Raw genomic sequence first — 57671 nt, 5'->3', positions numbered from 1 at the left:
CAGGAACCTCAAGTGGGGGGCCGCGGTGGTCGACTTCGATCAGGACGCGCGCCCCGACGTGGTCGTCGCCGACGGCCACATCTACCCGCAAGCCGATCTCCTCTCGGCCGAGTTCGGCTTCAAGGAGCGGAACCTCCTCCTCCTCAACCGCCCTCCCCTCTTCGAGGACGCGAGCGGCGCGGCAGGCGAAGGGTGGCAGACGCGCAGCTCGTTCCGCGGCCTCGCCGTCGGCGATCTCGAGAACGACGGCGATCCCGATCTCCTCTTCACGCGCATCGACGAGCCCCCGCTCCTCCTGCGCTACGACGGCGCCGACCCGTCGCGCTGGATCACCGTCGAGCCGGTCAGGCCGTACCCGCGGTGGATCGGATCGCGCGTGGAGGTCTTCGCCTCGGGAACGCGGCAGTCGCGCGTGATCCTCGCGGGGGGAAGCTACGCCTCACAGTCGAGCCTGAAGGCGATCTTCTCGGTCGGGGCGGCGGGAAGGGCCGACCGCGTCGTCGTGACCTTCGCGGGCGGGGGGAGCGTGGAGCTCAAGGACGTGAAGGGGGGGACGAGGCTGAAGGTGGACGTGCCGCGGTGATCCCACCCCGCCGCGCGCGGCTCAGCGCTTGAGGGCGCGGGCGACGATCTCGGAGAGCTTGCGCATCTCGTAGGGCTTCTGCACTAAGCCGACCATCCCCTCGTCGATCATCTGCTGGGCCGCGACGCTGAAGCCGTACCCCGTGGAGAGGACGACGCGGACGCTCGAGTCCATCCCCTTCAGGATCCGGAAGCACTCGGGGCCTCCCATCTTCGGCATCACCAGATCCATCAGCACGAGGTCGATCGCCCCCCCCCGCTCCTGGAAGACGTCGACCGCCTCCTCGCCGTTCGCGGCGGTGAGCACCTCGTAGCCGAGGTGCTTCAGGTACGCCGTGGCGACGGAGCGCACGGGCTCCTCGTCGTCGACCACGAGGACGAGGCCGCTCCCGCGCACCGGCGGCGCCTCGCCGGGGGCGGCCTCCGGCACGGCATGGCGCGGGGAGGCGAGCGGCAGGTAAATCGAGAAGCACGTCCCGCGCCCGACCTCGCTCTCCACGTGGATCGATCCGCCGTGGTTCTTCACGATGCCGTAGACCATCGCGAGCCCCATCCCCGTCCCCTTCCCGCGCTCCTTGGTCGTGAAGAAGGGCTCGAAGATGCGCTGCCGAAGGTCGGCCTCGATGCCGCTCCCCGTGTCGCCGACCGAGATCGACAGGAACGCGCCCTGCGCGCCGCCCGCCCTCACCCTCGCCTCCCTCTCGGTGACGTGGACGGGGGCGGTCGTGAAGGTGAGCTCGCCGCCGTCGGGCATCGCGTCGCGCGCGTTGACGGCGAGGTTGAGGATGATCTGCTGGATCTGGCTCGGGTCGCCGACGACGCAGCTCTCCGCGCCGTGGTGCTTCTGCGTGATGACGATCTTCTTGTCGATGGTGCGGCCCAGGAGGTCGACAACCTCGCGAATCGTCGCGCGCACGTCGATCGTGACGTCGCGCTGCTTTCCCTTGCGCGCAAAGCCGAGGAGCTGCTGGGTCAGATCGGCCCCGCGGCGCGCCGCCTTGTGGATGACGTCGGCCGCGTTGTGCACCTTCGTCCCGGGCTGGGCGTCGAGCTTCAGGAGCTCCGCGTAGCCGATGACGCCGGTGAGGATGTTGTTGAAGTCGTGCGCGATGCCGCCGGCGAGCGTCCCGATCGCGTCCATCTTCTGCGCCTGCCGGAGCTGCTCCTCGCTGTGCCGCAGCGCCTCCTCGCTCCGCCGCAGCGCCTCCTCGGCGGTCTTCCTCTGCGTGACGTCCTCGACCATCGCGACGGCGTAGATCGCCTGCGCGTCGGGGCCGTAGACCCAGGTGGCCGTGGCCCGCCCCCACACGACCGCGCCGTCCTTGCGGACGTAGCGCGTCTCGAGGGCCAGCTCGCGCACCCCCGCGTTCTTCGTGTCGTCGAAGGCGCGGCGCGCCTCGGCGAGATCCTCGCGGTGCGTGACGTGCTCCACCTTCAGCTTCCACAGCTCGTGCGGCTCGTACCCGAGGAAATCGCACAGCCCCCGGTTCACCTGGAGGAACCACCCGTCGGGGGAGATGGTCGCCATCCCGGCGCCCGCGTTCTCGAAGATCGACCGGAAGCGCTCCTCGCTCGTGCGGAGCGCCTCCTCCGAGCGCCTGAGGATCGCGAGGTCGGAGATGTCCTGGAGCATGACGATCGTCTCGTCGATGCGTCCCTCGGGCGAGAGGATCGGCATCGCCGTCGCGTAGATGTGGCGCGCCTCGCCGTTGATCTCCGTCTGGATCTCGTGGTGCGCCACGCAGCCGGTGTTGAAGGGCTGGAGCGCCGGGCACATCGCGCACGCCGCATCGCGCCGGCAGACCAGCTCGTGGCACGTCCGGCCGGCGACGGCCGCCTGGTGCGCCCCCGCGCCGAAGAGGGTGGCGAAGACGTGGTTCGCCCACGTGACCTGCAGCCGCGAGTTCACGACGATGAAGGCGGCGTCGGAGTGGTTGAGGACGGCGGAGAGCTTCTGCCGCTCCCTCTCGAGGACCCGGATCTGCGCGTCGAGGGACCTCAGCCACCGCTCGTAGTCCTCGACCTTGTCGCGGAGCGCGGAGATCGTCTCGTCACGCTCGGTGCCGGCGATCGGGCTCAACGTGCCTCCGTTAGGCCTGACGGGCCGGGGTCGCACCGCCCCGGGAGGCGGGTGCGACCCGGCTCTGCGCGTAGACGTCCGCGAGGCGCTCGGCCACGGCCTCGACCATCGCGACCGACTCGGGATCGAAGGCGTCGGCCTCGTGGCTGTCGATGTCGATCTGGGCGAAGATCCGATCGCCGCGCCGGATCAGGACGACCAGCTCCGATCGCGTCGACGTGGAGCACGCGAGGTAGTTGGCCACCTTGAGCACGTCGGGAACGTTGATGTTGCGCCCCTCCGCGACGGCGGTGCCGCAGACGCCGCGGCCGACGGCGATGAAGACGTGATCGGTCGGCGCGCCGAGGAAGGGGCCGAGCCTGAGGACGGCGTCGGGGTACAGCTCGTAGATCCCGGTCCAGTGGAAGCGGGAGCTCGCCGCGTGAATCCGCTCGACGGCGAGCTGCAAGAGATCTCCGATCCCGGCTCCGCGCGCGGCGGCCTCGTCGAGCTGCCGCACGATCGTAACTGCGCTCATCGACATCTCCCCGATGGGCCCACAAGCCGACTCTCCGGACTTCCCTGAGTCTCCGGAAAGGCCCGACGGACGCGGCTCTTCACGCACACCCGAGCGTGAAGAAGATAGTCCCCGGGGGGGAGGGGGCAAGGCGGCCGGGAGGCCCGCGGGTCACTCCACGCGGGGAGCGGACTCGCCCTTGATGAGCCTCAGCCGCTTCCGGATCGGCGGCGCCGCGATCGTCTGCCGCGACCCGTCGGGCCAGCGGATCTCGAGCGCCTCGACGCGCGTGCGCTTCCCGAGGCCGAAGTGGAGCCGCGCGGGGTTCGTGGAGCCGAACCCCTCTCCCGCCTTCACCTCCTGGTACATCCGGTAGGCGCCGTCCCGGAGCGTCACCGCCGCGCCGATGGCGTTGCGGTTCCCCCCGGGCTGCTCGAGGGTGACCTCGAGCCATGCGTTCCGGCTCCCGAGCTGGTTCAAGTAGAAGGCGCTGTGGGCGAAGTCGCCGTGGTAGAACCCCCCCAGCTCGATGTAGACGTCGAGGTCGCCGTCCCTGTCCCAGTCGTTGAAGCTGATGCCGTGACCCTTCGCGGCCCGCGCGACGCCGGCGAAGCGCGACACCTCGACGAACCTCTTACCCTCGACGTTCCGGAGGAGGACGTTCGGCTCGAGCCGCGTGAAGACCGGGTCGCCGGTGCCGAACAAGAGGTCCGGATAGCCGTCGTTGTCGAGATCGGCCACCCCGCCCGACATGACCCCCAGCGGGTAGACCAGACCCGCGGCGCTCGTCTGATCGCTGAAGCGGCCGCCCCCGTCGTTGCGGTAGAAATGCGGGACGTCCGCGAGGTCGGCCGCCGACTTCGGCTGCCATCCGGGGCGGTATCCCTCGAGCACCTTGGGCCACTCGCCGAGGGAGGCGGTCACGATGTCGAGATCGCCGTCGGCGTCGACGTCGGAGAAGAAGGCCACGTAGCCGTTCTGCGCCGCGTTCCCCGCGACGCCGGCCTCCTTCGCGACGTTCTTGAAGAGGCCGTTCCTCTCGTTGTGGTAGAGGCGGTTCAGCCCGAAGCGGCCGTGCACGAAGATGTCGGGCCAGCCGTCGCCGTCGTAATCGCCCACGGCGACGCCGATGGTGCCGAACCACGGCGGCTCGCCGAGGCCGGCCGCTTCCGTGACGTCGGTGAAGGTGCCGTCGGCGTTCGCCGCGAGGAGGCGATTGATCGATCCGTCGTTGGTGACCCCCTGCGTGACGAAGAGGTCGAGGCGGCCGTCGCGGTTGAAGTCGGCCCACGAGGCGTTGAACGACGACCCGGGCGCGTCGGCGCCCGCCGCCTTCGTCACGTCGGTGAAGGTGCCGTCCCCGTTGTTGCGCATCAGCGAGTTGCTCGCGGGGCCGTTCCATCCGTTCCGGGCGACGTAGAAGTCCATGTCGCCGTCGTTGTCGTAGTCGGCGAAGACCGCACCGAACCCCGACTCGAGGCGCGTGAGGCCGGCCTTGATCGTCACGTCGGAGAAGCTCGTGCCGTTGTTCTTCCAGAGGGTGCAGTACGTGTCGCAGCCGCACGCGAGGAGATCCTCGCGCCCGTCACCGTCCACGTCGGCCCAGGCGCTCGGCCCGGCCCCCGCCCACTTGTCGATGCCGAGCCGGGGGGCGGCGTCCTCGAACTTCAGCAGCGGCGGATCGTTCGGGTCGATCCCCTCCCCGCGCCGCTCGAAGCGCTCGGACTTCGGCACGTCCGCCGGGAACCCGCCGAGGCGATCTGCGGCGACCTTGATGTCCCAGAGATACTGGATGTTCGGATCCGCGGCCCACGCCTTGCGAAACGTCGAGAGCGCCCCCCTGTCGTCGTCGAGCCTCAGCCGGCAGTCGCCGATCTCCTCGAGGATGTGCCCCCGGTCTCCTGCGCCCGGCGCCCCCTGGGCGTCCTGTCCCCCCGACTCGAGGGCGCGCTCGAGCCGGCTCTTCGCCCCCTCGTAGTCCCCCATCTTCAACAGGACCTCGCCGACGGACCTCTGCGCCGTCCTGAAGGCGTCCGATCCGGGGGGCGCCTGGTCGAGGATCTTCTCGAACTGCGCCCGCGCGATCTCGAGCGACCAGACCGAGTCCATCGGCACCCGGTTCGGATCCCCCGGGAAGCGCAGGCGCACCTCGCCGTCGGCGAGCCACTTCCCGTACTCGAGGCGGATCTCCGCCCAGTCGGGCTTCTCCTGAAGGAGCGCCTCGTACAGCTCCGAGGCGCGCTGCGGCCTGTAGGTCCCCGGCGGGAACCGGTGCCGGTAGATGACGGCGAGAAGGAGCCGCGCCGAAGTGTGCTTCGGGTCGATCCGCACCGCGCGCTCGAGCCGGTCGGCCGCGACGTCGAGCCGGGCGTTCTGGTTCAGCGCCCGCTCCATGAGGATGCGCCCGATCTGGAAGTGGATGTCGGCGCTCCCGTCATCGATCTCGAGGCACGCCTTGAACTCCGCGAGAGCCCCCTCGAGGAGCCCCTGCCGGTACAGCTCGAGCCCGCGCTGGTAATGTTCTTTCAGCTCGACGCTCCGCCGCGGATCGAGGTCCTGCGCCGGAAACGTGGGCGCGGCACAGCCCGTTACGAGCAGCGCCAGCGTGATCGCCAGCACGAGAAGTCGCATCGCGGCATCGTACGGGCGGGTCGCCCTGCCCGCAAGCCATCCCCCAAGGTGAGCGCGAGATTGTTGGAATTCCGCGAAGCCCCCGACGGGGCGGTCCCGATTTTCGGGTTCAGTCAGAACGGTGAGTGCCGGTACCCGGCGTAAGTGACTCTATGACAGGGGTTATCCCGCCCGGCTCCCGAAGAATCCCACAATCTCGCGGTCACTTTGGTAGGATCCCCGCGTGCTTCGAACATCGCTGTCCTACCTGACCCTCGCGCTCCGCAACCTCGCCCGCTCGCCCCTTCGCACCGGCCTCACGATCACCGGCATCGCCGTCTCGGTCGCCGTCTTCCTGACGATCTCGGCCTTCTACGGCGGCTATCGTCAATCTCTCGATCGCACCGTGGAACGGATGGGGTACGAGGTCCTCGTCACGGCGAAGGGGTGCCCGTACGAGGCGGCGACGCTCGTGATGAAGGGAGGCAACATCCCGATGTACGTCGACGAGCGCGTCTTCGACGAGCTGAGGAAAGATCCCGACGTCGGCGCCATCTCGCGGATGTTCATGCAGGGGACGCCGGCCGCGACGGGTTCGAAGTTCCAGGTCTACCTCGGCGTCGACGACGCGTATCTGAAGCTGAAGCCGTGGATGACTCTCCAGCGCGGCCGCTTCTTCGCGGGAGGGGAGGAGGCCGAGGCGGTCCTCGGCTACAACGTCGCCGAGTACCTGAGGCTCGACCTCGGCGCCACGCTCGCGGCCGGGACGAAGGGGCAGACGGTGAAGGTCGTCGGCGTCTTCGACAAGAGCGGGACGCAGGACGACGGCCTCGTCTTCCTCCCCCTCGGCTTCGCGCAGGAGGCCTTCGACCGGCAGGGGAAGCTCACGGGCATCGCGGTGAAGCTCGCGCGCATCGAGAGGATGGACGCCTTCATCGAGCGGGCCTTCGAGATCCCGTCGGTGCAGGTGATCACGCTGGCGCAGGTGCGCGGGACGATCCTCGATCTCGTCGGGTCGGCGCGCGTCTTCATCACCGCCGCCGCCTTCGTCGCGATCCTGGTCGCCTCCCTCGGCGTCTTCAACTCGACGATGATGTCGGTCCTCGAGCGCTCTTTCGAGATCGGCGTGATGAAGGTGCTCGGCGCCTCGCCGGCCAACGTCTTCGCCATCGTCTGGATCGAGTCGGCCCTCATCTGCCTCGCAGGCGGCGTCGCCGGGGTCGCGCTCACGCTGGCCCTGGGCCGCTTCACGGAGGAGGCGGTGCGATCGGTGATCCCGTACGCGCCGCCCGGGCACATCGTCACCCTCACGGCGCCGATCGTCGGCGCGGGCCTTGCCGGCGCCCTCGCCATCGGCCTCCTCGCCGGATTCTACCCGGCGATGAAGGCCTCTCTTCTGCGGCCCATCCGATCGATGCGGGGGACGCTGTGAGCGACGCGCCGATCGTCGAGGCGCGCGGCGTCACGAAGACGTACGTGCGCGCGGCGGAGCGGATCGAGGCGCTCCGCGGCCTCGACATGATCGTGAGGCGCGGCGAGATGGTGGCCGTCACCGGCGAGTCGGGGTCCGGGAAGACGACGCTCCTCAACCTTCTTGGCTGCATCGATCACCCGACGGCGGGGAGCCTCCGGATCGCGGGGACGGCGGTCGAGAGCCTCAAGGAGAGCGCCCTGACGGGGCTGAGGCGCCGCGTCGTCGGCTTCGTCTTCCAGGAGTTCAGCCTGATCCCGTCGCTCACGGTGGAGGCGAACGTGCGCCTCCCGCTGATGTTCGGGCGGGAGGAGTCCCGGCCGGTCGGCGCGAAGCGCGCGGCGGAGCTCCTCGAGCGCGTCGGCCTGTCGCACCGGGCGCGCTTCCACCCGCGCGAGCTGAGCGGCGGCGAGGCGCAGCGAGCGGCCATCGCGCGCGCGCTCGTGAGGGAGCCGTCGCTCCTCCTCGCCGACGAGCCGACGGGCAACCTCGACCCGCGAAACGCCGCGTCGATCTTCGATCTCTTCGCCGAGCTGAACGCCCGCGAGCACCTGACGATCCTCGTCGTGACGCACAGCGAGGATCTGGCCGCGCGCGCCGGGCGCCGGCTCCACCTCGAGGACGGCCGCCTCGTCGACTCGTCCACTCACCGGAGGAACCCATGACGCCCTCGCCCACCGATTTCTCCCGGATCGTCCAGGTCGCCCTGGTCGTCTCGGACGTGAAGCGATCGATCGCTTTCTACCGCGACGTGCTCGAGATGAAGTTCCTCTTCGAGGTCCCGAATATGGCCTTCTTCGACTGCGGCGGCATCCGACTCCTTCTCGGACTTCCGGGCAAACCCGAGCACAAGAGCACGGGGTCGGTCGTCTACTTCAAGGTCGACGACATCCAGGCGGCGTACGCGCATCTCAAGGGCCGCGGCGCCCCCTTCACCGGCGAGCCGCACTTCCTCGCCCGGATGTCCGACCACGATCTGTGGCTCGTCCTCTTCCAGGATCCCGACGGCAACCACATCGGCCTGATGAGCGAGGTGCGGAAGTGAGGAGCCTCGTCCCCGGCGCCCTCCTGCTCGCGGCGGCGGCGCTCCTCGCGGGGGCCGCGCCGGCCGCGGGTCCGGCTTACGACCTGATCTTCGACGGGGGCCGCGTCGTGGACGGCACCGGCGCGCCGTGGTTCGTCGCCGACGTCGCCGTGACGGGCGATCGGATCGCGGCCATCGGAGATCTCTCGAAGGCGCGGGCGACGCGGCGCGTCGACGCGACGGGGCTCGTCATCACGCCGGGGTTCATCGACATGCTCGGGCAGAGCGAGTACAACGTCCTCGTCGACAACCGCGCCGCCAGCAAGATCACGCAGGGAATCACGACCGAGATCACCGGGGAGGGGCAGTCGATCGCTCCCATCAACGCGCGCATCGTCGAGGAGAGCAAGGAAGTCTACGAGCGCTACGGCGTGAAGCCGACGTGGACGACGATCGACGGCTACCTGAAGGCCCTCGAGCTGGCCCACCCCGCGATCAACCTCGGCACCTTCGTCGGCGAGGGGGGCGTCCGCAACCTCGTCGTCGGCGAGGACGACCGTCCGGCGACGTCGAAGGAGATCGAGGCGATGCAGGCGGCCGTCGCGCAGGCGATGGAGGAGGGGGCCTTCGGCCTCTCGACCTCGCTCCAGTACGTCCCCGACCGCTTCGCCTCGACCGATGAGATCATCGCCCTCGCAAAGGTGGCCGCCCGCTACGGCGGGACTTACATCACGCACCAGCGCAGCGAGTCCGACGCGATCGACACGAGCCTCGACGAGATCTTCCGGATCGCGCGCGAGGCGAAGATCCCGGCGCAGATCTACCACCTGAAGACCGCCTGCGCGAAGAACTGGGGGCGGATGCCCGGCGTGCTGAAGCGCATCAGCCAGGCGCGCGCCGAAGGGCTCGACGTCTCGGCCGACCAGTACCCGTGGACCGCCGGGCAGAACGGCCTCGACGCGAACCTTCCTCTGTGGGTGAGGGACGGCGGGCGCGACAAGCTGATCGAGAGGCTGAAGGACCCGGCCGTCCGCGCGCGCGTGAAGGCCGACATGGCGAAGGACGATCCGTCGTGGACGAACCAGTACCTGTGCTGCGGCGGCCCGGCGGGGATCCTGATCGCCAGCGTCCTCAATCCGGACTTGAAGAAGCACGAGGGCCGGCGCCTCGACGAGATCGCGCGCGCCGACGGGAAGGACCCGATGGACGCGCTGATGGACATCGTCTCGGCCGATCGGGCGAACACCTCGAACATCATCTTCATCATGAACGAGGACGACGTCCGCACGGCGCTGAAGAGCCCGCTCGTCTCGCTCGGCACCGACTCCCCCGCCGTCGCCGAGGACGGGATCTTCTCGCAGGAGAAGTCGCACCCCCGCGCCTGGGGGTCGACGGCCCGCATCCTCGGCCGCTACGTGCGCGACGAGAAGCTCCTCTCGATGGAGGAGGCGGTCCGGAAGATGACGTCGCTGCCGGCGTCACGGATGGGGCTCGCGGATCGCGGCGTCGTCCGGCCGGGGATGGCGGCGGACCTCGTGGCCTTCAACCCCGACACGATCCGCGATCGCTCGACGTATGAGGACCCGCTCCACTACAGCGTCGGGATCCCGTACGTGGCGATCAACGGAAAGCTCGTCGTGGACGGCGGGAAGATCACCGCCGAGCGTCCGGGGAAGGCGCTCCGGGGACCGGGGTGGACGGGGAGGAAGTAGGGTCAGGGAGCACAAGAGACCTCGAGATGCGTGCTTGGTTGATCCCAGTTCTGCTCGTTTTCGCGGCCTGGGCGCACGCCGCCGACCCCGCCCCGGTCGAGCCGCAACCGCCCACGGCTCCGACCCCTGCGTCCATCTTTCAGGCCGCCGCCCTGGCGATGGGAGGCGAGACGGCGGTCGCGGCGATCTCCACGATCGACGCCACCGCCTCCTGCGTCGGCCCGACGGGCCGCAAGTGGACGATGCGCGTCGCCTCGGCGCGGGACGGCCGGTTCCTCTTCGATCAGATCCACGAGGACGGCGGACACGACGCGGGCGGCTACGATGGAAAGGATGCTTGGGAGTGCTCGGCTCCCGGCACGCCCTGCACCGCGCTCGACGCCGCGGGCCGGAGCGCCCTTCAGGGGCACGAGTTCCACATGATCGCCCTGGCCCCCGAGAGCCGCTTCACGGGGCCGGCGGCGGCGAGCGCCGGTGACTTCGAGGGACACGCCGCGAGGATCGTGACGCTCCACGACGCGCTCGGCGCGCCCGTCGAGATCTTCTACGACGCGGCGAGCGGCCTCCCCCGCGGAGTGCGCCTCACGAACCACACCGGCCGGGGCGCGGAGTCGATCACCGTCGTCTTCGGGCGCTGGGAGAAAGTCGGCCCGCTGCGACTCTTCAAGCGCGCGGTCATCCGCCAGGGGGACGACACCTTCCGCTTCGACTTCGACGCGATCGAGCTGAACGGCGTCCCCGACGCCGCGTTCGTCCGACCGATGGACGCGTCGTCCCTGAATCGCTGAATGCCTTCCGGGCGTCGTCCTTTGGGTCGACAACGAGTTGTTGCTGGTTAGATTCTCTCGCCGTAGGATGAGGAGCCTCTTCGGCCGGTGGTAGCTCGAGTGGCGAGGGTGTATATTCGGGGGAGGCGAACGAAAAGCGAAACGACGGGATGCTCCATGCGCCCGCGGAGAAAGGAGGAGCGTCGTGACCGAGACAGCCAACCGATTCGTGCCAGATGAAGCCAAGTTCGCGGAGCTGATGCTCTACATCGCGAAAAAGTGCGAGGGCGATCCGACGTTTGGAGCGATCAAGCTGAACAAGCTTCTCTGGATCTCAGATTTCACCGCGTACGCAAAGTACGGGAAACCTGTCTCGGGAGTCGAGTATCAGAAACTCGCCCAGGGCCCCGCTCCCAGACCCCTGATGCCGATTCGAGAGCGGATGGTTCAAGTCGAGAGATCCGCAGCTATTCAGGAGTCAATGGTGGGCGCCTACAAGCAGCATCGGTTGATCGCTCTCCGCGAACCAGACTTGTCCGCATTCACCGGCAAGGAGATAGCCCTGATCGACGCCGTCATCGATCGCTGGCGGGGTGTCAGCGCCACCGACATCAGTGATGCGTCGCATGGGTTTCTCGGATGGAAGGCGGCCCGTGACGGCGAAACAATTCCTTACTCGACGGTGTTCGTCGTCGCGCGCCCGCTGACAGATGCGGAGAATGCTTACGCGATGACCATCGAACCGGAATGTCGTGGATAGGCTCAGGGTTGTCGTTGAAGGCGGCAAGTTCGCGACTCAAGCGCAGGATATCGCCGATGTCCAGAGGCTCGATGAGATTCTCGATGGAGTCAAGTGGATTCTGGCACGAACTCCGGAGCGCGGAATCCCCACGAAGCACTTGGGCGTGTGGGCCATCGCCACACTCGACTGGGAATCCTCACCGCTGCTGATTCTCTACTCGTTCGACTCGGAGCGTGTCGTCCTCGAATCGATCATCAAGACGGAACCTCGCGCCGACTGATCGCGCTCTTCTCGACTTCACTCAACCGCTGCGGCGATCACGGGTATCGCGCCCACGCAATTCCCTCTTGACACGGCCCCCGCGCGCATAAATACTTGCGCGCATGAATAAAGATGCATCGGGTGCGGCGCCGCGGCGGGAGGCGATCCAGAAGCTCGTCCGCGAGACCGAGATCCGCTCCCAGGACGACCTCCTCCGCGGTCTGAAAGCCCTGGGGTTCCAGGTCACGCAGCCGACGCTGTCGCGCGACGTGCGGGAGCTGGGGCTCGCGAAGACTCCGGCCGGCTACGTCGTCCCCGACGACATCCCCTCCCTCACCGCGACGAGGGCCGCGCTCCGGGCCCCCGAGACGCGGGAGGAGAGGCTGAACCAGGCGCTCCGTGACTACGTCGCGTCGGTGGAGGCGGCGGGCCCCATCGTCGTCATCCGCACGCCGCCGGCCGTCGCCCAGCCCGTCGCTCGCGCCATCGACGCCGCGGGGCTCGACGAGGTCGCGGGGACGATCGCGGGCGACGACACCGTGTTCGTCGCCGCGCGCGGGGCGGCCGCGGCGCAGCGCCTCACGGTCCGCTTCACCGCCCACGTGCGCCCCGAGCGCCGGGCGCGGCGGGCTCGCGCCTGATGGCGGAGTCGCCGAAAGTCCGGGTCTCGGTCGCCGGCGCCACGGGGTACGCTGGCGCCGAGTTGACCGCGCTTCTCGCATCCCATCCGAACGCCGAGATCGCGACGCTCCACGGGAGCGCGCGCGGCGAGACGGTCCCCTTCGAGCGCGTGCACGCCGCCCTCGCCGGGAAGAGCGGCCCGGCCGTCGAGCCCTTCGCCATGGATCGCCTTCTCGACTCCCGCCCCGACTGCGTCTTTCTCGCGACCCCGAACGAGACGTCGGCGGAGCTGGCCCCCGCGCTCGTGGCCTCCGGGAAGCGCGTCGTCGACCTCTCGGGGTCGTTCCGCCTCAAGGACGCGGCGGAGTTCGAGCGGTGGTACGGCTTTCCGCACCCCGACCCCGCGCTTCTCGAGACGGCGGTCTACGGCCTGACCGAGTGGTGCAACGGCGAGCTGCGCGCCGGCCGCCTCGTCGCCAACCCGGGGTGCTACCCGACGTCGATCCTCCTCGCGCTGCGCCCTCTTCTTCCCATCCTCGAGCCCGGGCGCGCGATCGTCTGCGACGGCAAGAGCGGCGTGTCGGGGGCGGGGAAGAAAAGCGACGTCAGCTTCTCGTTCGCCGAGCTCGCCGGGAACTTCAAGGCCTACGGCGTCGGCGCGCACCGGCACGAGCCTGAGATCCGGCAGGGGCTCTCGCTCGGCGACGACGCGCCGCTCGTCTTCGTCCCGCACCTCCTGCCGATCGTGCGCGGGATCCTCTCGACCCTCTACGTCGGCTTCTCGTCGCCGATGACGCCGGAGCGTCTCTCCGCGATCTACGACGACGCCTACCTGCGCGCCCCCTTCGTCCGCGTGCGGCCGCACGGCGATCTCCCGGACCTTCGGGCGGTGGTCGGCACACCGCGCGCCGAGATCGGATACCGGCTCCTCGAGGGCGGGAGGTCGGCGGTCGTCGTCTCGGTCATCGACAACCTCCTCAAGGGGGCCGCCTCGCAGGCGGTGCAGAACTTCAACCGGATGTACGGGTTCGACGAGACGGCGGGCCTCGCGTGAGCGGGATCTTCGTCGTGAAGCTGGGGGGGCGCATCCTCGAGGAGGAGAAGCCCCGCGAGGCGGCGCTCGACGCGATCGCGGCGCGCTTCAGGGCCGGGGACCGTTTCGTCGTCGTCCACGGCGGCGGCCGGCAGGTCGACGCCGCGCTCGAGCGCGCCGGAATCCCGAAGCGCACGCACGAGGGGCTCCGCATCACCGACGCCGCGACCCTCGACGTCGTCGTCTCGGTGCTCGCCGGGCTCGTGAACAAGCGGCTCGTGAGCGATCTCATCGCTCGAGGTATCGACGCGACGGGCATCGCGGGCTGCGACGGGGGGACGCTCGTGGCCGAGCCCCACCCAAGGGTCCATGGGGTCGATCTCGGCCGCGTCGGTCGCGTCGTCGCGTGCCGGCCCGCACTCCTTCTCGCGATCCTGGGCGCCGGGTCGCTCCCGGTCGTCGCCTCGATCGCGGCGACGGCGGGGGGCGAGCTCCTCAACGTGAACGCCGACGCGGCCGCCTCCGCCCTCGCCCCCGCGATCGGCGCGCGGCGGCTCCTCTTCCTCACCGACGTGGAGGGGGTCTTCGACGCCGACGGCAAGGTCGTCCGGAGAATCGACGCCGATGGGCTGGGGCGCCTTCTCGCGTCGGACGCCGTGCGCGGCGGGATGCGCCCGAAATTGACCGCCTCGCTCGAGGCGATCGCGCGCGGGGTGAGCGAGGTCGTCATCGCGGGGCCGCGGCGTCACGCCGCCGCCCTCGCCACAGGGAAAGGGGGAACGCGCGTTGGCGCTGCCTGAAGAGTCCACATCGGCCGTGGAGGAGCGGGAGCGCGCCTTCCTCCTCGGCACGTACACGCGGCGCGCCTTCCATCCCCGGCGCGGGCGGGGGGCCCGCCTCTTCGACGCCGACGGGAAGGAGCACTGGGATCTCCTCGCGGGGATCGCGGTCAACGCGCTCGGGCACGCGCACCCCGCGCTGATCCGGGCGCTTCGCGACGAGTCGAAGAATCTCCTGCACATCTCGAACCTCTTCTACCACCCGGCGCAGGGGCTCCTCGCCGAGAGGCTCGTGCGGGGCTCCGGGCTCTCGCGCGTCTTCTTCTGCAACAGCGGCACCGAGGCGAACGAGGCGGCGCTGAAGCTCGCGCGGCTGAAAAACCCGGGGCGCACCGAGATCGTCGCCCTCACGGAGAGCTTTCACGGGCGCACCCTCGGCTCGGTCTCGATCACGGGGCACGAGGCCTACCGCGCGCCGTTCCACCCGCTGGTTCCCGGAGCGCGGTTCGTGGCGCCGAACGACGAGGCCGCGCTCGCATCGGCGGTCTCTTCAGCGACGCTGGCGATCTTCGTCGAGCCGATCCAGGGAGAAGGGGGGATCATCCCGATGACCCCCTCGTTCCTCGCCCTCGCGCGCCGCCTCGCCGATCGGACCGGCGCCCTGCTTGTTTTCGACGAGATTCAATGCGGCCTCGGCCGCACGGGGTCGCTCTTCGCCTTTCAGCGCACGGGGGTCGTCCCCGACATCGTCACGATGGCGAAGCCCCTCGGCGGCGGCCTCCCCCTCGGCGCCGTCGTGACCGGCCCGGCGCTCGACGGGGTCATCAAGCCGGGGCAGCACGGCACGACCTTCGGCGGCAACCCCATCGCGTGCCGCCTCGGCCTCACCCTCCTCGACGAGATCGAGCGGAAGGGCCTCCTCGCGAAGGTCGCGGCGATGGGTGCATGGTTCGGGAAGACGCTCCGGAAGGCTCAGAAGAAATGCCGCGCGATCACCGACGTCCGGGGCGCGGGTCTCATGTGGGGGATCGAGATGGATCGGGAGGCCGGTCCCGTGGCGAAGGAGCTCCTCGCCCGCGGATTCGTCGTCGGGACGTCGCGGGAGCGGGTCCTCAGGATCCTCCCGCCGTACGTCGTCCCCCGGGCGGCCCTCTCGAAGTTCGTCGTCACGCTCACGCAGATTCTCACGGACGCGCAACCATCATCGGAGATGACTCCATGAAGACGAAGGTCCGCAGGGTCGCCCTCGCCTACTCCGGCGGGCTCGACACCTCGATCATCATCCCCTGGCTGAAGGAGACTTACGGCTGCGAGGTCGTCGCCGTGACGGTGGACGTCGGCCAGCAAGAGGAGACGTCGGGACTCGGCGCGAAGGCGCGCCGCACCGGCGCGGCCGGCTTCCACCTGGTGGACGCCCGGGAGGAGTTCGCGAAGGACTACATCTTCCCGGTCCTGCGGGCCGGCGCCATCTACGAGCGCGACTACCTCCTCGGCACCGCGACGGCGCGCCCGCTGATCGCGAAAAAGCAGGCCGAGATCGCCCTCGCGACCGGCTGCGACGCCGTCGCGCACGGCTGCACCGGCAAGGGGAACGACCAGGTGAGGTTCGAGCTCGCCTACCAGGCTCTCGCCCCGGAGCTCTCCGTCATCGCGCCGTGGCGAGAGTGGGGGATCTCCTCGCGCGAGGAGGCGATCGACTACGCCTCCGCGCGCGGCATCCCCGTCCCCGTCACGAAGAAAGACCCGTACTCGCGCGACCGGAATCTGTGGCACCTCTCGCACGAGGGAGGGCCCCTCGAGGACCCCGCCTTCGAGCCCGAGGAGAGGATGTTCCAGCTCACCGTCTCGCCGAGGAAGGCGCCGGCCACGCCCGAGCGCGTGACCGTCGGCTTCGAGTCGGGGATCCCCGTCAGCGTGAACGGGCGCAAGCTCTCCCCCGCGAAGCTCGTCGAGACGCTCAACGCGATCGGCGGGCGCCACGGCGTGGGCCGCGCCGATCTCGTCGAGAACCGCCTCATCGGGATCAAGTCGCGCGGCGTCTACGAGACGCCGGGGGGGACGATCCTCGTCGCGGCGCTGAAGGCGCTGGAGTCCCTCACCCTCGATCGCGACTCGGTGCACGAGAAGGAGCGCCTCGCCCTCCGCTACGCCGAGATCGTCTACTTCGGGCAGTGGTTCTCGCCGCTGCGCGAGGCGCTCGAGGGGTTCATGACGTCGATCGCCGCGAACGTCACCGGCACGGTCGCCCTCAAGCTCTACAAGGGGACGGCCGCCGTCGTCGGCCGCGAGTCGAGCCGTTCGCTCTATTCGAGCCGCCTCGCCTCGTTCGACATGAGCGGCTACGACGCGAAGGACGCCGCCGGCTTCATCCACCTCTTCGGCCTCCCCACCCGCGGCCGGGCCCGCCTCGCCCCGCGCGAGGCCATCCCCGTCGACGCGCGCCGCGCGGCCTCGAAGTGAGGGCGCAGTTGAAGGAGCGGCGGATGTGGGGCGGCCGCTTCCAGGGAGATCCGAGCGCGCTCCTCCGGGCGCTGAACGACTCGTTCGCCGTCGATCACGTGCTCCTCGACGAGGACATCGAGGGATCGATCGCCTGGGCCGTCGCGCTCCGCCGCGCAGGAGTCCTCAAGGAGACCGAGGCGAAGAGGATCACGCACGCGCTCGCGGAGATCCGCGAGGCGTGCAAGGTTTCGCCCCCGAGCACATCCCGGCATGAGGACGTGCACTCCTTCGTCGAGGCGGCGCTCGCCCTGAAGGTCGGCCCCCTCGCCGGCAAGCTCCACACGGGCCGCTCGCGAAACGATCAGGTGGCGACCGACTTCAGGCTCCACCTCCTGCGCGCCCTCGCCGCCGCGCGGGGCGCCGCCCTCGACCTCGCCGCGGCCCTCGCCCGACGCGCGATCGAGGAGGCGGCGACGCCGATGCCCGGCTACACGCACCTCAAGCAGGCCGAGCCCGTCACCTTCGGCCACTGGTGCCTCGCGTACGTCGAGATGCTCCTTCGGGACGCCGACCGCCTCGCCGCCGCCCGCGATCGGGGGGATGAATGCCCGCTCGGCTCGGCGGCGCTCGCCGGCACTCCCCTGCCGATCGATCGCCATCGCCTCGCGAAGTCCCTCGGCTTCGCGCGGCCGTCGGCAAATTCCATCGACGCCGTCTCGGATCGCGACACGGCGATCGACTTCCTCGCCGCCGCGTCGATCCTGCTCATGCACCTGTCGCGCCTCGCGGAGGATCTGATCTTCTTCACCTCGGACGAGGCCGCGTACCTCGAGCTCCCCGACCGCCTCGCGACGGGCTCCTCGCGCATGCCGCACAAGAAGAACCCCGACATCCTCGAGCTGACGCGCGGCCACGCCGCCCGCTCGATCGGCGATCTGACCGGGCTCCTCTCCCTGATGAAGGGGCTCCCCCTCGCCTACGACAAGGACATGCAGCTCGACAAGGAGCCGGTCTTCCGCGCCGGGGCCACGCTCGCCCTCGTCCTCCCCGCGATCTCCGCGATCGTGGACGGCGTGCGCCTCAACCGCGAGCGGATGCGCGAGGCGGCCTCGGGGGACCTTCCGCTTGCGACCGAGCTGGCCGACTCGCTCGCGCGGCGCGGCGTTGCCTTCCGCGACGCCCACGAGATCGTCGGACTTCGTATCGCCGCGGCTGTAAGACGCCGCGTCGCCTTGGCCGACTTGCCAGTGGGGTCGGGGGTCACCCGGTCCGATCTCGCCTCGCTCGACGTGATGAAGGCGCTGAACCGCCGGCGCGCCCTCGGCGGGACGGCCCCGGCGCGCGTGAAGGCCGCCGCCCGCGCCGCCCTGGCGCGGATCGGGCGGAAGAGAGGCTCACGTTGAGGCTGCCCAAGGGGTTTCTCGCGAGCGGCGTCCGCGCCGGGATCCGGAAGAAGCGCCCCGACGTCGCGATGATCGTCGCCCCCGACGGCGCCGCGGCCGCCGCGATCTTCACGAAGACGCAGCTCCAGGCCGCCCCGGTCGTCCTCTCGCGCCTCGCGATGCGGAAGAACGGCGGACGCGTCCGGGCCGCCGTCGTCAACGCGGGGTGCGCCAACGCCGTCACCGGCCGCGCGGGACTGGACGCGGCGCGCCGGGTGCGGGAAAGGGCGGCTTCGCTTCTTTCATGTTCTCCCGAAGAGATCTTCCTCGCCTCGACCGGCGTCATCGGCGTCGTCCTCCCGGACGCGAAGGTCCGCGCGGCCCTCCCCGACGCGATCAACCGCCTCTCCCCGTCCGGCCTCGACGCCGCCTCGCAGGCGATCCTGACGACCGACGTCGGACCGAAGGTCGCGCACGCGACCTTCCGTCATGGCGCCCGGCGGGGGCGCGTCGTCGGCTTCGCGAAGGGGGCGGGGATGATCCACCCGAACATGGCGACGATGCTCGCCTTCGTTCTCACGGACGTCGAGGCTTCGCCTGCGCTCCTCAAGGCCGCGCTCGTCGAGGCGGCGGACCGGAGCTTCCACACGATCTCGGTGGACGGCGACACCTCGACGAACGACTCGGTGCTGCTGATGGCCTCGGGAAAGCTCGGCGGTGCGGCGCTGACGTCGTTCGACGAGGCTTCCGCGTTTCGTCAGGCGCTGATCGCAGTCTGCCGGGACCTCGCCCACATGATCGTGCGGGACGGCGAGGGGGCGACCCGCCTGATGGAGATCAACGTGTGCGGTGCACGGAGCGAGCGCGACGCGAAGGCGGCGACGCACGCCGTGGCGACCTCCCCTCTCGTGAAGACCGCCCTCGCGGGGGGGGACCCGAACTGGGGGCGCATCCTGGCGGCCGTCGGTCGGAGCGGGGCGCGGTTCTCGAGCCGGCGCGTGTCGCTGTCGGTGGGGGGGCTTTCCCTCGTGGTCGGCGGCGAGCCGGCGCTCTACCGCGAGAAGGACGCCGTCCGCCTCTTCTCGAAGGAGAGGGTCGTCGTGACGGTGGACCTCGGCGCGGGGAAGGCGACGTCGTCGAGGGTCACCTGCGATCTCGGCCACGACTACATCACGATGAACGCGGAGTACAGGACGTAGTCATGATGAAGGGGCGCCCCGTCGCGCGGACCATCGACGAGTACCTCGCCGGAGTCCCGGGCGACGCGCGGGCGGCTCTCGAGAAGATCCGAAGGACGATCCGGGCGGCAGCGCCGAAAGCCACCGAGGTGATCAGCTACCAGATGCCGGCCTTCAGGGACACGCGCCTTCTGGTGGCGTTCGCGGCTTTCAAGAACCATTGCAGCTTGTTCCCGATGAGCATGGCGGCCATGGCTGCGCACAAGGCGGAGCTCGCCCGATTCGAGACCGCCAAAGGAACGATCCGGTTCACGGTCGACAAGCCGCTCCCCGCCTCTCTGGTCCGAAAGATCGTGAAGGCGAGGGTGGCGGAGAACGCGGCGAAGGACGTAGGCCGCCGGCTGTTCTAGAATGGTCGCCTGTGTTGAACGTCCTTCTCGCCGCCACCCTCGTCACCCTCACCGCGACGCCGTTCCCCCTCCCCGGCGCCTCGGGGGCCATCGGCTTCGACGACCTCTCCTTCTTCCCTAAGCTCAAGCGCGTCGTCATCCCCGCGGGGCGCGCCGGGAGCCTCTACCTTATTGATCCCAACTCAAGAGCGGCCGAGCCCGTCACCGGCTTCAGCGCGGAGGCCCCCGGGAAGGGCGGACACGGCGAGGGGGTCACGTCGGCGGACTTCGGCCGGGGGCTGATCTTCACCACCGACCGGACCTCGAAGAAGCTCGACGTCGTCGACCCCTTCTCGAAGAAGATCGTCTCGAGCGTGCCGCTCCAGGGGGGCCCGGACTACGTCCGGTGGGTCGAGAAGACGGAAGAGCTGTGGGTCACCGAGCCGGAGGACGATCGGATCGAGATCTTCTCCCTGCCGCCGGGGGCCGCCCCGGTCCCCGAGCACAAGGCCTTCCTCAAGGTGCCGGGAGGGCCGGAGAGCCTCGTCATCGACGGCGACCGCGCGTACACGAACCTGTGGGAGGACGCGACGATCGCGCTCGACGTCAAGGCACGCGCCTTCAGCGGCCACTGGCCGAACGGGTGCAAGGGATCGCGCGGCCTCGCGCTCGACGCGAAGCGCGGGTTCCTCTTCGTCGGCTGCGCGGAAGGAAGGGCCGCCGTCCTCGACGCGCGCCACGGCGGGAAGCTCCTCGACGAGATCCGAAACGGCGACGGCGTCGACATCATCTCCTTCGACCCCGGCCTCTCTCATCTTTACTTCCCCGGCGGAAAGAGCGCGACGATGGCCATCCTCGGCGTCGCCGACTCCGGGAAGCTCTCGCTCCTCGGGACGGTGAAGACCGCGGCCGGAAGCCACTGCGTCGTCGTGGACGACCAGCATCAGGCCTGGGTCTGCGACCCGCAGGCCGGGGGGCTCCTCCTCGTCGCGGACACGCTTCCCGCAGCCCTCCCGTGACGGCAACGCGCGCCGCGGTCCTTCTTCTCTCGGCGTGCGCCGCCTTCGCCGACGCGCCGGCCCCCGACACCGCGCCCCTCACCCTCGATCAGGCGATGGAGATCGCCCTCGCGCACAACCCGACCCTCGCCGCCGCGCGCTTGTCGGGGGCGACGGCGGCCGCGCAGATCGGCGTCGCGAGCGAGCGGCCGAACCCGGCGCTGACGATCGAGGAGGACAGGGAGACCCCTAAGGATTCGCTCACGCTGTCGTTCCCGGTGGAGGTCGCGGGGAAGCGCGGGAAGCGCGTCGACGTCGCCGAGGCGGGGCGCAGGAGCGCCGACGCGGCCGTCGCCGCGGCGATCGCCGACACGCGCGTCGCCGTGAGGCGCGCCTTCTACGGCCTCGCCGCGGCGGAGCGACGAGCCGAAGAGCTCCAGGCGATCCGGGACCTCGCCGCGCGCACCTCGGCCGCCGCCAAGGATCGCTTCGAGTCGGGGGCCGCCCCGAGGCTCGACCTCCTGCAGGCCGAGCTCGCCGGCGGCGACGCGCAGAACGGCCTTCGCGAGGCGCGCGCGCGGATCGCCGCCGCGGGGGCCGATCTGAACACGGTCCTCGGCCGGACTCCGGGAGAGCCGGTGTCGGTGGCGACCGGGCTCGACGCGGCCGAGCAGATCTCCGCCGACACGGCGACCTCGATCGCCCTCGCCTCGAGCGCCGAGCTGGCCATCGCGAACGGCCGCGTCGAGGAGGCCCGCGCGCGCGTGACACTCGCGAGGGCGCAGAGGATCCCCGACCCCGTCCTCGACGCCGCCGTGACGCACCGCGGAGAGCCCGACTTCGACTGGGGATGGCGCGCGGCCGTCTCGTTCGAGCTCCCCCTCTTCACGACGCACCGCGCCCTCGTGGCGGCCGAGTCGGCGGCGCTCTCGCAGGCGATGGCGGAGCGCGATGCCCTCGACGCGCGGATTCGAGGGGATGTCTTCTCGGCGCAGGCCGTGGCCGCGGCGTCGAGGGAGCAGTACATGACCTTCCGGGATGAGATGCTGCCGCGCGTGGCGGAGGTGGAGAAGATGGCCGAGGACTCGTACCGCTCGGGGCAGACGGGACTCGTCGCGATGCTGCAGGCGCTCCAGACGGCGCGCGATCTGAGGCTCCGGGCCGTCCAGGCCGGCCTCGACTACCAGCTCGCCGTCGCGGATCTCGAGCGGGCGATGGGAGCGCCGCTGCCATGACGCTCTCAGCGTCAGTGAACATGCCGCGCGCCGCGTTCACCCTCGCGCTGCTTCTCGGAACCGCCGCCTGCGCGGAGCCGAAGGAGGAGATCGAGACTTCCGAGAGCGTCCCCGTCGCGGTGCAGCAGGTCCGGCGAGGGACGATCAAGGCCACCGTCTGGGCGACGGGGATCGTGAAGCCGGCCCCCGACGCCGAGATGATCGTGACGGCACCGCAGTCGGCGCGGATCGCCGAGATCCCGAAGGCCGAAGGGGAGTCGGTGCGCCGCGGGGATCTGCTCGTCAGATTCGAGATCCCGTCGCTCCACGCGGACCAGGAGGCGCGGGCCTCGGACCGCGCGCGCGCCCGCGCCCGCCTCGAGAACGCGCAGGCGGCCGCCACGCGCGTGGCCGGCCTGTTCGCCCGCGGCATCGCGGCGGGGAAGGAGGTCGAGGACGCCGAGCGCGAGCTGGCCGAGGCGAAGGCCGCCGTCTCCGAGGCCGAAGGCGGCGTGACGGCCGCGGGACTTCTCGGGCAGCGCGAGACGGTGACGGCGCGCTTCGACGGCCTCATCGCCGCGCGCTTCCACAATCCCGGAGATCTCGTCGAGCCAGGCTCCGGGGATCCGATCCTTCGCGTCATCGACCCGCGGCGCCTCCAGGTCGAGGCCTCCGTCCCCCTCAGCGTCCTCGCGAAGGTCGCCGTGCGTGACCCGGTGGTCATCCGCGGGCCCGAGGAGGGAGGGGGCGTGGCGGGGGTGGTGACGGGCCGCGCCGCCGCCGTGGAGCCGCTGTCGGCCACGGCGCGGATTCGCGTCGCCTTCACGAGCCCGACGGCGCTGCCGGCCGGCACCCCCGTCCAGATCGAAATTGAGACGGACGCGCACGAGGGCGCCCTGCTCGTCCCGATCGCGGCCCTCGTCCGCGAGAAGGAGGAGAGTTTCCTCTACGTCGTCGACAGGGGGGGGCACGCCCACCGCAAGACGGTCGGGGTCGGCATCGTCGCGCTCGCCGACGCCGAGATCCTCTCGGGCGTGGCCGAGGGGGATGCGGTCATCGTCCAGGGACAGCAGGCGCTCCCCGACGGCGCCGCCGTCTCCGTCGAGGCGCGATGAACCCGGCGCGCGTCGCGGACCATCACGCCCGCGCGGTCCTCCTCCTGACGATTTTCGCCGCCGCGGCGGGAGCGTTCGCCCTCTCCACGCTGCCGAGCGGCATCTACCCGACCCTGGAGTTCCCCCGCATCCTCGTCATCGCGCACAACGACAGCGCCCCTCCCCGCTCGATGATGCTCACGGTGACGCGCCCGCTCGAGCAGGCGGTGATGGAGGTGCCGGGGGTGCGGCGCGTCCGCTCGAGGACCTTCCGGGGGGCGACCGAGATCTCGGCGAATTTCCAGACGGGCACCGACATGGTCGTGGCCCTCCAGCAGCTCCAGGGGCGCGTCGATGAGGCGCGCGCGGGGCTGCCGGCGGACGTCGATCTCACCGTCGAGCGCCTCACGCCGGCCGCCTTCCCGATGTACAGCCTCAACCTCACCGGCGGCCTCCCCATCGCGGACCTGAGGGACTACGCCTTCTACGTCATCCGCCCGGAGCTGGCGCGCGTCGCCGGCGTGGGCCGCGTCGAGGTCCTCGCGAGCGACACGCGCGAGGCCGAGGTCGTCGTCGATCCGGTCAAGCTCTTCTCGGCCGGGCTCACGGTGCAGGACGTGAGCGCCGCCCTCCGCTCGGCCAACAGGCTCTCGCCGGTCGGCCGCTATCCCGAAGGGGGGAGGCAGCACCTCGTCCTCGTCTCCGGCCTCTGGGACTCCATCGATCAGATCGCGACGACGCCGATCGCCACCCGGCAGGGAGCCACGCTCCGGGTCTCGGACGTGGCGAGCGTTTTCCCCGGCGCGCCGGACCGCACGCTCCTCGTCACCGGCAACGGCGCGGACGCGGCCATCGTCAGCGTGTCGCAGCAGGTCGGGGCGAGCATCCTCGCGGTGCGCGACGGGATCGAGTCGGCCGTCGCCTCGCTCAGCCGGACGCTCCCCTCCGGGCTCAAGGTCTCGAAGGTCTACGATCTCGCCGAGTTCGTCGCGGCGGCGATCGCGAGCGTGCGGGACGCCATCCTGATCGGCTCCGTTCTCGCCGTCGTCGTCCTCATCCTGTTCCTGCGCGACTGGCGGATGACCCTCATCGCCGCGATCACGCTCCCGCTCACGGTCCTCTCGACCTTTCTCTTCATGAGCTTCTTCGGCCAGACGATCAACCTCATGTCGATGGGAGGGCTCGCCGTCGCCATCGGGCTCGTCATCGACGACGCCGTCGTGATCGTCGAGAACATCCACCGGAAGCTCGGGCACCGGGACGCCATGCGCGCCGTCGAGGCGGCCACGGGGGAGCTCGTGGCCCCGGTCGTCGGATCGACGCTGACGACGGTGGTCGTGATGCTCCCTCTGGGCCTCCTCGGGGGCGTCGCGGGGCAGTTCTTCCGATCGCTCTCCTTCACCCTCTCGACCGCGGTCCTCATCTCGCTCGTCCTCGCGCTCACCCTCATCCCTCTCCTGAGCATCTTCGCGTACCGGAAGGAGTCGCAGATCCACCGCAAGCTGGCGAAGTCCGGGCGGCTGGAGACGACGTACGCGCGGGCGCTCGGAGCCGCGATGCGGCACCCCGCCCTCGCCTTCGGCTCGATGATCGCCCTCGCGGCGCTCGCGGCGGGGCTCTACGCCGTCGTCCCGTCGGGGTTCCTTCCCGAGATGGACGAAGGGGGGTTCGTCATCGACTACCTGACGCCGCCCGGCACCGCCCTCGAGGAGACGGACCGGCTCGTCCGCAAGGTCGAGGCGATCGTCTCGGCCGTTCCCGAGGTCGCCTCGTTCTCGCGGCGCACCGGGTCCGAGCTGGGCCTCTTCGCGACGCAGCAGAACAAGGGGGACATCCTGGTCCGGCTGAAGCCGCGCTCCGAGCGATCGAAGAGCGCCGACGAGGTGATTGCCGAGGTGAGGCCGAAGGCGATCGAGGCGGCCCCCGGCGCCGAGATCGAGTTCGCGCAGCTCCTCCAGGACATGATCGGCGATCTCGAGGGGGCGCCGACGCCGATCGAGGTCAAGATTTTCGGCGACGACCCCGAAACCCTCTCGAAGCTCGCGGAGGAAGCGGAGCCCATCCTGAGGACCGTGGACGGCGTCGTGGACATCGTCGGACCCCATCGCGGCAACCCCGAGCTCTCCTTCGACATCGACACCGTCGCCGCCGGGCGGGCGGGGCTCTCCGTGGACGCGATCTCGAGCCAGCTCTCCGCCGCGTGGCTCGGGGACATGGCGACCGACCTCAGGCTCCTCGATCGGACCATCCCGGTGAGGGTCCGGTATCCCGACGCCGATCGCTTCGATCCCGCGCGGCTCGGGAACACGCCGATCCGGGGCGAGGGGGGGCGCGTCGTCCCCGTCTCCGCCCTCGCCCGCGTGGTCGCGAGCGACGGGCAGAGCGCGCTGACGCGCGAAAACTTGAGGCAGATGGGGCTCGTCACGGCGCGGCTCGAAGGACGGGACCTCGGGAGCGCCGTGGCCGAGCTCCAGGCGCGCCTCCAGAGTATGAAGCTCCCGGTGGGATACTCGCTCGAGGTGGGAGGGCAGTACGCCTCGCAGCGCGCGGCGTTCAAGGAGCTGGTCACGGTCTTCGGCGTCGCGGCCTTTCTCGTCCTCACGATCCTGGTCATCCAGTTCCGCGCCTTCGTCCCGGCCGTGCTGATCCTCGCGGCCGCGCCCCTCTCCTTCGGCGGGGCGTTCCTCCTCCTGTGGGCGTTCGGCGCCGAGCTGAACGTGTCGGCGGCGATGGGGCTCATCCTCCTGGTCGGCCTCGTCGTGAAGAACGGCATCGTGATGATCGACTACGCGCACCGCCTCCATGCGGGCCACGGGGGCTCCCCCGGCCGTCCCATGCGCGAGGCGATCGCGGAGGCGGCGCGCGTGAGGCTCCGCCCGATCCTCATGACGACCTTCTGCACCCTCTTCGGCCTCCTCCCCCTCGCCCTCGGCCTCGGCTCGGGGGCCGAGCTGCAGAAGCCGCTGGCCCTCGCCGTCATCGGCGGCCTGGGGCTCTCCACGCTCGTCACGCTCCTCGCCGTGCCGTCGATGTACGCGGCGATGAGGAGGGAAGGGACGCCGCCGGCCTTGCCAACTTGACCTCTCAGGACTACATTATGGTCATGAAGACGGTCAAGATCGCGGATCTCAAGGCACGTCTCAGCGAGCACCTTCGCGAGGTCCGACGCGGGGGCACCCTGACGATCATGGATCGGAGCACGCCCATCGCCTGGGTGATCCCCTATGCCGCGGGAGGCGAAGCGCTCGTGGTGCGTGAGCCGGCCGGAAAGTGGGCGTCCCCGAGCAAGGTCCCCTTGCCGCCGCCGCTCAAGGTCGATATCGATATCGTGGCGCTCCTGCTCGAGGAGCGGGAGGGCGAGCGCTGATCGCCTACCTCGACTCGTCGGTGCTGCTCCGAATCATCCTCGGGCAGAGTGGCCGCCTGAAGGAGTGGAGATCGATCCAGCGGGGGGTCGCGAGCTCTCTCGTGGAGGTCGAGTGCCTCCGGACGCTCGATCGCCTCAAGCTCCGTAAGGAACTCCGCGACGAGGAGATCACGGTCCGGCGCGAGGCCTTCTTCCGGCTCTTCGAGGAGGTCGAGGTCGTGGAGCCGACGCGCGCGGTGCTTTCACGAGCGTCTCTTCCCTTCCCCGTTCCGCTGGGAACCCTCGACGCCATCCATCTTTCGACCGCGTTGCTCTGGCGGGAGCGCGGCCGCGCGGATCTCGTCATGGCGACCCACGATGCCGCCCTGAGCGCCGCCTCCCGGGCCTGCGGCCTGCGGGCCGTGGGGGTCTGACCGGGCACCCCCCTGATCTCCCGAAAACGGCTGTTAACGCCTCCCCCCTCCCCCCCGTTGTAGGGGGGGCAGGAGGAAGACAACGATGCACGAACTGGCACCGATCCTTGGGATGTGGGGCATGTTCGCCGTGATTGGCTGGTCCGTCTACGTGATCATGCACAACCGCAGGCAGCAGGCCGTGGCGAAGACCCAGGCCGAGATGCAGGCCAAGCTCCTCGACAAGCTCAGCTCCAGCCAGGATCTGGGAGAGTTCCTCAAGACCGACGCGGGGCGGCACCTCTTCGACGCCACGACGGCCCCCGAGCCATCGAGCCCGTACCGGCGGATCCTGGGTTCCGTGCAGGCGGGGCTGATCCTGGCCCTCCTCGGCGGCGCGACGTTCCTGTTCGCGGGGAAGATCCCGGACGCCGATCAGGAGCTGACGGTCTTCGGCGCCATGTGCTCGGCGGTCGGGGTCGGGTTCCTCATCTCCTCGGTCGTCTCCTATAAACTCTCGCAGAGCTGGGGGCTCTTCGAGCGCCGCAACGGAAGCGCGAAGTAGGCGGCGGGCGGGGGGAGCATGACGTCAGGGATGAGCGTCGCACTCGACCGCATCGCCGCGCGGGAGGAGGCGCTCGAGGCGTTCAGCATGGATGAGGACGAGTTCCGCGAGCTCTACGCCCGGACCTCGCGCCCCCTCCACGGCTATCTGTGCCACATCTCGGGGAGCGTCACCCTCGCCGACGACCTGCTGCAGGAGAGCTACTACCGGTTCCTCCGCGCGCGCCGCCCGAAGATGACCGACGACCAGATGAAGTCGTACCTGTTCAAGATCGGCGCGAACCTCGTTCGCGATCACCTTCGTGGGGCGAAGCACCGGGAGCTTCCCGCGGCGGAGGGGCTCATCGAGTCGACGGCCGGGGCCGGCGACGAGGGGGAGGCGGCCGGCCGGCGCGCCGACATCGCGCGCGTGCTGAGCGAGATGACCCCGCGCTACCGGCAGCTCCTCTGGATGGCGTACGTCGAGGGGGCGAGCCACGTCGAGATCGCGGAGGTCGTCGGGCTCAAATCCCAGAGCGTGCGCCCGCTGCTCTTCAGGGCGCGCGAGAAGATGCTGTCGCTTCTGAAGAAGCACGGCCTCGCGCCGGCGAACGCCGGCGAGGTGAATCGATGAACATCCCGGTGTGCGACCGCGAGGAGGCCGTCCTCCGCGCCAGCCGGCAGGATCGCTGGACCGACGAGCTGCGCGAGCACGCCCGCGGCTGCGCCGTCTGCGCCGACGTCGCGCTGGCGGCGAGCTTCATGAACATGGGAAGCGCCGCGGCGGCCGATCACCCCCTGCCGGACGCGGGTCTGGTCTTCTGGAAGGCGCAGCTCCGTGCGAAGCGAGACGCCGTCGCGCGGGCCACGCGCCCCATCGCGGTCGTCGAGCAGGCCGCGTGGGCGTGCGCGATCGTCGTCGTGGGGGCCGCGGCCGTGTGGGCGGTTCCTGCATTCATGGGATCGATGAGCGCCGTGGCCGTCGCCTCGGCTCCAGCAACAACGGCCGCGCAAGGCTCCGGGCTCGGGCTCGGTGCGCTGCTCGCGCTCGCGCTCCTCCCCATCGCCCTCACCATCACCGTCATCCAGACCGCGAAAGTCCGGAAGTAGTGCCGATACCCGATTCTCGTCATCGGGGCCGTGGCGCTCATCGCGATCGCTGCCGGGGTCGTCGATCTCTCGAAGACCGACTGGGGGAAGGCGTGGACCACGTTCGAGCGGGCGAGCCTCGCGACTTTCCTCGTCGCCATCCTCACCGAGGAGGGTTTCTTCCGTGGGTGGCTCTGGGCCTCCCTGTCACGCGGCGGGGTGGGGGCTGCTCCGCGGAATGTCGGGCTCGGTGGTCGTCTCGAGCCTGAGCCACGGGCTGTGGAACGGCCTGGCCTACGTCTTCTTCGGGTTCGGGGCGAAGATCGGCGCGCTCGGCGTCGCCAACACCGCGATCTTCGGTCCCGAGGTCGGCGTGCTCGGGCTCGCGATCAACGCGACGTTCGTCGCGCTCATCTGGCGGTGGTGGGCGCGGCGGGTTACAGCGGGAGGGGCTGGCCGTGCCGGTCGAGGATCGCTCCCGACTGCTCCGGCGTCAGCGCTTCGATCGTCCGGATGAGCGCCGCGACGGACTCGGCGATCCCGAGCGTCGCGCTCGCCCCGCCCATGTCGGTGCGAACCCAACCGGGATGAAAAGCGGCGCTCACGACGCCGTCGCGCGACAGCTCGAGCGCGAGGAGCTTGGCGACCATGTTGAGGGCCGCCTTGCTGATGCGGTACGACCAGGTCCCGCCGCTCCGGTTGTCGGTGATCGATCCCATGAGCGACGAGATGTGCACGAGCTTCGGTGACGCACCGCGCTTCAGGAACGGGAGCAAGGCGCGGCTCACGCGAATCGGCCCGAGCGAGTTCACGTCGAAGACGCGCCGCACCTCGTCGAGGTCGAGTTCGGCGAGCGAGCCGCCGCGGGTGCCGGCCATCGCCGCGTTGTTGACGATCATGTCGAGGGCGTCGGTCATCCCGCCGACTGTCGCCGCGGCCGATGCCACGGAGGCGTCGTCGGAGACGTCACAGACCACGCCATGGAGCCTCCCCGGAAAATCGCGCCCGAGTGACGTCAGGCCCTTCGAGGCGCCGGGGTCCCGCGCGAGGGCGAACACTTCGCACCCGGCGGCGAGCCACTGCGACGCGAACTCCAGGCCGAGGCCTCGGCCGGCTCCCGTGACGGCGACCCGCTTCATTTGGCCTTCACGAACTCGAGCGCGGCCGAGTTGAGGCAGTAGCGCTGTCCCGTGGGCCGGGGGCCGTCCGGGAAGACGTGGCCGAGATGACCTCCGCAGCGGCTGCAGACGACCTCGGTCCGCCGCGTGAAAAGGCTTCTGTCCTCGTGCTTCTCGATCGCGGCGGGAGCGAGGGGGTCCCAGAAGCTGGGCCACCCCGTCCCCGACTCGAACTTCGTCGCGGAGCTGAAGAGATCCTGCGCGCACGCGACGCACCGGTACATGCCGGCCTCGTGGTTGTCCCAGTACTTTCCCGTGAAGGCGCGCTCCGTCCCCTTCTGGCGGACGATCTTGTACTGCTCGGGGGTGAGGAGCTGCTGCCATTCAGCGTCGGTCCTCTCAATCCTGTCTGGCCTGTCGGGTCTTTCGGTCATGATCACTTCTCCGTGTGCGAGTGAGCTCCGTCCCAGTCGGCCGGGGGCGGCTCGGCGGCGAACCCGGCGATCCGCTCCATATATAGATGATAGAGCCTCTCGTGAGGTGTCGCGTTCCCGAGGGCTTCCAGTTTCTCCCGCGCGGCGGCCCACTCCCGCCTCCGGAACTCGGCCAGCGCCTCGTGGTACCCCTTGAGCCTGACGAGCGCCGCGGCATCGACGTCCCGCTCCTCCCCGAGGGGCTGGTGCATCGTCACGGCGGCGGCGCGTCCCTTCACCCGGGCCCGATCGATCTCGCGGTAGACGAAGCCGGCGGCCTTGTCGCGGGTCGCCTCGCTGACGAGGATCGGGACGCCGTACACCTTCGTGAGCCCCTCGAGGCGCGACGCGAGGTTCACCCCGTCGCCGATGGCGGTGTAGTTGAGCCGCGTGGTCGAGCCCATGTTGCCGACGACGACCTCGGCGGTGTTGACTCCGATCCCGATCGCGAGCGCCGGCAGCCCGTCCCGCTTCAGCTCCTCGTTCAGCTCCTCGAGGGCGCGCGCCATCCCGAGGGCGGCCCTCACGGCGCGCGCGGGATCGTCTTCGTGCGCGATCGGGGCGCCGAAGAGCGCCATCAGCGCGTCGCCGACGTACTTGTCGACGACGCCGCCGTTCTCCTCGACGACGCGGCTCATCCGCGTGAGGTACGCGTTCAGGAGCGAGACGACCTGCTGCGGGGAGCGCCCCTCCGCGAGCGGGGTGAAGTTCCTCACGTCCGCGAAGAGGATCGTCACCTCGCGCTCCTCCCCTCCCAGCTCGACCCCTGCGCTCAGGAGCCGGTGGGCGATCTCGGGGGAGACGACCTTGCCGAGGAGATTCCTCACGCGGTCCTTCTCCTCGAGCCCCTTCACCATCTCGTTGAACGACGCCGCGAGATGGCCGATCTCGTCCTGCTGCGGGATGTCGATCCGCTGGCTGTAGTCCCCCTTCTCGACGCGACGCGCGCCTTCGGCGAGGCGGAGCACCGGGCGCGTCACCGATCGCGCGATGGCGACGCCGACGACGAGCGTGAGGATCACTCCCCCTATGAAGAGGAGGGCGAGATCGTTCCGGAGCGCCCGGTACGGGCCGAGCGCCTCCGCGAGCGAGCGCTGGAGGACGGCGATGACGGGAGTGCCGGTCGCGCCGGCGATGGGTGTCGCGAGGGCGACGTACTCGACCCCCGCCATGTCGAGGGCGAAGCTCCGATCGGCGATCCACCCGCTCCCGGCGAGCGCGTCGGGGAGGCGGCCGGCGATGGGCGTCGCGAGCGTCGTCGCGAAGACGTCGAACCGATCGCCTGCGCCGCGCTGCATCAGCGTGACGTCGACGAGGGTCTGCCTCGCGAACTCCGCCACGAAGGGGTCCTCCATCAGGAAGCCGACGCAGATCCATGCCTCGGGGATCGGCGCGAGGAGCGGGACCGTCACCATCATGTAGGGGCGGGAGTCGAGGAAGACGATGGAGGTGATCCGGGACTCCCCCCTCTCGGCGGCCGCGTCGATCGCCCGCATGAACGGGAGCCTCGCGCCCCGGGCGTCGGGGTGGAGCGTGTCGGCGGCGATCGTCCCGTCGAGCCCGGCGAGCAGCATCACGTCGGCGCCGATGCGCGATCGCTGGTTCTCGAGCGCCGAGAGGATCGTGTCGGCGTCCGACGTCGCGTACGCCGCCTTGAAGGCGAAGTCCCCCGAGAGGAGCTTCGCCGCGCCGACGAGGCTCTCGGTGCGGGACGTCAGGATCTTGCCGAAGACCCCGGCCACGTACTCGAGCTGCGCGTCGATCTGCGCGCGCGCGCTGCGCACGTGGGCCGCGTTGATCGTGTAGAAGGCCGCCGCCTCGACCAGGACGAAGAGGCCCAGGAAGAAGACGAGCAGGCGCGCCTGGAAGCTACGGAAGCGCACGGGAGGCGCCTCTCGCCGCGATGCAGCGGATCAGGGGTAGGCGGCGGCGCCGTCCCGCGGCGGCCGCGTGCTGCGCATGGGGGCCTTCAGCGCCATCTGGAACGAGACGGGCGCGGGATCGGCTGCTCCGACGGTCGCCCGCACGTGCTCGGCTTCGGCCGGATCCTTCGCGCGGGGGTGGAAGGCCTCGACGTCGTACTCGCCGGCGGGGAGATCGACCAGGCGCGCGCTCCCGTCCCTCCCCGTCTTCGAGAACCACGGCGAGTCGACGACGTAGACGTAGCCGATCATCCAATCGTGGATGTTGCATCCCAGGATCACCAGGCCCGCCCTGTCGAAGACGACCGGCTGCGCGGGCACCCCCTTGTAGAGCGGCAGCTCGAACTTCTTCGCGGGCGAGAACGAGTACACATGATGCCGGATATTGTCCTTGTTGGGGAAGATCACCGACGCCCCGACCTGGACGACCTTCAGCGCCGGCACGAACTCCTTGTCGATCTGGTCGATGACCTCGGGGGGGCGGTCCCCCTTCGGCTTCGGCGCCGGCGAGGCCGGGATCGCCACGATCACGGCGTCCTCGACCGGGGCGCCGGCCGCGTCGCGCACCGTCACGTCGAGCGAGGCGGCGCGCGGGGCGCCGGCGGCGGCCGCGACGGCGGCGCAGAGGATGGCGATCCACGGCAGTCTCATCTCACCCCTCGGGCTCAGAATCGGTAGAGGAAGACCCCGGTCGCGCGGTCGATCGTGTAGTCGAGGCCGGCCGTCGCGAGGGCGAGAACGCGCTCGACCGAGAGGTCGAACGACGCGTGCCGCCCGGCGGCGAGGTTGAGCCCCACCTTGAGATCGTGCGACGTCGCCTCGAGGCGGTAGGCGACGAACGCCGCGCCGAAGACCGCGTCGGGAAGGAGCGTCTTCGACGCGGCGCGCGCGGCGGGGTCCTTCGGGGACGACGACGTCACGTCGCCGCGGCGGATCTCGTACGAGGCGTGGAGCGCGATCCTCCGCCACGGCGCGGCGTCGGCGCGCAGGGAAAGCGCCGTGGCGCGCTGGCCGAAGACCTCGTCGTGGGCGGTGCGCCCCGTCCAGCTCCCCTCGGCGGTCATGGTGACGACAGGGCCCGCCTGCCATCCGCTCCGCACGCGCCCCTGGTAGAGCCATCCCTCGCGCGCCGCGTCGCGGACGTCGTCGTGGGCGGCGGAAGCCGCGATCTGAATCCACGGAGCCCCCGCCCCGAGCCTCGTCTTGACGGTCCAGGCGACCGAGCCGCCGGGCATGACGCGATCGAGGCCGTCGAACCGGCTGAAGTCGGCCGCGGCGAGCGTGCCGAGAAGGGTGAGGCTTCCGCTGGTCGAGAGCTGGAACCTCTCCCCCGCGAACCCCGAGAAGGTCGCCGCGCCGTCGCCGCGCTCGTCGGCGCCGCGCCGCGCGCGGTTGACGTTGTCGTCCGACGTGACGCCGGTCTGGATCTCGCCGACCCACGCTGCGGTCGCGGGCGAGGAGGCGGCAAGGGCGAGGACCAGGGCCGGAGCGAGGGCTCCTCGCGCGCGCAATCCCAATCCCGTCCCCCCCATCATGATGGAGCGTCGGCGACGCCCGGAAAACCAGCCGGAAGCTACACGATGTCCCGGTATGTCTCAATCGTGGCGGGCGCGGCAACCCATCCCCCCCCGGCGGGGTCCAAGTCTCCGATTCGTCCACAACGCCGGAGGATACGACCATGCGAATCCCGCTCCCCGTCGTCGTGCTCGCCCTGCTCTGCGCCCTCCCGGTCTTCGCCGAGGCCCCGCCGGTGAAGCCCGAGCACGACCTGACGCATTATCCGATCCTCTACGAGACCCCCGCGATGGCGCAGGTGAAGGTCGCTGCCGACCTCCCGTACAAGACGATCGACGGCGGCGCCCTCAAGATGGACGTCTACTCTCCGCCCGATGCGAAGGCGGGCTCGCCTCTCCCCGCCGTCGTCTTCATCAACGGCGTCGGCGATCCGCCGGACGGCGGGCCGAAGGTGAAGTCGTGGGGGCAGTACACGTCGTGGCCGAGGCTCATGGCCGCTTCGGGGTACGTGGCCGTGACGCACGAGGCGCGAGGCCCCGACCCGAACGGCGACGTCGCCGACCTGATGGCCTACCTGGAAGCGAACGGGGCGAAGCACGGCATCGACACCGCGCGCCTCGGAATCTGGGCCTGCTCGGCGAACGTGCGGGCCGGGCTGACGTACGCGATGGGGCATCCCGACGCATCGCTTCGCGCCGCGGTCTTCTACTACGGCGGCGGCGACGTCGCCTCCCTCAGACCCGACCTTCCGGTCCTCCTCGTCCGGGCGGGGAAGGACTCCCCCTTCATGAGCGATCTGATCGCGCGGCTGACCCCGAAGATCACCGAGAGCAACGCCCCGTGGACTCTCCTCAACCTTCCCGGCGCGCACCACGCCTTCGACATCTTCGACAACACGCAGGAGACGCGCGACGCGATCCGACGGACGATTGGCTTCTTCGACGAGCACCTCAAGCCGGTGGCCGCGGGCGCCGTCACCGAGACGCCGGAGCGCGAGGCGCTCGGGTACTTCTTCCAGCAGGACTGGCCGAAGACCGCGGAGGCCTACGGCGCCCTCCTCGCGAAGGACCCGAACGACGTGACGGTGCTGGCGCGCCTCGGACAGGCGCAGATGCAGACGCGCCGCTTCCAGGAGGGGACCCGGACCCTCGAGCGCGCGGCGACCCTCGGCGAGGACGACCCGCAGACGTACCACATGCTCGGGCAGTCCTACGTCACGACCGGCCAGTACCAGAAGGGGATCGACTATCTGCGACGAGCCGTTGACGCCCACGGGTCGAACGGCCAGACCTTCGCCTTCATCGGCCTCGGCCACGCCGGGCTCAAGCAGTACGACGAGGCGGCGCGCGACTTCGAGCGCGCGATCGAGGCCGGCCCCGTGAACCCGTCGATGCACTACAACCTCGCGTGCATGTACGCCCTCGCGGGACGGAAGGACGAGGCGCTCTCCGCCCTCGGCCGCGCCATCGACGCGGGTTACCGCGACCGCGCCGCGATCCTCGCCGACGCCGACCTCGCGTCGATCAAGGACGAGGATCGCTTCAAGGAGATGATGAAGAAGCTCGGGTGAGCGATACTGCGGCCGATGCCCGAGACCCCCGGTCCCCAGGAAGTCCTCGAGAGCGTGTTCGGCTACCGCGAGTTCCGCCCGGGGCAGCGCCACATCATCGACGCCGTCCTCGCCGGGCGAGACTGCATCGGCGTGATGCCGACGGGGGCCGGCAAGTCCCTCACCTTCCAGATCCCGGCGCGCCTCCTCCCCGGCGCGGTCCTCGTCGTCTCGCCCCTCATCTCCCTCATGAAGGACCAGGTCGACGCCCTCACGCGTGTGGGCTTCCGGGCCGCGGTCATCAACTCGAGCCTCGACTTCGAGGAGCGCAGGGAGCGCCTCGCCCGGCTCCGCCGCGGCGAGCTGGAGCTCCTCTACGTCGCCCCCGAGGGTCTCGAGGGGTCGCTGCGCTCCCTCATCGCCGGCTGCCGCGTCAGCCTCGTCGTCGTGGACGAGGCGCACTGCATCAGCCACTGGGGTCACGACTTCAGGCCGGCGTACCGGCGGCTCGGCGGACTCAAGCAGGAGCTGGGGGACATCCCCGTCCTGGCGCTGACGGCGACGGCCACGCGACGCGTCGTCGGCGACATCATCCGCCAGCTCGGGATGAAGAAGCCCGAGGGGTTCAAGGGGTCTTTCTTCCGCCCCAACCTCGTCATCACCGCGCACAAGAAGGGGACGGGGCGCACGACGCGCGACGACATCCTCGGCATCGCCCGGCGCCACGCGGGGGAGAGCGGCATCGTCTACTGCCTGAGCCGCAAGGGAGTCGAGACGACCTCGTCGTGGCTCGCCTCACGCGGCGTGCGCGCGGCGCCCTACCACGCGGGGCTCCCCGACGACGAGCGGGCCCGCACGCAGGACGCCTTCGCCCGCGACGAGATCGACGTGGTCGTGGCGACCGTCGCCTTCGGGATGGGGATCGACAAGAGCAACGTGCGCTTCGTCGTCCACCGCGACATGCCGAAGAGCGTCGAGGCCTGGTACCAGGAGATCGGCCGCGCGGGGCGCGACGGCCTGGAGAGCGACTGCGTCCTGATGTACTCCTGGGCCGACGTCATCGGCTACGACGCCTTCCTCGGCGCGACCGAGGACGAGGAGCTTCGCGCCGAGACGCGCCGCAAGACGGTCGAGATGTTCCGCCTCGTCGACGGCGGCGGCTGCCGCCACCAGGCGATCGCGCGCTACCTCGACGAGATCATCGATCCGTGCGTCGCCTCGTGCGACGTCTGCCGCGGCGTCGGGGTCGAGTCGCTCGTGGCTCGCGTCGCTCCCGAGCGGCGCGTCCCGGGCTCCGGGAAGACGGCGCGCGGCGCGGCGATCGATCTCGGCCCCGTGGACGCGGAGCTTTTCGAGCGGTTGCGCATTCTAAGGAAGAAGCTTGCCGACGGCGAGGGGGTTCCGGCGTACATCGTCTTCAGCGACGCGGTGCTCCGCCAGATGGCCGCGGCGGTGCCGAAGGATCGCGACGGGCTGCTCGCGCTGTCGGGGGTCGGGCCGGCGAAGCTGGAGCGGTACGGCGAGGCGTTCCTCGCGGTGCTGCGGGAGGGGTAAGGGGGCGGCGGGACGATCACCGTCTCGCCTCCAGGGAAAGAACTCGCCGGACGGAGGCGCACTCGAGGGGCTCATCCCCTCGCCACTTCCAGTAGTCGCACACGCTTCGCGCGTTCTCGCACGCCTCGGCGAGGCCGCTGGTGAGGCACACGGTGATGAAGTTCCGCTCCACCGTCCGCTCGTGATGGCGATTCCACCCGCCCACTCCGATGGAAACGGCCAGCGTCAGGATCGTGAACAGGGCCCACTCTGGCGTGACGCTCGCGCCCCGCGTGCTCCTCCTGACGATGAGGGCGGAGAGGAGACACCCGAGCGCGATGGCCGCAAGCTCCGCGGCGAAGAAAAAGTCTCCTTCCAACCCGACCGCGACGACCATGACGATGGTTCCCGCGCCCGCGAGCCACAGAGCACGCTCGAACCGCTTCATCGCGGAGGCCCTCTCCGTCCTGTTCCGCTAGATCAGCTCTCCCAGGTACGGGAACGCGTACCAGGAGAGCCAGGCGAAGAGCCCCCAGTGGAACGCGAGGCTCCTCCAGAACGCCGGCTGCCGGCGTCCCGACCACGCGAGCCACGTCAGGCATGACGCGATGATGGCGTTGCCGGAGACGACGGCTGCGGTATGCCAGGCACCCTGGAACAGGACGCCGTGTTCCGCGTTGACCGCCAGCCATGCGGCGTCCGCCAGGACCACCCCGCCGAACAGGACGAGCGAGTAGCCCGGAATGACGGCGTGTCCGAGAAAGAGGCGAACGCCCACGATCCAGAACGCCACCGCCGCAACCCACACGACCGCGCCCGGGTAATCCACCTCGGCGATGACGAGGGGGAAGGGGATCGGCGCCAGAACCGTGGGAATCTTCATGGAGGTCGAGAGAGACGTGAGCGCGGCGAGCATCACCCCTGAGACAAGAACGGCGGGAACCGACGTCGCCAGGGAACGGCCGGTGCGATCTGCGGTCATCGCTGAGCTCCGGGGATGGAGCCGGGAACGATGAACTGGTGCGCGGGCAGCGCCCCCTGCCGCCTGGCGTCCTCGTACTGCTGACAGACATCCTCGGGAACTTCCTTCAGATGGCAGCTCCTCTCGAGTTTTCTGCAGGCATCGACGTCGCGTTGATCGCGACAGTCGTTCAGAAGCTTCCTTCCGTGAGCGAGCCTCATGTACGCGTCCAGGACGGCCCCCGCGTAGTCGTGGCAGTTGTTCGACGAAAGGCTGTAGTCCTCAGCGTCGAACTTGCCCGTGGCCCGGACGAGGAGCTCGGCCTGTCGAAGGAGCGTGTCGTTGAGATGATTCTGCACCGGCGCGCCGTAGTACTTGAGCTCGTCCGGTCTGTCCGGGCCGACTCCACCCGGGAAGAATCCCGAGTTCGGAGGCGACGCTCCATCGTCGTAGAAGAACGACGTGTGCATCAGGCTCCGGGAATCCGGCGAGCCGACGTGCAACCCCAGCACCGTGTTGAGAGGCCTGCACCGAAGGCTCGCCATGCCGTCGGGATCCAGCGTGTCCATCGGGCTCCCGTTCACGTAGGCGTAGCCGTCCAGCGTGCCCGGCGAGCGCAGATTGACGTTGCGCAGGGAAGGGTCGGCAGCGAGGAAGCGTCCCGAAGCCGGGTGAAACGTTCTCGCCAGCATGTCATCCGCCCCCACTCCCAGGTCCCTCTCGTGCCCGGTGAACCAGTGGGTGTTCGACGACGCCGCGATCGGCCACGGCCCCGGCACCTCCTCGCCGAAAGGGAAGAGCGCGTACTCCCCGACCACATCCCCCATCTCGTCCGTCAGCACCCTCGGCGTCCCCAGATGGTCGACGTGGTAGAACACGATCCTGTAGTCCCCCTCCACACTCGCGGGATCCGCCAGATCCTCGAACGCCTCTCCGGGCAGGGACGGCGCCGGATACCTCGGGAGGAGGAGCGAGTCCTTCCCCGGCATGCAGTGTTCGCCGCAGCTGCCCCCCGCACCTCCCGTCCCGCCTCCCGGGGCCGTCGGCGTCAGCGTGACCTGTGGGTTCGGGCCCGACTCCAGTCCCGCCGTGTCGACCGAGCGGATCTCGTAGACGTACTCGGTTCCCGGCACCGCGGTCGAGTCCAGGTAGCTCGAGGCCCCCGCGGGGAGCAACCCGCCCAACGGGGAGAGCGCGACGCCTGTGGGGTTCCGATAGAGCCTCTGTCCCGCGAGATCGCCCCCGCTGTCCGCCGCCGCCGTCCAGGTGAGCGCGACGCCGTCCTCGGTCGATCCCGTGAACTGCGACGGCGCCGACGGCGGTGTCGCGTCGCCCGGCGTGATCTTCCGAGGCGGCGTCTCCGGCGACTCGTTCCCCGACATGTCGACCGAGGTCAGCTCGTAGTAGTACGGCGCGCCGGGTGCGACGCTCGTGTCGGTGAAGGTGGTCGAGGTGACGGGGGCGCTCGCCGTCAGGCGGACGTAGGGCCCCGTGGGCCCCGCCGAGCTGCGGTACACGTGGTAGCCGTAGATGTCGGCCGACGGGACGGGGAGCCACGCCAGCGTGACCGACGGCGTCGCCCCGGCGCGCGAGGCCGAGGAGATCTCCCCCGAGGGCTCGTCCGGCTCGATGTTCTCGATCGCCGCGAGGTGGCGGCCGAGCGCGTGGACGTAGTCCTTCTTCCAGTGCGGCTCGAGGCTCGTCCCCGCCGGCATCGCGTACTCCGACAGCACGTGGCCGTCGAGGTCCCGGACGTAGGCGGTGGTCCGATCGGTCGCGGAGTCGGTCTTCCTCACCCGCCAGCCGCGCTCGTCGTAGCCGTAGGAGTCGACATCCACGCTCGAGCTCTTGAGCCTCACCCGCGTCAGGCGCTCCCGGTCGTCGTGCTCATAGTCGTACACCCCGTCGGTCGTCACGGACCCGACCGGGTCGTACTCGAACCTCAGATTGGCGGACGCCGGATTGAGCGCCCTCACGCGGTTCGTGTTCGGGTCGACGTCGAACGTCTGGCTGCCGCCGAGGGAGCCCGTCCGCGCGGTCATCGACCCATAACGATCGTATCCGAAGGACTGGGAATAGTACATTGGGAATGCGTCCATCGTCGCCGTCGTCGAGCCGACGAGACGGCCGACCGGGTCGTAGGCGTAGTTCTGGAGCCCGATCCCCACGAGATTCCCCGCGCCGTCGAAACGGTACGCGCCCGAGTCCCACCAGCCGCTCGCGCCGGCCTGGACCGTCACCCCCGTCGGCCGCCCGAGAATGTCCGAAGAGAATCTCTCGGTCACGCCATTCGAGTATGTCAGGGAACTCGGCACGGCCCGCGGATTGTAGCCAACGATCGCCATCGGCGTGAGGACGTTGGGATCGCCCGTCCCCTTGTTCGAGTCGATCTCCGTCAGGTATCCGTGAGCGTACCGGTAGGCAATGGCCGTCGGCACGCGAGGCGAGGCATCGGGAATCGGGTACGTCAGGCGGCTCGGCAGGCCGAAATTGTCGAAGACGTAGCTCGTCGTCAGCCACGGCGTCGCTCCGCCCCAGAAGCTCCCGTAGCGATCGCGCTCCTGCGACAGACGCCCCCCGACTCCGCCGTAGAAGAACTCCCGCTCGACCGCCGCGGAGGCTCCCCGTCCCTCCCGCGTCTCGGCCCGGACCAGCTTCGAGAGGGCGGTCCCGTGCGCCCCGATCGAGCCCGGGTCGTTGGCGTACGTGTACAGCGCGCGGATGCGGTAGCTCGAATCGGGGATGGCGACCTCGGACTCGATGAGCCGTCCGGCGGGATCGTACGAAAGACGCGTCGCCCTCATGCCGTTGTCCTGGAAGACGGTCGGGTTGCCGAGGGGATCGTAGGCCCGGTTCCACGTGTGTCCCGTCTCCGGCTCCACCGTCTCCCGGAGGAGGCCCAGGTTGTCGTGGACGAAGGCGCGCGTCTGCACGAAGCCGGCGGAAGGCACGATGGCGAACCTGTCCGAGCGAAGATCGGGCGTGTTCGGGTCCGCGACGTCGTAGGCCTGCATCGCCAGCGACTGAAGGAGCTTCACCGCGGTGAGGCGCCCGCCGTAGTTGTACGCGTAGACCGCCGGCGCCGCCGCCGGCGCCTGCGTGATCGGGTCGATGGGCGGAGAGACGATGCGCACGTGCCCTCTGTGGTCGCGGTACGTCGTGGTCGTCGCCGCGTGGGAGGGATCCGTCGGGCTCGTCTGCTGGTTCGGCGGGACGTTGACGTTGTAGTCGGTCACGCGGTCGTTGAGGCCGAAGTAGGAGTACGTGCGCGCGTTTCCGACGGCGTTCGTCACCTTCATCGGGCGCCCGAAGGGTTCGCGCCGCCCCGAGGGGGGATAGCTCGCGTCGCCGTCACGGTACGAGATCGTGGTTCCCGTCCCGCTGAGCCCGGGATTGTGCCAGACGCTCGTGAACGTCGGCGCGCCGAGGCCGTCGTAGGCGCGCGTCTGCTCCATGAGCGCTCCGTTCGGCTTTCCGCGCGTCTCGCGGACGAGGCGGCCGAGGCCGTCGTACTCGTACTTCGCGTAGATGCCGGACGAGGAGCCGAGGAAGTCGCCACGGTTGACCTCCACGCTCCGGGAGAAGACATGAGTGTTGGTCACGCCGCCCGCGTCGGTGAAGCTCCGCGTTTCCGCGGAGTACACGAACATGGTCGCCATCTCCGGCGAGAGGGGCGCGACGCTCACGGTTCTCCCGAGCGCGTCGTAGCCGAGGGTCGTGGCCACTCCCGCGGAATCACGGCTCACCGCCGGCAGGCCGCTGGCCGGGTCGATCGTCCGGTCGAGTGAGTACCACGAGACTCCGGCGAACTTCCGGCTGCTGAGAGCGCCGGCGTTGTAACCGAGCGACTCGGTATAGGTGACGGGTGCATTCCCCATCGCGTTCGGGTCGGCCGAGACGGGATCGCCGCCCGAGTGCGCGATCGCGGTCAGCATCCCGGCAGTCCACGTCGGCGTCTGCGCGATGTCGCGCGAGTAGAGAACGCCTCGGTCGGCATAGTCGTAGCTGCGGGTGAGGTCGTTTCGCCGGATGCAGATGCCGCCGTTCCCGGTCTGGGACAGCTCCTTCAGGACCCCACCTTCCTTGATCGTCCGGAATTCTCCGAACTGCGGGCGCAGTGGACAGAGGTCGAGGCCTTCACCCTGGATCTCGAGCTCCCTCGGTCCCACGAGGTTTCCGATGTACGTTCTCTTGTACTCCCGGCCATTGACGGTCTGGTGGGAGAACCAGTTGTTGGGATCGTGGACTTCGGCCTGCCACGCCCATCCTTCGAGAGTCGAGTCGCCGACCGGCGTGTCCATCTCGCGGTTCGCGATGCAGGCCGGGTCCGTCGCGTTGGGATCGAGGGGGAGGAATCCCGTCGCGAGGCGATCGTCGAAGTAGATGGTCTGAGTGCCGAGAACGTGGAGCCAGTCGATCCAGTTGGGGTCCTGGTACATGTACCGGGAGTAGGTGGCGCGGGTGAGAAGGCCCGTCCCCGGATCGCCTGGGTCGCGCTCGGAGGGTCCTGTCGCGCCGGCGCGCCAGCGCGGCGCGTGCCCCTTGTAGACCTTGACCGCCCCCGGAGCGCCGTTCCGCGGGTAGTCGTGCGGCCGATCCGCGTACGGCCACGACCTGGTCGTGAAGAAGCGATACTCGGTGTCATTGCCTTCCGGATCGGTGACCAGCGCGCGCCACTTGTCGAAGACGACGTGGTTGCTGTCGCACCGCGCCGGATATCGATTGTGCAGGTACGTGAAGGTGTGGGCCGCGCCGGGGGCGTCATAGGGCGAGGGGTAGACCGTCCTGCGGACGAGGACGCGGGCGACCGGCCACGCGCTCGGCGTGTCGGCGTCGGGATCCGACGAGACGAACTCGTCGCCCCACTCGTAGACGGTCCGCGCCCCGCCCGGGGTCCGGATCTCCGACAGCTCGCCGTGCTCGTTGTAGTCGAAGGTGTACGTGAGCCGCGCGCCGCCGGCCGAGGGGAACTCGATCCGGGTCAGCAGAGGAAACGGCCCCGGCGGCGAGTTCGGGTCGAGCGTTCCCCAGCTCGGGTCCGGCACGGTGAACCCCGATCGGCTCTCGTAATGGAGGGTCCAGTGGCCCGTGGGGCTCGCCGGATTGTCGCCGAAGACCGGCGCCGCGACGTCGCTCAGGACCATTCGCCCGCGCGCTCCGGCGGCCACGCCGTCCAGCGTCATGTCGATGACCCGGCCGCGCGTGTCGGTGACACGCTTGATCGCCCGGGTCTGCTCCTGATTCTCGGCAAAGGGCGAGCTGTAGTCGTACGCCGCCGGATTCGTGAAGCTGTCGAAGTCCGAGGGGCCGTAGTACGTGATGTTGACTTGATTGAGCTGCGTCAGGTCGGCGATCTGCGTGATCTGGCCGGTGTTGGGGTCCGCCGTGCGGAACCACCTCTGGTCGTTGTTCTCCAGTTTCGTGGGCACCAGGCACGCCGAGATGCTCTTCGTGAGGCGCGCGGTCTGCGTGACGATGGTGTTCGTCCCGTCCATCGTGTAGACCACGTCGGGGCTGATGACGTGGAACGCTCCGCCCGGGTCGAGGTAGTTGCTCGCGGACTCGACGCACCGGCTCGCCGAGTCCCGCTCGATGAAGTTCACGACCTTCCCGAAGTCGAGTCGCCACCCGGCGCCGAGCCATCCATTGAAGTCGGCGTTGCCGTACGAGAGCCCGTAGCTCGAATGCGTGTGGTCGGAGCTCATCGCCCAGCGGAGGCCGGCGTTGTAGTACGCGGTGAGCCCGTAGGAGAGCGCGTCGGAGACCGTGTAGGTCGGCGAGAGAGGCACGGAGACGACGGGGTTGAAGTTGTAGAGGTTGACGCTCTCGCTCAGCCCGTCCTGGTAGGCCTGCCCCGTCACGAACCCTCGGGCGAAATCGGCCGAGGTGGCGCCAGGGGCCGGAGTGACGCCGAGGGCGAAGACGATGGGGAGCGCGATCACCGTCAGGCCGAGGGTCGGAAGGGAAGCGTGCGGCGCGTGGGTCATCGTCGTCTCCTGTGGGCGCGTTCGAGGTGCATGCCTTCGCGCCTCACAGCAAGACGGGTGCCGCGATTCCCGTCAGGGGGAAGCGCGGCATTCGAAGCGATTGAGTGTGTTCGCCGGCGAACGGATCGACGGCCGGCGTGTCACGGTGCGTTACAGATGGAGCGCGTGCCCCGCCTCAGCCCTCCCGGGCCCGCCTCAGGGCGGCTCTCGCGAGCAGGCGCGTCGAGTCCAGGGTGGGCAGATGCGTGTCGTCCGGCCGCACGATCAGCGGCAGCTCGGTGCAACCGAGGGCGATCGCATCGCACCCGCGCGCCTTGAGTCTCCCCGCAACTTCATTGAGGTACAGCCGGGACGCTTCCGGGAAGCGGCCGTTGACCAGCTCCTTGAGGATGATCTCGTGGATTCTCTCCCTGTCCGCGTCGCCGGGGATCTCGCTCTCGATTCCGAATCGCTCCAGGGCCTCCGGGTAGACACCCCCTTCCATCAAGTACTTCGTCCCCAGGATGCCGAGCCGCCGGAACCCCGAGCGGCGGGCTTCCTCGGCGACGGTCCCGGCGATGTGCAGCCACGGGATGGGGGACTTCGGGATCAGGTACCTGAACGCCTGGTGGTACGTGTTGTCGGGGCAGATGGCGAAATCGGCCCCCGCGCCCGCCACTTTGTGCGCGGAGGCGGCCAGCACCTCGGCCAGCCCCTCCCAGTCGTTCGCGCGGATGTGGAGCATGTGGTCGGCCAGGGGCACCGAGCTCATGGTGATCTCAGGGTGACGGTGCGCACCCATGACGGCGGGCGCCTCGAGGCAGATCGTGCGGTAACACAGGGCGGCGCCCTCGGCGCTGCCGGCGACGATGCCGATGTGCTGGGTCACGGTGTGTGCGCCTCCATCTCCCGACATGGCTTACTCCCACCTCAGCGCCGCGAGAGGATTCAGCCTCGACGCCCGCCGCGCCGGGATCCACGTCGCCACGAGCGCGACGCCCGCGAGGATCAGAGACACGCCGGCGAGCGTGACGGGGTCGCTCGCCGACACGTCGAAGAGCATCGACTGGATCAGGCGCGTGAGGGCGAGCGCCGCGGTGATGCCGATCGCCAGGCCCGCGCCGACGAGCGCGAGCCCGTGGCGCAGGACCATCCGCAGCAGATCGGCGCTCTCGGCGCCCAGAGCCATCCGGATGCCGAGCTCGTGCGTGCGCCGCGTCACCGAGTACGACATCACCCCGTACAGTCCCACGGCCGCGAGGATCGCCGCAAGCGCGGCGAACATGAAGAGGAGGACCGCGCTCAGCCTCTGCGACGAGACGGAGTCCGACACGACGTCCGAGACCGGGCGGGGCCGAGCCATCCCCTCCTCCGCGTCCACCTGGCGGATCGCCGCGCGCACCGCGGGCTCGAGCGCCGCGAGGGGGGTCTTCGAGCGGGCGACGACGTAGACGGTCCGCAAAGCGTTCGGGAAGAAGTTCTGCGCCATCGTCCAGTAGACGGCGTCTGCGCCGGCCTCCTTGTCGAGGCCTCGCAGTTTCACGTCGCCGACGACGCCGACGATCGTCCACCATCGATCGCGGATGGCGCCGAGCTGGATGCGCTTGCCCACGGGGCTCTCGCTCGGCCAGTGCGTGCGCGCCACCGACTCGCTGACGAGGACCACGTCGCGCGAGCCGGGCGCGTCGTGGTCGTCGAACTGCCGCCCCTCCACGAGGCGGATTCCCATCGTGCGGAAGTACCCCGGCGTCACGACGCGGAAGTCGGCGTTGGGGCCGGCCTCCCCACGCGGTGTCGGCCTCCCGTCGATCTCGAACCCCGTGCCGGACGAGAAGCCGAAGAGCGGAAGGCGGTGGACCGCCGCTGCGCTCTCGACGCCGGGGATCGACGCGACGCGCTCCACGGTGCGGCGGTACAGCTCGGCCTGGTCCTTGATCTCCGGATAGTGCGCGCGGGAGGCCCCCATCTCGAACGCGATGAGCCCTTCCGGAGAGAATCCCGGATCGACCTTCAGGAGGCGGCCGAGGCTGCGCGTCATCAGCCCCGCCCCCGCGAGGAGGACGAGGGAGACGGCGATTTCGGCCACGACAAGGGCGCCGAGAACACGGCGGTGACCGGCGTCGCTGCCGCCGCGCATCGGAGCGCCGCCCCGGATCCAGTCGGCGACCGGCCGCCGCGACAGGTGCCAGGCCGGGAAGAGGCCGAAGAGGACGCCGGTCAGCACCGCGACGCCGAGCGTGAAGGCGAGGACGCGGAGGTCGAGGGAGATCTCCGCCGCGCGCGGCAGCGTCGCTCGGTCGAGGCTCGTCAGGGCCGGAAGGCCCGTCCACGCGAGGGCGAGGCCGAGGGCTGCGCCGATCAGCGAGAGGAGCAAGCTCTCGATGAGAAGCTGGCGGACGAGACGCGCCACGCCCGCGCCGAGTGCCGAGCGGACCGCGAGCTCCGCGCGGCGTCCCGAGGCGCGCGCGAGCAGGAGGCTCGCGACGTTGGCGCAGGCGATGAGGAGCACGCACCCGACCGCGATGAAGAGGACGCGAAGGGGGGCTGCGGAGTCGCCGACGACCCGATCCTTGAGGGGCATGAGGTGCACGCCCATGGTGGCGTTGTCGTCCGGGTAGTCTTTCGCCAGGCGCGCCGCGATCGCCTCCGTCCGTGCGTTGGCCTCGGCGAGGGAGACGCCGCGCTTCAGGCGCCCGATCGGCCGCAGGAGGTAGTTGCCGCGGATCGCCTCCGCGGGCGTCACGACCAGGGGGATCCACACGTCCGTCGTCGGCTCCGGATACCGGAGCCCCTTCGGCAGGATCCCGACGACGGTGCAGCGGGTGCCGTCGAGCCCGACGGTGCGGCCCACGATGCCCGGGTCACCTCCGAAGCGGCGCTGCCAGAAGCCGTGGGTCAGGAGCGCCGTCGCGGGGGCGCCGGGCTTCCCCTCCGCCTCGATGAAGTCGCGCCCGAGGCCGGGCGGGGATCCGAGCAGGCGCAGGAGGTTCGGGGAGACGCGGGCCCCCTCGATCCGCTCGGTGGCGTCCCCCTCGGCGAGGTTCAGCGTCACGTTGCGCGTGGCGCTCATCATCTCGAGGGCGCCGTTCTGCTCGCGCATGTCCTCGAAGTTCGGCCACGAAATCGGCCACAGGCTCGCGTGCGCCGCCTCGCTCGTCGTATTGAGGTAGACGAGGCGGTCGGGATCGGAGTACGGAAGGGGCCTCAGGAGGACGGCGTCGATCACGCTGAACATCGCGGTGTTGGCCCCGATGCCGAGAGCGAGCGTGATCACCGCCGTGGCGGTGAACCCGGGGCGCTGGCGCAGCACGCGCCAGGCGTAGCGGACGTCGTGAAGGATGCCGGCCATCGTCGACCCTCCTCGCGCGCGCCGGGGTGTCGGATCGAGGCGGCGCGCGTCGATGGAGTCATCGTGGACCGATCCGGACCATGACGCCAACGCATAGTTCTCATCCGGAGCATGAAGGAACGGCATGCGCTCCGGAGGGCGGAGGGAGGGGACGCCGGACAGCAGACCCCCCGGCGAAGGGGACCCCGCGCCGGAGGGCCTGCCTCTCTGGGGAGAAGGAACCGGCCCTCGCCCTGCCGCTCCTCGGCGCGCCTGCCCGCGCGCCTCTGGAACGTCTCCCGGAGAGCCCCGCTGGGGCGTGGCTCCGCGAGGGCTGTTGCGCGCTCTTATACCGTGACGGTGAGAGGAACAGCCACAGCGCGCCGGCAGATTCCGTTCCGCGGAACATATAGGCGCTGTTCCACGGATTGTTCCAGGCGCCTCAGGCGGTCGGGCGCTTGCGGCCCGGCGTCCCGCGCCCGGAGAGGAGCAGCCACGACTCGATCTCCTCGATCGAGTCCGCATCGAGGTGGGTGTTGAAGGAGATGAGGCGCGCCGACTTCGGGATCTCCGCGCGGAGCGATCGATCGCACAGCGGGGAGAGGTAGACGGCGTCGGCGCGCGCCGCCGCGCGGCCCACCGCCTGGCGATGCGACCCCTCCACCGCCGTGATGCGCTCGAGATGCTCCTTGTGCAGCCCCAGGAGGACGAGGGCCTTCTTGAAGGCGGGGATGAAGGCGGCGCTCGAGACGATCATCAGCACGCGGCCGCGGCGCGCGGCGTCGATCATCGTCGGGAGGAAGTCGCGCCTCAGCCGGAGGCGGATGATGGGCCGTCGGTGCTCTTGCGCGATGGTGGCCCCCTCCTTCATGTGGAAGTCGGTGACGGCGAGAACGGAGCTGCTCCGGAGGATCGCCGCAGATTTCTTCGCGTGGAGATCCGAGAGCATGACGGCGTGGGTCTTCACGCCCACGCGCCTCGTGATCTCCTCCGCGTAGAGATCGACCTGCTCGCGGTTGCACTCGAGCACCACCACGCTCTGGCGCGCGAGGGCGCCGCGCGTCGAGAGGCTCGTGATGAGCGAGGCGTACGCGCCCGGGGTCAGGCTCATCCCCGACGCCTCGTCGAGATGCCGGCGGATGAACCGGGCGAGCCGGACCGCCTGAGCCGGCTCGAACTCGCCCGGATCGTACGCGGTGACGAAGGCGCCGCTCCCCCGCCGCATCTCGAGGAGCCCCTCGCCGGCGAGGAGCGTGTAGACCTTCAGGACAGTCTTCACGTTGAGCCGGGACCGGTCGGCGACCTGCCGGAGCGACGGCAGCCGATCTCCCCGGCGCACGACCCCGGCGTGGAGGGCCGAGACGATCTGATCGCGGGCCTGGCTCAGCAGGCTCTCCTGGGCGCTCCGGTCGAGGCGTATCTTCATGAGAGGCACCGCTCCTGGAACAGTTGGATGGCGTGCCGCAGAGCATATCCGGGCGGCGCGACGACATCCATCGCGGAGGGGCCGGGCGCGTCGGCGGGGTGCGCGGATCGGGTCCGGCTACGGCCAGCCGTGCGCGTCGAGGAAGCGAAGCAGGCGCGCGTCGTCCGCCGAGAGCGGCGGAAGCCACGTCCCGATCAGGGTCCGCTTCCACCAGCGCCCTTCGGGGTCGCCGGGAGGTGCGAACTCGTAGTGGTAGAGGAGGCCCCGGATCCGCTTCGGCGGGCTCGCGGGGAACGGATCGTTCGCGAGGAGCGAGAGGGCGAGCGCGTCGTTGTGCAGGAGCTTCCACACGAGGTGAACCGACCAGGGGTAGCGCTCCGGCGTGGACATCGCCGCGAACCACATCAGCCAGTCGAGACGCTCGTGATAGGGCGAGACGAAGCACGGGGACCGCATGGGATCGCCGGGCTTGCACTTGAACTCGTACGCGCGCCACACCGTGTCGGGGGTGTCGACCGCGTCGGCGGTTCCCTCGAGGACGATCTCCGGCCGCTCCCGGCCGACGCTGCCGAAGGCGCCGTACGTGTTCACGAGCTCGAGACGGTCGAACGACGTGTTCATGGCCTGGCGCGGCGAGAGGAGATTTCTCACGGGCGCGTAGCTGAGCACGGCCACCAGCCCCGCGAGGGATGCCACCACCACCCGCTGCGCCCGCGAAGGGGGCGTCGCCGCGGCCGCCGCCCGATCGGCCCGCGAGCCGAGCGCCCCGGGAAGGACGCGGCGCAGGAAGCCGTCGTCGAAACAGGCGAGCGCCGGGACGATGGTCAGCCAGTTGAGGAACGACAGGTTGCCGCTGAGGATGAGCGCCACCTGGAAGGCGACGAAGAGCACCCCCGCCGCGAGCCGCCCGCGGCGCGGCCAGAACGCGAACCACGGCGCCACGAGCTCGCAGAGGTGGTTGAGCAGCACGCCCCCGGCCTTTGACCAGTGCGGCATGAAGTGAAGGCTCCGGCTCAGCGGGTTCGGGATGGGCTGCGTCTCGTAGTGGAAGTCCAGGCAGGTGAGATCGCGCCAGCACGGATCCCCACGGAGCTTGATCAGCCCGGCGCCGAGCATGATCCGGAAGATGAGCCAGCGGAAGAGCCCGAGGACGACCGGAGATGGTGGGCGGCGCGGGAACGGCCGCGCGTCGAGAAGGGGACAGAGGAAGATCGCGAGGAAGCCCGTCTCGAGGAGCTGGATCTCCCAGCCGAACCCGTACCACTCCTGCCCGACGTGGACGAACGACATGTAGAGCGCCCACAGGATCGCCATGAGGATCGAGTTCGCGAATCCCGACAGGACGACGAGCGAGAGAGCGGTGCCCACCCAGGCGCCCGCGACGAGTGCGGCGTCGGAGTCGTTCAGCCAGAAGACGCTCGGGTTCTCGGCGAAGCCGGCAAGCCGGGACCCCGCCTGCGCGCGGATCCCGTCGAGGAATGAGGCCGCGGGGAGAAGTCCATGGCTCCCGACGAGGGGGAGCCCCTGCCAGGCGAGAGAGAGGAACGCGACGAAGTAGACGAGCCCGAGAAGCCTCAGGATGACGAATCGGGTCAGCCAGTAGGACCGAGGCTCCTCGCTCAGGGACGTGTCTCAGGGGCCTACTTGAAGCGCCACTCCGCGCCGACGGAGATCATGTAGAGATTGTCGGTGTTCTGGACCTGGAACTTCTCGTACTGCGCGCGGATGCCGACGTGGCTCACGTGGAACAGAACGCCCGCTCCGTACGCGGTGTCCGTGCCGGTGTCGTGCCCCTTGCCGAGGCCCGAGACGTCGGTCTTCCAGCTGATGGCGCCGACCTTGGCGAACAGATCGATCGGGCCCACCGGCAGCGCTCCGATCGCGTAGTAGTCCCACCCCTTCGCGCCGATCGTCACCTTCTTGTCGGTCGGGCTCCCGAAGTCCGTGTAGCCGGCCTCCACGCCGAGGAACTTCAAGAGCCGGTAGCCCACGAACGCCTTCCACCCCGGATTGCTTGCGTCGAAGTTGAAGTTCGTGTCGTTGGCCTTGAGCTTCGTATTGCCGTAGGCGCCTCCCACGTAGAGCGGGCCGGCGGCGGCGATCGTGGAGAACGCGCACATCGTCAGAAGAGCGCTCAGCAGCCTTCGTCTCATCGACTTCCTCCATGGCGGCTCGGGGCGGACCGCGCGGTTGCCGGTTCAATATGGACTACGACGAACAACGGCGCACATTATAGCCGGATCGCGCTCGTGATTCTCCGCGAGGCCGACTTGCTGTAGATTCCAACCCGTCATGAGCCTCCCCTCCGGCTCCCGCCTGGGCCCCTACGAGATCCTCTCCCCGCTCGGCGCCGGAGGGATGGGCGAGGTCTACCGCGCGCGCGACACGCGGCTCGATCGCGTCGTCGCCATCAAGGTTCTCCCCGGCCACCTCTCGTCGCACCCGGAGCTGCGGGCGCGCTTCGAGCGCGAGGCCCGCGCCGTCAGCAGCCTGAGCCACCCGAACATCTGCGCCCTCTTCGACGTCGGCTCGCAGGACGGCGTCGATTTCCTCGTGATGGAGCACCTCGAGGGGGAGACGCTCGCGGCGCGCCTCGCGCGGGGGGCGATGCCGGCTCCCGAGCTTCTCAAGACGGCGATCGAGATCGCGGGGGCGCTCGACCGCGCGCACCGCGCCGGTATCGTCCACCGCGATCTCAAGCCCGGCAACGTCATGCTGACGAAGGCGGGGGCGAAGCTTCTCGACTTCGGCCTCGCGAAGTCGCTGACCGCCTCGGGGGCCGGATCGGATCCCGCTCTCGCCTCCCTCACCGCGGCGCCGACCGGGACGAGCCCGCTCGCCGGAACCTCCGCGGGAACCGTGGCAGCGGGGAGCGCGCCGCTCACGGCGCGCGGGACGATCATCGGCACGTTTCAGTACATGGCCCCCGAGCAGTTCGAGGCGAAAGAGGCCGACGCGCGGAGCGACATCTTCGCCTTCGGGGCGGTCCTCTACGAGATGGCGACGGGGCGGAAGGCCTTCGAGGGGAAGTCGCAGGCGACGCTCATCGCGGCGATCCTCAAGGACGAGCCGCGCCCGCTCGCCGAGATCGCGCCGATCGCCCCTGCGGGGCTCGACCGCCTCGTCAGGACGTGCCTCGCGAAGGATCCCGACGAGCGCCGCCAGTCGGTCCACGACATCCTGATCGAGCTCCGGTGGATCGCGGAGGGGGGAGCGCCGGCGGGCCCGGCGGCATCCGGCGCGCGGGCGCCCGACGCCTCGGCCGCGGCTCGGTCACGCGCGGGACGCGGGCTCGCGGGATGGATTGCCGCGGGGGCGCTGGGCCTCGCGGCGATCGCCGGATGGACGATCGCGCTCCGCGCGACCCGCGTCGCGACGAACCCGCCCCAGGAGATTCGCTTCCCGGTGACGATCCCCGGGCGCTCCATCTACGGCAGTCCGGCCTCCTCCGGCCGCGAGTTCCAGATCTCGCCCGACGGGAGGGTCCTGGCCTTCATGGCTGCCGACCCTGCGGGACACTCGATGATCTTCGTGAGGCCGCTCGACGACTTCACGGCGCGTCCTCTGGCCGGGACCGAGAGCGCCCACAGCCTGATCTGGTCGCCCGACTCCCGCTTTCTCGCCTTCGAGCAGGAGCATCGTCTCAAGAAGATCTCTCTCGCGGGAGGCGTCCCCGAGACTCTCTGCGACACGGACGAGCGGACCCAGGGAGGGGCCTGGGGAAAGGGGGGCGTCATCCTCTTTTCGGTCGCCCGGTCGGGCCTGTGGCGAGTGCCGGAGACGGGCGGGACTCCCTCGATCGTGACGCGCCTCGACGCCGAAAGGAACGAGCGCGGCCATTCGAGCCCGGTATTCCTTCCGGACGGGCGCCGGTTCATGTACCGGACCATGACTCCCAAGCTCGAGGATCGGGCGATCCTCGCGGGCTCGCTCGACTCGGAGGTGTCGCGCAAGGTCCTGGCGAACCCCTTCAGGTTTTCCCTCCTCGACTCGGGGCATCTCCTGTTCGTGCGCGGGGCGAGCCTCGTGGCCCAGAAGATGGATCTCGGCACGCTGGAGCTCACGGGGGAGCCCGTCGTGGTCGTCGATTCGATCGCGCTCGCGGCCGTCCCTGGAATTGCGGCGTTTTCGGCGTCGCGCAACGGAGTGATCGCCTACGCCGCGGCGACGGCCTCTCGGGAGTCCCAGCTCGTGTGGCTCGATCGCTCCGGCAAGCAGCTCTCGTCCATCGGCTCTCCGGCGGCGGACGTGAGCGTCTCGCTGTCGCCCGACGGGACACGCGCTGCGGTGGCGCGTTCGGGTGCGAACTCGGCCTTCTCGGCGGGAGGCGAGCCGCCCACGAACCTCTGGGTGATCGACCTCGTCCGCGACATCGGTACGCGGGTCACGCTCGACGCGGCCGACAGCGACGAGAACGTCGTCTGGTCGGCCGACGGATCGAAGCTCGTCTTCGCGCGCCACGTGCGCGGCGCGTCGGCCGAGGTCTTCGAGAAGCCGGCGAGCGGCGCCGGCGCCGAGACGCGGCTGCTGGAATCGATCGTGAACCTTCACCCCATCGACTGGTCTTCGGATGGCCGCTGGCTGCTCCTCCACAGCTCCGACGAAGAGGGGTCGATGGGGATCCAGGCCGCGTCCCTCACCGGCGATCACGTCATCCGTCCCTTTCTCGCCACGCCGAACAACGAATACCTGGCGCAGTTCTCCCCCGACGCGCGATTCGTCGCGTACGCCTCGGACGAGTCGGGGCGGAGCGAGATCTATGTGCAGACCTTCCCGCCCGGCGAGTCGCGCTGGCAGATCTCCCCGGGGGGCGGAGGCGATCCGAGGTGGCGGAAGGACGGGCACGAGATCTTCTACCTCGCCCCCGACGGCACGATGATGTCGGCCGCCGTGACGCTCGCGCCGGCCTTCCGCGCCACGGCCCCGGTGCCGCTCTTCCCAACGCGCCTCCGGCCGACCGAGGTCTGGTTCTACGGCACGATGTCGCTGTACGACGTCGCCCCCGACGGCCAGCGGTTCCTCGTCGCGAACCCTCTCAGCGAGCGCGCCACCGAGCCGATCAACGTCATCGTGGGGTGGCGGCCCCCCGAAGCGAAGTGAGACGCACCCTCGTCTCGCTCGTTCTCGTGATCACCGTCGCCGCCGGCGTCCGCGTCGCGCACCACGCAATCCTCGACGGAGGTCCAATCCTTTACATGGACCACTGGACCGAGTCGGACATGTTCTTCTTCAAGACGTGGGCGCGCGGAATCGCCGCCGGGGATCTCCTCTCGCGGGACTCGGGCAGGCCCGCGCACTCGTGGCACGACAGCTACGCCCGCAGGATTCACGAGCAGAGCGGATCGACGGAGCCCTACGGCCCGGAGATCCGGCGCCGCATCTGGGATCGCTGGCTCTCAGGCGCGCGTTTCTACCAGGATCCTCTGTATCCCTACGCCCTCGCCGCGATCCTCGCGATCTTCGGCGACACCACAACGCCGGTCCTCGCGCTCCAGGCTCTTCTCGGGATCGGGAGCGCCCTGCTCGTCTGGCTCCTCGCGCGCCGGCTCTTCGGCGAAGGGGCGGCGCTCGCGTCGGGCCTCCTCGCGGCGCTCTTCGGCCCGCTCCTCCTCCAGGAGCTGCTCCTCCTGCGGGAGTCGGCGCTGACGTTCGTGGGGCTCGCCACCCTCCTCGCGGGGACGATCGCCCTCGATCGGATCGACGGGCGGCGCTGGCCCGCCGTCGTCGGCGCGCTCGCCGGGATCCTCGTCCTGCTCAAGTCGAGCGCGCTCGTCCTCTTCGCGGCGTTCGTCCTCCTGCTCCTCCACCGCTTCCGCTCGCAGCCGCGCGAGGCGGCGGCGCTCGCCGCGCTCTGCCTCGCGGCCTTCGCCGTCGTCATGACGCCCCTCGTCGCCCGCAACATGGCCGTCGGCGTCTCCCCGTTCGCAGTCGCCGCGAGCGGCCCGGTGAACTTCGTCAACCACAACATCGCGGGGTACGATCCGCTCGGCGGCGACGCGGCCAACGTCCTCGGCGCCGACATTCTCGATCGCGCGGGAGGGCGCTTCCTCCCCACGGCGCTGGCGACGATCCGCACGCACGAAGACGTCACCGCGTGGCTCGGTCTCGTGGCGGGGAAGATTGCCGCCTTCTGGCAGGGGTGGGAGGTGCCGAACAACGAGAGCTACGACTACTACCGCCTGAGCCTCGGGCCGCTCGCGTGGGCTCTCGTGGGCTTCCCCCTCGTCGCGCCGCTCGCCGCCGTGGGGATGGCGCGATCAGGATTTCGATCCCACGCCCACGCCCTCCTTCTCGCGCACCTGGGCGCCGCGCTCCTTCTCACCGCCGTCTTCTTCCATCTCTCGCGATACCGCGTCCCGGTCGCGATGGCGATGATCCCCTTCGCGGGGTGCGCGCTCGCCGAAGGGGCGGGCGCGATCCGGGCGCACCGGTGGAAGCCTCTCGCGCTCGGCGCCGCCCTCGCCCTCGTCGTCGCGGCCGTCGTGCTGAGGCCGCTGCCGCCGAATCACCCGCGCATCCGTGTGGCCGACTACGGCACCGCGAACGAGATCACAGGGCACCTGGTATCGATCCGCGAGAGCGAAGGGGATCCCGCCGGCGCGCTGTCACTTCTGGAGAAGCAGCTTCGCACCGAGCCGGCGGCGCTGCGGGATCTGCGCCCCGAGGAGGGGGCGTCGAGCCTCCCGGTGCAGGCGGCCCTCCTCGCGGGTTCGTTCCGGCCGCTGCACGAGATGGCGGCCGGGCTCTGCGTCCGGCTGGGCCGCACCGAGGAGGCGAAGCAGCACGCGCGCACGGCGGAGCTGCTGGGGCAGATTCAGAGACAGGTGGACGCGGCGGAGGGAAAGCCGTAGCGCGCTTTCTGTCGTGCAACTCGTGCTGTATCCTGCCCACGCATGGTCCCGAGACAGCCGGCTCAACTCTCCAGGTACGCGATCGCATCTCTTCGCGCCCTCGCGGACAAGGGGCTCGGCCGTTGTCTCTCCCTCGGAGGAGCCCTCGGGTTGATGCATTACTTGGAGTACCGCTCGACCCACGACGTCGATGCGTGGTGGACTCCCGAAGTGGGTGCGAACGAGAGGCAGCGTGTCCTCACCACCGTCGAGGAAGTCCTGGCCACTTTCGGCGAAGTGAGGAAGCGCTCATGGGGAGACGTGGTCAGCCTGGACCTGAAGGTGGAGAAGGCCACGGCTTTCAGCTTCCAGATCGCCACGCGCTCGGCGCAGTTGGAGCCATCCGCACCCGCGCCCTGGGTGGATATTCTCCTCGACTCACTTCCGGATCTTCTCGCGGGCAAGATGGTGGCGCTCGTCGAGCGCGGCGCCCCTCGTGATTTCCGGGATGTCTACTCCATGTGTCGGGCCGGCGTGACGTCGGCCTCCGCGTGCTGGGATCTCTGGCGGCGCCGGCAGGAGATGGCGGGCAGCGACACCGATCCTTCCCGTGCCCGGCTGGCGGTGGAGACACATCTCGAGCGCATCGCGAGACATCGCCCGCTCGACGGGATCGACGAACCGGCTCGACGGGAAGAGGCGGAGAGCGTCCGCGGATGGTTCAAGAAGGAGTTCCTTGATGCGCTTCGTGGTTGACGGAGCGCTGTACCCGGATCGGCCCGCGCCGGCAGAGCTTCAGAGCCTGGCCGATCGCGTCGATTTCCTCTCGCGCCTCTGCTCGGCGTGGGACTTCGGCCGGCTCCCCGATCGGAGCACGGTTGACGCCATCGGCCGGCCCGACTGGAGTGAAGCCGTCGAAGCGACCCGGCTTCTGACGTCGCCGGCCTACCATCTGCTCCGTTCGTGGCACCACCTTGCCCAGCTCCCGTACCTGGGGCAGACGCTCGCTTACATCCGCGACGATCCGAGCCTGGAGCACGTGTAGCGCGCTAAGGCGTCACGCTCGTCTGCACCACCTGGCTGAAGGTCTTGCGGTTCGGGTCGGTCTTCGGCACGGCCACGTTCAGACCGGCGACCCTGAAGTACAGGACCGGTGCCGACGGGTTCGCCGCCAGCGCTTTCTTGCAGGCGCCCTTCCATTTCTTGACCGGCGGCGAATACGTCGTCGTCTTGCTGCCGCCCGTCACGAACGTTCCCGTCGCGAAGGTCGGACTCGACGCCATGGAGACCTTGAACTTCCCGTAGTTCCCCGCGTCCCATGTGATGGTGGGGCGGATGACGGCTGGGTCGCTGCAGTCGAGAGTGTCCCCGCTGAGAGGGCTCGTGAGGACGATATCCTCGGTGTCGCACAGGCCGTCTCCGTCGACATCGCTGCAGCCGGTCGCGCCGGCGAAACTCTGGCCGAAGACGCCGTAGCCATCGCCGTCCTGATAGTAGCTGGACCAGGCGACCACGAAGTTCCCCGAACCATCCGCCGCCACGGAGGGGCTCCCCTGAGAGCTCGTCGTGTACGTGTTGATCTGGAACTCCCCTCCCAGCGGCGCTCCGGTGCCGGCGAACCGACGGCCGAAGATGCCGCCGCCGGAACCGTCCTGGTCGCCGCTCTCCCAGGCGACCACGAAGTTGCCCGAGCCATCCATCGCGACGGAGGGGCGCTCCTGGTTGTACGACGTGTACGTGTTGACCTGGAACTCCCCGCCCAGAGGCGCCCCGGCGCTGTTGAAACTCCGGCCGAAGACACCATAGAAGTAGCCGTCCTGCCCGAAGCTGGTCCAGGCGACCATGAAGCTGCCCGAATCATCGAGCGCGACGGAGGGGTCGGACTGACCGCTCGTCGTGTACGTGTTGATCTGGAACTCCCCTCCCAGCGGCGCTCCGGTGCTGCTGAACCGCCGGCCGAAGACACCGTAGCCGTCGCCGTCCTGCCCGTAGCTGGTCCAGGCGACCACGAAGTCTCCCGAACCATTGACGGCGATGGAGGGATACCTCTGATAGCCGGTCGTGTACGTGTTGACCTGGAACTCACCTCCCAGGAGCGCTCCGGCGCTGTCGAACCGCTGGCCGAAGACACCGGCACCGGAACCGTCCTGGTCGGAGCTTCTCCAGACCACGACGAAGTTGCCCGAGCCATCCACCGCAACGGAGGACTCACTCTGATCGCTGGTCGTGTACGTGTTGACCCGGAACTCCCCTCCCGCGGGCGCGCCGGCGCTGTCGAACCGCTGGCCGAAGACACCTTCGCCGGAGCCGTCCTGCCCGTACCCCTCCCACACCACCACGAAGTTGCCCGAGCCATCGAGGGCGACGGAGGGATAGTCCTGCGCGCCGGTGGTGAACGTGTTGACCTGGAACTCACCTCCCAGGAGCGCTCCGCCGGACATTCCGGCGCTGTCGAACCGCTGGCCGAAGACACCGCGGCTGGAGCCGTCCTGGAGGAATCCGTGCCAGACCACGACGAACGCGCCCGAGCCATTGAGCGCGACGGTGGGACGGGTCTGATAGCTGGTCGTGAAGGTGTTGACCTGGAACTCGGAGCCCGCCGGCGTTTGTCCGAGGGCGAGCCCGGAAGGAGCGAGGAGAAGGAACGCGGCGAGAAGACGTCTCATCTTGACCAAACCTCCGTGACGATTCACCGAGCCGGAATGGTCGAATCTACCATGATCGGCGCCCACAATCGGGCGTCACGGTCGTCTGCACGACCTGGCTGAAGGTCTTCCGGTTCGG

48 protein-coding genes (1 of these 48 running past the window's edge) are annotated in these 57671 nt (G+C 69.9%); 31 read left to right on the top strand and 17 right to left on the bottom strand.

The window, feature by feature from the left end; translation table 11 throughout:
* Positions 1-583, top strand: partial view of a CRTAC1 family protein gene (locus tag HY049_17160; protein ID MBI3450628.1) — the 3' end only. Its footprint begins 1172 nt before the window's first position; the window shows 583 of its 1755 coding nt (coding positions 1173-1755); the start codon falls outside the window, past its left edge; the stop codon is at positions 581-583.
* 21 nt (positions 584-604) lie between these two features.
* Here the strand turns inward: HY049_17160 and HY049_17155 are convergent, their stop codons facing one another.
* From HY049_17155 to HY049_17145, 3 genes are all read right to left on the bottom strand, one after another.
* A complete protein-coding gene (locus tag HY049_17155) occupies positions 605-2662 on the bottom strand; it encodes a PAS domain S-box protein (protein MBI3450627.1) in 2058 nt (685 codons plus the stop codon).
* A gap of 10 nt (positions 2663-2672) precedes the next feature.
* Positions 2673-3179 carry a GAF domain-containing protein gene (locus tag HY049_17150; protein MBI3450626.1) on the bottom strand — a complete coding sequence of 169 codons (507 nt, stop codon included), beginning with the start codon at positions 3177-3179 and terminating at the stop codon, positions 2673-2675.
* A gap of 150 nt (positions 3180-3329) precedes the next feature.
* Positions 3330-5789, bottom strand: a complete 2460-nt coding sequence (locus tag HY049_17145; protein MBI3450625.1) for a VCBS repeat-containing protein — start codon at positions 5787-5789, stop codon at positions 3330-3332.
* A gap of 223 nt (positions 5790-6012) precedes the next feature.
* Here HY049_17145 and HY049_17140 point away from each other — a divergent pair, with 223 nt between their 5' ends.
* From HY049_17140 to HY049_17025, 24 genes are all read left to right on the top strand, one after another.
* A complete protein-coding gene (locus HY049_17140; protein ID MBI3450624.1) occupies positions 6013-7200 on the top strand; it encodes an ABC transporter permease in 1188 nt (395 codons plus the stop codon).
* An 86-nt stretch (positions 7201-7286) separates the two neighbouring features.
* Positions 7287-7904, top strand: a complete 618-nt coding sequence (locus HY049_17135; GenBank protein MBI3450623.1) for an ABC transporter ATP-binding protein — start codon at positions 7287-7289, stop codon at positions 7902-7904.
* A complete protein-coding gene (locus HY049_17130) occupies positions 7901-8284 on the top strand; it encodes a VOC family protein (protein MBI3450622.1) in 384 nt (127 codons plus the stop codon). The genes HY049_17135 and HY049_17130 overlap by 4 nt, the downstream gene beginning before the upstream one ends.
* A 23-nt stretch (positions 8285-8307) precedes the next feature.
* Complete coding sequence (locus tag HY049_17125; GenBank protein MBI3450621.1) at positions 8308-9975, top strand: D-aminoacylase; 1668 nt, start codon at positions 8308-8310, stop codon at positions 9973-9975.
* Between the two features lie 38 nt (positions 9976-10013).
* The gene (locus HY049_17120) at positions 10014-10763 is read left to right on the top strand and encodes a hypothetical protein (GenBank protein MBI3450620.1); all 750 of its coding nucleotides are present in this window, start codon (positions 10014-10016) and stop codon (positions 10761-10763) included.
* 184 nt (positions 10764-10947) lie between these two features.
* Positions 10948-11502 (top strand): SocA family protein, encoded by a 555-nt coding sequence (locus HY049_17115; protein MBI3450619.1) that lies wholly within the window; start codon positions 10948-10950, stop codon positions 11500-11502.
* On the top strand, positions 11495-11764 hold the full coding sequence (locus HY049_17110; GenBank protein ID MBI3450618.1) for a hypothetical protein: 270 nt from the start codon (positions 11495-11497) through the stop codon (positions 11762-11764). Before HY049_17115 ends, HY049_17110 begins: the two co-directional genes overlap by 8 nt.
* A gap of 103 nt (positions 11765-11867) precedes the next feature.
* Entirely contained in the window at positions 11868-12386 is a 519-nt protein-coding gene (locus tag HY049_17105; protein MBI3450617.1) for an arginine repressor, read from the top strand.
* A complete protein-coding gene (gene argC / locus HY049_17100; GenBank protein MBI3450616.1) occupies positions 12386-13420 on the top strand; it encodes an N-acetyl-gamma-glutamyl-phosphate reductase in 1035 nt (344 codons plus the stop codon). The genes HY049_17105 and argC overlap by 1 nt, the downstream gene beginning before the upstream one ends.
* Complete coding sequence (argB, locus tag HY049_17095; protein ID MBI3450615.1) at positions 13417-14199, top strand: acetylglutamate kinase; 783 nt, start codon at positions 13417-13419, stop codon at positions 14197-14199. Before argC ends, argB begins: the two co-directional genes overlap by 4 nt.
* Positions 14186-15400, top strand: coding sequence for an acetylornithine/succinylornithine family transaminase (locus HY049_17090; protein MBI3450614.1), 1215 nt, complete (start codon positions 14186-14188; stop codon positions 15398-15400). The genes argB and HY049_17090 overlap by 14 nt, the downstream gene beginning before the upstream one ends.
* Complete coding sequence (locus tag HY049_17085; GenBank protein MBI3450613.1) at positions 15397-16638, top strand: argininosuccinate synthase; 1242 nt, start codon at positions 15397-15399, stop codon at positions 16636-16638. The genes HY049_17090 and HY049_17085 overlap by 4 nt, the downstream gene beginning before the upstream one ends.
* A 23-nt stretch (positions 16639-16661) precedes the next feature.
* Positions 16662-18023, top strand: a complete 1362-nt coding sequence (gene argH, locus HY049_17080; GenBank protein MBI3450612.1) for an argininosuccinate lyase — start codon at positions 16662-16664, stop codon at positions 18021-18023.
* The gene (gene argJ, locus HY049_17075; protein ID MBI3450611.1) at positions 18020-19201 is read left to right on the top strand and encodes a bifunctional glutamate N-acetyltransferase/amino-acid acetyltransferase ArgJ; all 1182 of its coding nucleotides are present in this window, start codon (positions 18020-18022) and stop codon (positions 19199-19201) included. The genes argH and argJ overlap by 4 nt, the downstream gene beginning before the upstream one ends.
* A 2-nt stretch (positions 19202-19203) precedes the next feature.
* Positions 19204-19590, top strand: a complete 387-nt coding sequence (locus HY049_17070) for a DUF1801 domain-containing protein (GenBank protein ID MBI3450610.1) — start codon at positions 19204-19206, stop codon at positions 19588-19590.
* A 14-nt stretch (positions 19591-19604) separates the two neighbouring features.
* Positions 19605-20588, top strand: coding sequence for a hypothetical protein (locus HY049_17065; GenBank protein ID MBI3450609.1), 984 nt, complete (start codon positions 19605-19607; stop codon positions 20586-20588).
* Positions 20585-21802: a TolC family protein gene (locus HY049_17060; protein ID MBI3450608.1), complete on the top strand. Its 1218-nt coding sequence runs from the start codon at positions 20585-20587 to the stop codon at positions 21800-21802. Before HY049_17065 ends, HY049_17060 begins: the two co-directional genes overlap by 4 nt.
* Positions 21799-22896, top strand: coding sequence for an efflux RND transporter periplasmic adaptor subunit (locus HY049_17055; GenBank protein MBI3450607.1), 1098 nt, complete (start codon positions 21799-21801; stop codon positions 22894-22896). Before HY049_17060 ends, HY049_17055 begins: the two co-directional genes overlap by 4 nt.
* Positions 22893-25955 (top strand): efflux RND transporter permease subunit, encoded by a 3063-nt coding sequence (locus HY049_17050; protein MBI3450606.1) that lies wholly within the window; start codon positions 22893-22895, stop codon positions 25953-25955. The genes HY049_17055 and HY049_17050 overlap by 4 nt, the downstream gene beginning before the upstream one ends.
* A gap of 23 nt (positions 25956-25978) precedes the next feature.
* Entirely contained in the window at positions 25979-26242 is a 264-nt protein-coding gene (locus HY049_17045; GenBank protein MBI3450605.1) for a type II toxin-antitoxin system prevent-host-death family antitoxin, read from the top strand.
* A gap of 20 nt (positions 26243-26262) precedes the next feature.
* Complete coding sequence (locus HY049_17040) at positions 26263-26655, top strand: PIN domain-containing protein (protein MBI3450604.1); 393 nt, start codon at positions 26263-26265, stop codon at positions 26653-26655.
* Between the two features lie 121 nt (positions 26656-26776).
* A complete protein-coding gene (locus tag HY049_17035) occupies positions 26777-27199 on the top strand; it encodes a hypothetical protein (protein MBI3450603.1) in 423 nt (140 codons plus the stop codon).
* A gap of 30 nt (positions 27200-27229) precedes the next feature.
* Positions 27230-27811 (top strand): RNA polymerase sigma factor, encoded by a 582-nt coding sequence (locus HY049_17030; GenBank protein ID MBI3450602.1) that lies wholly within the window; start codon positions 27230-27232, stop codon positions 27809-27811.
* Entirely contained in the window at positions 27808-28287 is a 480-nt protein-coding gene (locus tag HY049_17025) for a hypothetical protein (protein MBI3450601.1), read from the top strand. The genes HY049_17030 and HY049_17025 overlap by 4 nt, the downstream gene beginning before the upstream one ends.
* Before the next feature lie 416 nt (positions 28288-28703).
* Here HY049_17025 and HY049_17020 read toward each other — a convergent pair whose 3' ends face one another.
* From HY049_17020 to HY049_17000, 5 genes are read right to left on the bottom strand one after another with little or no spacing between them, the layout of a single operon-like run.
* Positions 28704-29405 (bottom strand): SDR family oxidoreductase, encoded by a 702-nt coding sequence (locus tag HY049_17020; protein MBI3450600.1) that lies wholly within the window; start codon positions 29403-29405, stop codon positions 28704-28706.
* Positions 29402-29818, bottom strand: a complete 417-nt coding sequence (gene msrB, locus HY049_17015; GenBank protein MBI3450599.1) for a peptide-methionine (R)-S-oxide reductase MsrB — start codon at positions 29816-29818, stop codon at positions 29402-29404. Before msrB ends, HY049_17020 begins: the two co-directional genes overlap by 4 nt.
* Positions 29819-29820: 2 nt before the next feature.
* Positions 29821-31740, bottom strand: coding sequence for a HAMP domain-containing protein (locus tag HY049_17010; protein MBI3450598.1), 1920 nt, complete (start codon positions 31738-31740; stop codon positions 29821-29823).
* 30 nt (positions 31741-31770) lie between these two features.
* Complete coding sequence (locus HY049_17005) at positions 31771-32430, bottom strand: hypothetical protein (GenBank protein ID MBI3450597.1); 660 nt, start codon at positions 32428-32430, stop codon at positions 31771-31773.
* Between the two features lie 14 nt (positions 32431-32444).
* Complete coding sequence (locus tag HY049_17000) at positions 32445-33290, bottom strand: hypothetical protein (GenBank protein MBI3450596.1); 846 nt, start codon at positions 33288-33290, stop codon at positions 32445-32447.
* A 167-nt stretch (positions 33291-33457) separates the two neighbouring features.
* On the opposite strand from HY049_17000, the gene HY049_16995 reads away from it, so the two are divergent.
* On the top strand, positions 33458-34864 hold the full coding sequence (locus tag HY049_16995) for a tetratricopeptide repeat protein (protein ID MBI3450595.1): 1407 nt from the start codon (positions 33458-33460) through the stop codon (positions 34862-34864).
* A gap of 15 nt (positions 34865-34879) precedes the next feature.
* Positions 34880-36397, top strand: coding sequence for an ATP-dependent DNA helicase RecQ (locus HY049_16990; GenBank protein ID MBI3450594.1), 1518 nt, complete (start codon positions 34880-34882; stop codon positions 36395-36397).
* 16 nt (positions 36398-36413) lie between these two features.
* Here the strand turns inward: HY049_16990 and HY049_16985 are convergent, their stop codons facing one another.
* From HY049_16985 to HY049_16950, 8 genes are all read right to left on the bottom strand, one after another.
* Positions 36414-36824: a hypothetical protein gene (locus HY049_16985; GenBank protein MBI3450593.1), complete on the bottom strand. Its 411-nt coding sequence runs from the start codon at positions 36822-36824 to the stop codon at positions 36414-36416.
* Positions 36825-36851: 27 nt separating this feature from the next.
* Positions 36852-37358 (bottom strand): hypothetical protein, encoded by a 507-nt coding sequence (locus HY049_16980; GenBank protein MBI3450592.1) that lies wholly within the window; start codon positions 37356-37358, stop codon positions 36852-36854.
* Entirely contained in the window at positions 37355-43324 is a 5970-nt protein-coding gene (locus tag HY049_16975) for a hypothetical protein (protein MBI3450591.1), read from the bottom strand. Before HY049_16975 ends, HY049_16980 begins: the two co-directional genes overlap by 4 nt.
* A 175-nt stretch (positions 43325-43499) precedes the next feature.
* Positions 43500-44192 (bottom strand): amino acid racemase, encoded by a 693-nt coding sequence (locus tag HY049_16970; GenBank protein MBI3450590.1) that lies wholly within the window; start codon positions 44190-44192, stop codon positions 43500-43502.
* 30 nt (positions 44193-44222) lie between these two features.
* On the bottom strand, positions 44223-46652 hold the full coding sequence (locus HY049_16965; GenBank protein MBI3450589.1) for an ABC transporter permease: 2430 nt from the start codon (positions 46650-46652) through the stop codon (positions 44223-44225).
* A 421-nt stretch (positions 46653-47073) separates the two neighbouring features.
* Positions 47074-48057, bottom strand: a complete 984-nt coding sequence (locus tag HY049_16960) for a GntR family transcriptional regulator (GenBank protein ID MBI3450588.1) — start codon at positions 48055-48057, stop codon at positions 47074-47076.
* A 117-nt stretch (positions 48058-48174) separates the two neighbouring features.
* Positions 48175-49680: a lipase maturation factor family protein gene (locus tag HY049_16955; protein ID MBI3450587.1), complete on the bottom strand. Its 1506-nt coding sequence runs from the start codon at positions 49678-49680 to the stop codon at positions 48175-48177.
* 17 nt (positions 49681-49697) lie between these two features.
* Entirely contained in the window at positions 49698-50210 is a 513-nt protein-coding gene (locus HY049_16950) for an outer membrane beta-barrel protein (protein ID MBI3450586.1), read from the bottom strand.
* A 139-nt stretch (positions 50211-50349) separates the two neighbouring features.
* On the opposite strand from HY049_16950, the gene HY049_16945 reads away from it, so the two are divergent.
* From HY049_16945 to HY049_16930, 4 genes are read left to right on the top strand one after another with little or no spacing between them, the layout of a single operon-like run.
* Positions 50350-53157: a serine/threonine-protein kinase gene (locus HY049_16945; protein ID MBI3450585.1), complete on the top strand. Its 2808-nt coding sequence runs from the start codon at positions 50350-50352 to the stop codon at positions 53155-53157.
* The gene (locus HY049_16940) at positions 53154-54908 is read left to right on the top strand and encodes a glycosyltransferase family 39 protein (protein MBI3450584.1); all 1755 of its coding nucleotides are present in this window, start codon (positions 53154-53156) and stop codon (positions 54906-54908) included. The genes HY049_16945 and HY049_16940 overlap by 4 nt, the downstream gene beginning before the upstream one ends.
* 42 nt (positions 54909-54950) lie before the next feature.
* Positions 54951-55643: a nucleotidyl transferase AbiEii/AbiGii toxin family protein gene (locus HY049_16935; protein MBI3450583.1), complete on the top strand. Its 693-nt coding sequence runs from the start codon at positions 54951-54953 to the stop codon at positions 55641-55643.
* Complete coding sequence (locus tag HY049_16930; GenBank protein MBI3450582.1) at positions 55627-55932, top strand: hypothetical protein; 306 nt, start codon at positions 55627-55629, stop codon at positions 55930-55932. Before HY049_16935 ends, HY049_16930 begins: the two co-directional genes overlap by 17 nt.
* Before the next feature lie 4 nt (positions 55933-55936).
* Here HY049_16930 and HY049_16925 read toward each other — a convergent pair whose 3' ends face one another.
* Positions 55937-57553, bottom strand: a complete 1617-nt coding sequence (locus HY049_16925) for a hypothetical protein (protein MBI3450581.1) — start codon at positions 57551-57553, stop codon at positions 55937-55939.
* Positions 57554-57671 lie beyond the last annotated feature (118 nt).

It is taken from the genome of Acidobacteriota bacterium, assembly GCA_016195325.1.
Lineage (GTDB): Bacteria > Acidobacteriota > Polarisedimenticolia > JACPZX01 > JACPZX01 > JACPZX01.
Note: the sequence above shows the minus strand (reverse complement) of the source record. Positions and strands in the feature narration are given on the sequence as shown.

Bases quoted from the DNA above. Each gene is read 5' to 3' on its own strand.
- HY049_17005 (MBI3450597.1), bottom strand. From the start codon at position 32,430: ATGAGACTGCCGTGGATCGCCATCCTCTGCGCCGCCGTCGCGGCCGCC.
- HY049_17030 (MBI3450602.1), top strand. From the start codon at position 27,230: ATGAGCGTCGCACTCGACCGCATCGCCGCGCGGGAGGAGGCGCTCGAG.
- HY049_17055 (MBI3450607.1), top strand. From the start codon at position 21,799: ATGACGCTCTCAGCGTCAGTGAACATGCCGCGCGCCGCGTTCACCCTC.
- HY049_16975 (MBI3450591.1), bottom strand. From the start codon at position 43,324: ATGACCCACGCGCCGCACGCTTCCCTTCCGACCCTCGGCCTGACGGTG.
- msrB (MBI3450599.1), bottom strand. From the start codon at position 29,818: ATGACCGAAAGACCCGACAGGCCAGACAGGATTGAGAGGACCGACGCT.
- HY049_16990 (MBI3450594.1), top strand. From the start codon at position 34,880: ATGCCCGAGACCCCCGGTCCCCAGGAAGTCCTCGAGAGCGTGTTCGGC.
- HY049_17130 (MBI3450622.1), top strand. From the start codon at position 7,901: ATGACGCCCTCGCCCACCGATTTCTCCCGGATCGTCCAGGTCGCCCTG.
- HY049_16930 (MBI3450582.1), top strand. From the start codon at position 55,627: ATGCGCTTCGTGGTTGACGGAGCGCTGTACCCGGATCGGCCCGCGCCG.
- HY049_17035 (MBI3450603.1), top strand. From the start codon at position 26,777: ATGTTCGCCGTGATTGGCTGGTCCGTCTACGTGATCATGCACAACCGC.
- HY049_16995 (MBI3450595.1), top strand. From the start codon at position 33,458: ATGCGAATCCCGCTCCCCGTCGTCGTGCTCGCCCTGCTCTGCGCCCTC.
- HY049_17025 (MBI3450601.1), top strand. From the start codon at position 27,808: ATGAACATCCCGGTGTGCGACCGCGAGGAGGCCGTCCTCCGCGCCAGC.
- argC (MBI3450616.1), top strand. From the start codon at position 12,386: ATGGCGGAGTCGCCGAAAGTCCGGGTCTCGGTCGCCGGCGCCACGGGG.
- HY049_16950 (MBI3450586.1), bottom strand. From the start codon at position 50,210: ATGAGACGAAGGCTGCTGAGCGCTCTTCTGACGATGTGCGCGTTCTCC.
- HY049_16945 (MBI3450585.1), top strand. From the start codon at position 50,350: ATGAGCCTCCCCTCCGGCTCCCGCCTGGGCCCCTACGAGATCCTCTCC.
- HY049_16925 (MBI3450581.1), bottom strand. From the start codon at position 57,553: ATGAGACGTCTTCTCGCCGCGTTCCTTCTCCTCGCTCCTTCCGGGCTC.
- HY049_17135 (MBI3450623.1), top strand. From the start codon at position 7,287: ATGATCGTGAGGCGCGGCGAGATGGTGGCCGTCACCGGCGAGTCGGGG.
- HY049_16980 (MBI3450592.1), bottom strand. From the start codon at position 37,358: ATGACCGCAGATCGCACCGGCCGTTCCCTGGCGACGTCGGTTCCCGCC.
- argH (MBI3450612.1), top strand. From the start codon at position 16,662: ATGTGGGGCGGCCGCTTCCAGGGAGATCCGAGCGCGCTCCTCCGGGCG.
- HY049_16935 (MBI3450583.1), top strand. From the start codon at position 54,951: ATGGTCCCGAGACAGCCGGCTCAACTCTCCAGGTACGCGATCGCATCT.
- HY049_17045 (MBI3450605.1), top strand. From the start codon at position 25,979: ATGAAGACGGTCAAGATCGCGGATCTCAAGGCACGTCTCAGCGAGCAC.
- HY049_17145 (MBI3450625.1), bottom strand. From the start codon at position 5,789: ATGCGACTTCTCGTGCTGGCGATCACGCTGGCGCTGCTCGTAACGGGC.
- HY049_16965 (MBI3450589.1), bottom strand. From the start codon at position 46,652: ATGGCCGGCATCCTTCACGACGTCCGCTACGCCTGGCGCGTGCTGCGC.
- HY049_17050 (MBI3450606.1), top strand. From the start codon at position 22,893: ATGAACCCGGCGCGCGTCGCGGACCATCACGCCCGCGCGGTCCTCCTC.
- HY049_17105 (MBI3450617.1), top strand. From the start codon at position 11,868: ATGAATAAAGATGCATCGGGTGCGGCGCCGCGGCGGGAGGCGATCCAG.
- HY049_16985 (MBI3450593.1), bottom strand. From the start codon at position 36,824: ATGAAGCGGTTCGAGCGTGCTCTGTGGCTCGCGGGCGCGGGAACCATC.
- HY049_17020 (MBI3450600.1), bottom strand. From the start codon at position 29,405: ATGAAGCGGGTCGCCGTCACGGGAGCCGGCCGAGGCCTCGGCCTGGAG.
- HY049_17085 (MBI3450613.1), top strand. From the start codon at position 15,397: ATGAAGACGAAGGTCCGCAGGGTCGCCCTCGCCTACTCCGGCGGGCTC.
- HY049_17150 (MBI3450626.1), bottom strand. From the start codon at position 3,179: ATGAGCGCAGTTACGATCGTGCGGCAGCTCGACGAGGCCGCCGCGCGC.
- HY049_17070 (MBI3450610.1), top strand. From the start codon at position 19,204: ATGATGAAGGGGCGCCCCGTCGCGCGGACCATCGACGAGTACCTCGCC.
- HY049_16960 (MBI3450588.1), bottom strand. From the start codon at position 48,057: ATGAAGATACGCCTCGACCGGAGCGCCCAGGAGAGCCTGCTGAGCCAG.